This is a genomic window from Flavobacterium terrae (assembly GCF_900142035.1).
GTDB classification, from domain to species: Bacteria; Bacteroidota; Bacteroidia; order Flavobacteriales; family Flavobacteriaceae; genus Flavobacterium; species Flavobacterium terrae.
Genome location: NZ_FQZI01000008.1, coordinates 1 through 49,897, shown reverse-complemented (window position 1 = coordinate 49,897; position 49,897 = coordinate 1). Strand labels below are relative to the sequence as shown.

At 31.0% G+C, this 49,897-nt stretch carries 56 protein-coding genes and 1 tRNA gene; 22 read left to right on the top strand and 35 right to left on the bottom strand.

Annotated features, from left to right (window positions below):
* Positions 1 to 244: 244 nt before the first annotated feature.
* The 7 genes from BUC09_RS14365 to BUC09_RS14335 all read right to left on the bottom strand — a co-directional run bounded on the left by BUC09_RS14365 (position 245) and on the right by BUC09_RS14335 (position 8,157).
* Positions 245 to 1,162 (bottom strand): DUF5655 domain-containing protein, encoded by a 918-nt coding sequence (locus BUC09_RS14365; RefSeq protein WP_073312282.1) that lies wholly within the window; start codon positions 1,160 to 1,162, stop codon positions 245 to 247.
* A 229-nt stretch (positions 1,163 to 1,391) separates the two neighbouring features.
* Positions 1,392 to 1,622, bottom strand: coding sequence for a hypothetical protein (locus BUC09_RS14360; protein WP_073312281.1), 231 nt, complete (start codon positions 1,620 to 1,622; stop codon positions 1,392 to 1,394).
* Positions 1,623 to 1,738: 116 nt separating this feature from the next.
* Positions 1,739 to 2,506 carry a hypothetical protein gene (locus BUC09_RS14355; protein ID WP_073312280.1) on the bottom strand — a complete coding sequence of 256 codons (768 nt, stop codon included), beginning with the start codon at positions 2,504 to 2,506 and terminating at the stop codon, positions 1,739 to 1,741.
* Positions 2,507 to 2,602: 96 nt separating this feature from the next.
* Positions 2,603 to 3,856, bottom strand: a complete 1,254-nt coding sequence (locus tag BUC09_RS14350) for an OmpA family protein (protein WP_073312279.1) — start codon at positions 3,854 to 3,856, stop codon at positions 2,603 to 2,605.
* Positions 3,857 to 3,866: 10 nt separating this feature from the next.
* The gene (locus BUC09_RS14345; RefSeq protein ID WP_073312278.1) at positions 3,867 to 4,643 is read right to left on the bottom strand and encodes a hypothetical protein; all 777 of its coding nucleotides are present in this window, start codon (positions 4,641 to 4,643) and stop codon (positions 3,867 to 3,869) included.
* Positions 4,644 to 4,661: 18 nt separating this feature from the next.
* On the bottom strand, positions 4,662 to 5,084 hold the full coding sequence (locus tag BUC09_RS14340) for a lipocalin-like domain-containing protein (RefSeq protein WP_159432956.1): 423 nt from the start codon (positions 5,082 to 5,084) through the stop codon (positions 4,662 to 4,664).
* Between the two features lie 304 nt (positions 5,085 to 5,388).
* Complete coding sequence (locus BUC09_RS14335) at positions 5,389 to 8,157, bottom strand: response regulator (protein WP_073312276.1); 2,769 nt, start codon at positions 8,155 to 8,157, stop codon at positions 5,389 to 5,391.
* Positions 8,158 to 8,421: 264 nt separating this feature from the next.
* On the opposite strand from BUC09_RS14335, the gene BUC09_RS14330 reads away from it, so the two are divergent.
* From BUC09_RS14330 to BUC09_RS14315, 4 genes are read left to right on the top strand one after another with little or no spacing between them, the layout of a single operon-like run.
* Complete coding sequence (locus BUC09_RS14330) at positions 8,422 to 9,900, top strand: ankyrin repeat domain-containing protein (RefSeq protein ID WP_073312275.1); 1,479 nt, start codon at positions 8,422 to 8,424, stop codon at positions 9,898 to 9,900.
* Between the two features lie 2 nt (positions 9,901 to 9,902).
* Entirely contained in the window at positions 9,903 to 10,382 is a 480-nt protein-coding gene (locus tag BUC09_RS14325) for a DUF2271 domain-containing protein (RefSeq protein ID WP_073312274.1), read from the top strand.
* Between the two features lie 7 nt (positions 10,383 to 10,389).
* On the top strand, positions 10,390 to 12,585 hold the full coding sequence (locus BUC09_RS14320; RefSeq protein WP_073312273.1) for a PepSY domain-containing protein: 2,196 nt from the start codon (positions 10,390 to 10,392) through the stop codon (positions 12,583 to 12,585).
* Positions 12,585 to 13,568: an FAD:protein FMN transferase gene (locus BUC09_RS14315; protein ID WP_073312284.1), complete on the top strand. Its 984-nt coding sequence runs from the start codon at positions 12,585 to 12,587 to the stop codon at positions 13,566 to 13,568. The genes BUC09_RS14320 and BUC09_RS14315 overlap by 1 nt, the downstream gene beginning before the upstream one ends.
* A 37-nt stretch (positions 13,569 to 13,605) precedes the next feature.
* On the opposite strand, the gene BUC09_RS14310 is transcribed toward BUC09_RS14315, so the two are convergent.
* From BUC09_RS14310 to BUC09_RS14300, 3 genes are all read right to left on the bottom strand, one after another.
* Positions 13,606 to 13,878 carry a DUF4242 domain-containing protein gene (locus BUC09_RS14310; RefSeq protein WP_073312272.1) on the bottom strand — a complete coding sequence of 91 codons (273 nt, stop codon included), beginning with the start codon at positions 13,876 to 13,878 and terminating at the stop codon, positions 13,606 to 13,608.
* A gap of 158 nt (positions 13,879 to 14,036) precedes the next feature.
* Positions 14,037 to 14,864 (bottom strand): 4,5-DOPA-extradiol-dioxygenase, encoded by an 828-nt coding sequence (ygiD, locus tag BUC09_RS14305; RefSeq protein ID WP_073312271.1) that lies wholly within the window; start codon positions 14,862 to 14,864, stop codon positions 14,037 to 14,039.
* Positions 14,861 to 15,604: a sulfite exporter TauE/SafE family protein gene (locus tag BUC09_RS14300; RefSeq protein WP_073312270.1), complete on the bottom strand. Its 744-nt coding sequence runs from the start codon at positions 15,602 to 15,604 to the stop codon at positions 14,861 to 14,863. Before BUC09_RS14300 ends, ygiD begins: the two co-directional genes overlap by 4 nt.
* A 106-nt stretch (positions 15,605 to 15,710) precedes the next feature.
* Between BUC09_RS14300 and BUC09_RS14295 the strand changes: the two genes are divergently transcribed.
* The 3 genes from BUC09_RS14295 to BUC09_RS14285 are packed head-to-tail and all read left to right on the top strand — an operon-like array spanning position 15,711 to position 18,726.
* Positions 15,711 to 16,793 (top strand): efflux RND transporter periplasmic adaptor subunit, encoded by a 1,083-nt coding sequence (locus tag BUC09_RS14295; protein WP_073312269.1) that lies wholly within the window; start codon positions 15,711 to 15,713, stop codon positions 16,791 to 16,793.
* Complete coding sequence (locus BUC09_RS14290; RefSeq protein ID WP_073312268.1) at positions 16,793 to 18,049, top strand: ABC transporter permease; 1,257 nt, start codon at positions 16,793 to 16,795, stop codon at positions 18,047 to 18,049. Before BUC09_RS14295 ends, BUC09_RS14290 begins: the two co-directional genes overlap by 1 nt.
* Positions 18,049 to 18,726 (top strand): ABC transporter ATP-binding protein, encoded by a 678-nt coding sequence (locus BUC09_RS14285; RefSeq protein WP_073312267.1) that lies wholly within the window; start codon positions 18,049 to 18,051, stop codon positions 18,724 to 18,726. Before BUC09_RS14290 ends, BUC09_RS14285 begins: the two co-directional genes overlap by 1 nt.
* Before the next feature lie 12 nt (positions 18,727 to 18,738).
* Here BUC09_RS14285 and BUC09_RS14280 read toward each other — a convergent pair whose 3' ends face one another.
* Positions 18,739 to 19,098 (bottom strand): winged helix-turn-helix transcriptional regulator, encoded by a 360-nt coding sequence (locus BUC09_RS14280; RefSeq protein ID WP_073312266.1) that lies wholly within the window; start codon positions 19,096 to 19,098, stop codon positions 18,739 to 18,741.
* A gap of 98 nt (positions 19,099 to 19,196) precedes the next feature.
* Here BUC09_RS14280 and BUC09_RS14275 point away from each other — a divergent pair, with 98 nt between their 5' ends.
* On the top strand, positions 19,197 to 19,796 hold the full coding sequence (locus tag BUC09_RS14275; protein WP_073312265.1) for a nitroreductase family protein: 600 nt from the start codon (positions 19,197 to 19,199) through the stop codon (positions 19,794 to 19,796).
* A 65-nt stretch (positions 19,797 to 19,861) separates the two neighbouring features.
* Here the strand turns inward: BUC09_RS14275 and BUC09_RS14270 are convergent, their stop codons facing one another.
* From BUC09_RS14270 to BUC09_RS14225, 10 genes are all read right to left on the bottom strand, one after another.
* Positions 19,862 to 20,161: a DUF1905 domain-containing protein gene (locus tag BUC09_RS14270; RefSeq protein ID WP_073312264.1), complete on the bottom strand. Its 300-nt coding sequence runs from the start codon at positions 20,159 to 20,161 to the stop codon at positions 19,862 to 19,864.
* Positions 20,162 to 20,169: 8 nt separating this feature from the next.
* Positions 20,170 to 21,189, bottom strand: coding sequence for an FRG domain-containing protein (locus BUC09_RS14265; protein ID WP_073312263.1), 1,020 nt, complete (start codon positions 21,187 to 21,189; stop codon positions 20,170 to 20,172).
* Positions 21,190 to 21,317: 128 nt separating this feature from the next.
* Positions 21,318 to 21,890, bottom strand: a complete 573-nt coding sequence (locus BUC09_RS14260) for a pentapeptide repeat-containing protein (protein WP_073312262.1) — start codon at positions 21,888 to 21,890, stop codon at positions 21,318 to 21,320.
* 27 nt (positions 21,891 to 21,917) lie between these two features.
* Entirely contained in the window at positions 21,918 to 22,301 is a 384-nt protein-coding gene (locus tag BUC09_RS14255; protein WP_073312261.1) for a response regulator, read from the bottom strand.
* Positions 22,273 to 24,654: a sensor histidine kinase gene (locus tag BUC09_RS14250; protein WP_073312260.1), complete on the bottom strand. Its 2,382-nt coding sequence runs from the start codon at positions 24,652 to 24,654 to the stop codon at positions 22,273 to 22,275. The genes BUC09_RS14255 and BUC09_RS14250 overlap by 29 nt, the downstream gene beginning before the upstream one ends.
* A 117-nt stretch (positions 24,655 to 24,771) precedes the next feature.
* A tRNA-Arg gene (locus tag BUC09_RS14245) sits at positions 24,772 to 24,845 on the bottom strand.
* Positions 24,846 to 24,946: 101 nt separating this feature from the next.
* Positions 24,947 to 25,090, bottom strand: a complete 144-nt coding sequence (locus BUC09_RS14240; RefSeq protein ID WP_073312259.1) for an SsrA-binding protein — start codon at positions 25,088 to 25,090, stop codon at positions 24,947 to 24,949.
* Between the two features lie 56 nt (positions 25,091 to 25,146).
* Positions 25,147 to 26,964 (bottom strand): M56 family metallopeptidase, encoded by a 1,818-nt coding sequence (locus BUC09_RS14235; protein WP_073312258.1) that lies wholly within the window; start codon positions 26,962 to 26,964, stop codon positions 25,147 to 25,149.
* A gap of 1 nt (position 26,965) precedes the next feature.
* A complete protein-coding gene (locus BUC09_RS14230) occupies positions 26,966 to 27,325 on the bottom strand; it encodes a BlaI/MecI/CopY family transcriptional regulator (protein WP_073312257.1) in 360 nt (119 codons plus the stop codon).
* A gap of 117 nt (positions 27,326 to 27,442) precedes the next feature.
* Positions 27,443 to 28,666 (bottom strand): MDR family MFS transporter, encoded by a 1,224-nt coding sequence (locus BUC09_RS14225; RefSeq protein ID WP_073312256.1) that lies wholly within the window; start codon positions 28,664 to 28,666, stop codon positions 27,443 to 27,445.
* 82 nt (positions 28,667 to 28,748) lie between these two features.
* Here BUC09_RS14225 and BUC09_RS14220 point away from each other — a divergent pair, with 82 nt between their 5' ends.
* From BUC09_RS14220 to BUC09_RS14210, 3 genes are read left to right on the top strand one after another with little or no spacing between them, the layout of a single operon-like run.
* Positions 28,749 to 29,345, top strand: a complete 597-nt coding sequence (locus BUC09_RS14220; RefSeq protein WP_073312255.1) for a DUF1684 domain-containing protein — start codon at positions 28,749 to 28,751, stop codon at positions 29,343 to 29,345.
* Positions 29,345 to 29,992 carry a TatD family hydrolase gene (locus BUC09_RS14215; protein WP_073312254.1) on the top strand — a complete coding sequence of 216 codons (648 nt, stop codon included), beginning with the start codon at positions 29,345 to 29,347 and terminating at the stop codon, positions 29,990 to 29,992. Before BUC09_RS14220 ends, BUC09_RS14215 begins: the two co-directional genes overlap by 1 nt.
* Positions 29,993 to 30,003: 11 nt before the next feature.
* The gene (locus tag BUC09_RS14210; protein ID WP_073312253.1) at positions 30,004 to 30,720 is read left to right on the top strand and encodes a tRNA threonylcarbamoyladenosine dehydratase; all 717 of its coding nucleotides are present in this window, start codon (positions 30,004 to 30,006) and stop codon (positions 30,718 to 30,720) included.
* A gap of 37 nt (positions 30,721 to 30,757) precedes the next feature.
* Here BUC09_RS14210 and BUC09_RS14205 read toward each other — a convergent pair whose 3' ends face one another.
* Positions 30,758 to 31,801 (bottom strand): SRPBCC family protein, encoded by a 1,044-nt coding sequence (locus tag BUC09_RS14205; RefSeq protein WP_073312252.1) that lies wholly within the window; start codon positions 31,799 to 31,801, stop codon positions 30,758 to 30,760.
* 68 nt (positions 31,802 to 31,869) lie between these two features.
* On the bottom strand, positions 31,870 to 32,058 hold the full coding sequence (locus BUC09_RS14950) for a hypothetical protein (protein ID WP_073312251.1): 189 nt from the start codon (positions 32,056 to 32,058) through the stop codon (positions 31,870 to 31,872).
* Between the two features lie 72 nt (positions 32,059 to 32,130).
* Between BUC09_RS14950 and BUC09_RS14195 the strand changes: the two genes are divergently transcribed.
* Complete coding sequence (locus BUC09_RS14195) at positions 32,131 to 32,514, top strand: pyrophosphohydrolase domain-containing protein (protein ID WP_073312250.1); 384 nt, start codon at positions 32,131 to 32,133, stop codon at positions 32,512 to 32,514.
* 61 nt (positions 32,515 to 32,575) lie between these two features.
* On the opposite strand, the gene BUC09_RS14190 is transcribed toward BUC09_RS14195, so the two are convergent.
* Positions 32,576 to 33,643 carry a branched-chain amino acid aminotransferase gene (locus tag BUC09_RS14190; protein ID WP_073312249.1) on the bottom strand — a complete coding sequence of 356 codons (1,068 nt, stop codon included), beginning with the start codon at positions 33,641 to 33,643 and terminating at the stop codon, positions 32,576 to 32,578.
* A gap of 209 nt (positions 33,644 to 33,852) precedes the next feature.
* On the opposite strand from BUC09_RS14190, the gene BUC09_RS14185 reads away from it, so the two are divergent.
* The 5 genes from BUC09_RS14185 (at position 33,853) to BUC09_RS14165 (ending at position 36,109) form a co-directional block, all read left to right on the top strand.
* The gene (locus tag BUC09_RS14185) at positions 33,853 to 34,356 is read left to right on the top strand and encodes a DUF4920 domain-containing protein (RefSeq protein WP_073312283.1); all 504 of its coding nucleotides are present in this window, start codon (positions 33,853 to 33,855) and stop codon (positions 34,354 to 34,356) included.
* Positions 34,356 to 34,787 (top strand): hypothetical protein, encoded by a 432-nt coding sequence (locus BUC09_RS14180; RefSeq protein ID WP_073312248.1) that lies wholly within the window; start codon positions 34,356 to 34,358, stop codon positions 34,785 to 34,787. The genes BUC09_RS14185 and BUC09_RS14180 overlap by 1 nt, the downstream gene beginning before the upstream one ends.
* Positions 34,788 to 35,453, top strand: a complete 666-nt coding sequence (mnmD, locus tag BUC09_RS14175) for a tRNA (5-methylaminomethyl-2-thiouridine)(34)-methyltransferase MnmC2 (protein WP_073312247.1) — start codon at positions 34,788 to 34,790, stop codon at positions 35,451 to 35,453. It abuts the gene before it with no gap.
* Between the two features lie 81 nt (positions 35,454 to 35,534).
* On the top strand, positions 35,535 to 35,732 hold the full coding sequence (locus BUC09_RS14170) for a hypothetical protein (RefSeq protein ID WP_073312246.1): 198 nt from the start codon (positions 35,535 to 35,537) through the stop codon (positions 35,730 to 35,732).
* A 179-nt stretch (positions 35,733 to 35,911) separates the two neighbouring features.
* Entirely contained in the window at positions 35,912 to 36,109 is a 198-nt protein-coding gene (locus BUC09_RS14165; protein ID WP_073312245.1) for a hypothetical protein, read from the top strand.
* A 49-nt stretch (positions 36,110 to 36,158) separates the two neighbouring features.
* Here BUC09_RS14165 and BUC09_RS14160 read toward each other — a convergent pair whose 3' ends face one another.
* Positions 36,159 to 37,100, bottom strand: coding sequence for a LysR substrate-binding domain-containing protein (locus BUC09_RS14160; RefSeq protein ID WP_073312244.1), 942 nt, complete (start codon positions 37,098 to 37,100; stop codon positions 36,159 to 36,161).
* Positions 37,101 to 37,146: 46 nt separating this feature from the next.
* Entirely contained in the window at positions 37,147 to 38,352 is a 1,206-nt protein-coding gene (locus BUC09_RS14155; protein ID WP_073312243.1) for an LETM1-related biofilm-associated protein, read from the bottom strand.
* A 110-nt stretch (positions 38,353 to 38,462) separates the two neighbouring features.
* Here BUC09_RS14155 and BUC09_RS14150 point away from each other — a divergent pair, with 110 nt between their 5' ends.
* The 5 genes from BUC09_RS14150 (at position 38,463) to msrA (ending at position 42,464) form a co-directional block, all read left to right on the top strand.
* Positions 38,463 to 38,882: a DM13 domain-containing protein gene (locus tag BUC09_RS14150; protein ID WP_073312242.1), complete on the top strand. Its 420-nt coding sequence runs from the start codon at positions 38,463 to 38,465 to the stop codon at positions 38,880 to 38,882.
* Positions 38,883 to 38,900: 18 nt separating this feature from the next.
* Positions 38,901 to 39,809 carry a hypothetical protein gene (locus tag BUC09_RS14145; RefSeq protein ID WP_073312241.1) on the top strand — a complete coding sequence of 303 codons (909 nt, stop codon included), beginning with the start codon at positions 38,901 to 38,903 and terminating at the stop codon, positions 39,807 to 39,809.
* A gap of 3 nt (positions 39,810 to 39,812) precedes the next feature.
* Positions 39,813 to 41,192 carry a hypothetical protein gene (locus BUC09_RS14140; protein ID WP_073312240.1) on the top strand — a complete coding sequence of 460 codons (1,380 nt, stop codon included), beginning with the start codon at positions 39,813 to 39,815 and terminating at the stop codon, positions 41,190 to 41,192.
* 197 nt (positions 41,193 to 41,389) lie between these two features.
* Entirely contained in the window at positions 41,390 to 41,857 is a 468-nt protein-coding gene (gene msrB, locus BUC09_RS14135; protein ID WP_073312239.1) for a peptide-methionine (R)-S-oxide reductase MsrB, read from the top strand.
* A gap of 1 nt (position 41,858) precedes the next feature.
* Positions 41,859 to 42,464 carry a peptide-methionine (S)-S-oxide reductase MsrA gene (gene msrA / locus BUC09_RS14130; protein ID WP_073312238.1) on the top strand — a complete coding sequence of 202 codons (606 nt, stop codon included), beginning with the start codon at positions 41,859 to 41,861 and terminating at the stop codon, positions 42,462 to 42,464.
* A gap of 70 nt (positions 42,465 to 42,534) precedes the next feature.
* Here the strand turns inward: msrA and BUC09_RS14125 are convergent, their stop codons facing one another.
* The 9 genes from BUC09_RS14125 to BUC09_RS14085 all read right to left on the bottom strand — a co-directional run bounded on the left by BUC09_RS14125 (position 42,535) and on the right by BUC09_RS14085 (position 49,759).
* Positions 42,535 to 43,191: a DUF4240 domain-containing protein gene (locus BUC09_RS14125; RefSeq protein WP_073312237.1), complete on the bottom strand. Its 657-nt coding sequence runs from the start codon at positions 43,189 to 43,191 to the stop codon at positions 42,535 to 42,537.
* 168 nt (positions 43,192 to 43,359) lie between these two features.
* Complete coding sequence (locus BUC09_RS14120) at positions 43,360 to 44,262, bottom strand: AraC family transcriptional regulator (protein ID WP_073312236.1); 903 nt, start codon at positions 44,260 to 44,262, stop codon at positions 43,360 to 43,362.
* A 92-nt stretch (positions 44,263 to 44,354) separates the two neighbouring features.
* A complete protein-coding gene (locus tag BUC09_RS14115; protein ID WP_143161942.1) occupies positions 44,355 to 44,810 on the bottom strand; it encodes a hypothetical protein in 456 nt (151 codons plus the stop codon).
* A 130-nt stretch (positions 44,811 to 44,940) separates the two neighbouring features.
* Complete coding sequence (locus BUC09_RS14110) at positions 44,941 to 45,336, bottom strand: hypothetical protein (RefSeq protein ID WP_073312234.1); 396 nt, start codon at positions 45,334 to 45,336, stop codon at positions 44,941 to 44,943.
* Between the two features lie 172 nt (positions 45,337 to 45,508).
* Positions 45,509 to 46,408, bottom strand: a complete 900-nt coding sequence (locus tag BUC09_RS14105; protein WP_073312233.1) for a carboxypeptidase-like regulatory domain-containing protein — start codon at positions 46,406 to 46,408, stop codon at positions 45,509 to 45,511.
* 261 nt (positions 46,409 to 46,669) lie between these two features.
* The gene (locus BUC09_RS14100) at positions 46,670 to 46,963 is read right to left on the bottom strand and encodes a putative quinol monooxygenase (protein ID WP_073312232.1); all 294 of its coding nucleotides are present in this window, start codon (positions 46,961 to 46,963) and stop codon (positions 46,670 to 46,672) included.
* Positions 46,964 to 47,063: 100 nt separating this feature from the next.
* The gene (locus BUC09_RS14095; RefSeq protein WP_073312231.1) at positions 47,064 to 47,924 is read right to left on the bottom strand and encodes a helix-turn-helix domain-containing protein; all 861 of its coding nucleotides are present in this window, start codon (positions 47,922 to 47,924) and stop codon (positions 47,064 to 47,066) included.
* Between the two features lie 246 nt (positions 47,925 to 48,170).
* The gene (locus BUC09_RS14090; protein ID WP_143161941.1) at positions 48,171 to 48,938 is read right to left on the bottom strand and encodes an abortive infection system antitoxin AbiGi family protein; all 768 of its coding nucleotides are present in this window, start codon (positions 48,936 to 48,938) and stop codon (positions 48,171 to 48,173) included.
* A 182-nt stretch (positions 48,939 to 49,120) separates the two neighbouring features.
* The gene (locus BUC09_RS14085) at positions 49,121 to 49,759 is read right to left on the bottom strand and encodes a class I SAM-dependent methyltransferase (protein WP_073312229.1); all 639 of its coding nucleotides are present in this window, start codon (positions 49,757 to 49,759) and stop codon (positions 49,121 to 49,123) included.
* Positions 49,760 to 49,897: the final 138 nt, after the last annotated feature.

The following is a 49,897-nucleotide window of genomic DNA, read 5'->3' as shown; positions in this document are numbered from 1 at the left end:
AACATAGTTAGGTTATCAAGTTTTTGTGAAAACCTTTGAATTTTTGGAATTATGTCTGCTACGTATGTTCTCATAAAATAACTGCTAACGTTTTGGCGCTTGGCGAAGAAGCGAATTTCGAAGCACTAAACTGTCTGCCAGCACTGAACTTGATACGAAGCACAAAGCTTCATTTAAGCACTGAACCCGCTTTTTTGCCAAACGCCTGTTAGCACCAGTTTTTATTTCTGTCGTCCGTGTCAAGTTACGATTTGTTCTTTTTTATTGATTGTTTAATTAAGCTCATTATATATTCAAGATTTTCGTCATTACGAATTTGTAATTCAAAGTCACCGTTTCCATAATGTCCAATTTCAGAAACGTCACGGGTTAAATTCTTGCTGTCGTCAAGTTCGCCTTTTTTAAGATTGATGTGCATTTTCAAAGCGTTTCTTTGTATTTCAATGTCAACAACGTTTGTGTCGCCAACAAATGCGATGTATTTCTTTTTAGGTTGAACTTCTAACTCGTCAAGATTTAGTATTGCCTTTTTAAATTTGTCGTAAAGTTCTTTTGTTGCGTCTGTTCCGGATGAAAGATGTTCTTCTTCTGTATAGACTTTAATTTCTTTACTTACTTTTTCAATTGTTTCGTCCTGTCGTGAAATTGTCTTTACACTTTCTTGTGCACCAGCTGTTTGAATTTTCGAGTAATTAACTGTCTTATTGTTGTAGCGTTTAATTTCCCAAAGTTCGATTGGTAAATCTTTAAAGTTTATAGCTTCACGTTGGTATGAAGTAAAAGAAGGCGAAACAAACATAACTTTCGATTGTGACCAGTCCACATCGTCACGTCTAAGTGTGTTTTTTTGAGTTTCATTAAATTCTAAAATGAAGTCAGCTTTGTTGTTAAGCATTAATGACAAATAAGCATAGCCTTGGTCTATAACGCTAAAATTTTTATCTCTTTTATATTCAATGATTACAAAGGAACTTGCGTCCTTGTCAAACGCTAAAGTGTCAATACGAAAATTGTTTAAGGAGAACTCACTTTTAATAAATTCAAGTCCGAAAATTGTCTGCAAATTTTCTTCGGTTAATTTTTGAATTTCCTTTTCAAGTTTAAAATCAAACTCTCTTATTTGGTCGAGTTGTCCGTTATTGTCGATGCTGTATAATGCCATTTACTTTCGTTTTTATTGTCGGTTTGTGTGTCGTCCTAAAATTGGTGCTAACTTGTTTATATGTATGACAAAATCATACATAGCTAACCAATTTTGGATATATATGTCTGATAAGTATCAATTTTATTTTCTCAAAAATAGTTAAAAAATCTTACAGATTATTCACACAGCATTAGTTTAAATCCGTATTTGTAAACCAAAAAAATCCCGAGTTCAACTCGAGATTTTTTTATTTAACAGGAATCATCATGCTACCTGCTAATTCTTCGGCTCTCAATTCTATTTCTTTTTGAACTTCTTTTATTTGTCGTTCATATTCTTTTCTACAAGCAGAACCCTTTTGATGTGGCGGACATTGTTTTCTTTTTTCTCTGAGTATAGCGATTTCGTTTTGTTTGTCTTTCAGCCAACTTACAATATCATTAACTCGTTTTTGTCCGCTTGGCAAATGGTAATCCATTTTAATGACTTTATAATCATTCGTGTTAATTCCCCATTTGTCTATAGTTTGTAAATCGATTAGTTTTAAAACATTATTATCGATTTCTGTAACGGCTAAAAATTGTTGTTTTTTTTCTATACATTTTTAAATATTCCAACGCCTAATCCCATTATTGGAACTGCAGTGGGAATTTGCGCTTCTTGTTTGGCGAACCAAAAGGTAATGGTTTTTTCAACGCCTTTTTCGTTAATAAATTTACCAGTATAAGGTTCTAAATTTTTATTGGTATAGGTGTAATTAGAATTTGCTTTGGATGAATTTAATACTTCTAAATTTTTCAAATGCGTTTCAGTAATTACTTCCGAGAAGTTCATTCCAAAAGGCGCTTCAATACATAATTTGCCTTGTTGTGAATTGGTTACATACAATAACCAATCGCCTTTTGCATTTCGAATTAAGAAATCGATACTATAGTTGGCTAAAAACGGATTGTTTTTTAAAGGAAGAAACAAAGGGTTATTCGTTATATCCACACCATGAACATACATCGAATTATCATTACTATTCACTTTATATCGAAATGTTCCGGAATGTTCGCCTAATTTTGAAAATTGCTCAATTTCATAATTGAATTTAAAGATTCCGTTTGCTTCTAAAGGATTCGCTTGAATGCTTGGTTTTAAATCAAAGTATTTCGAATCGTCAAAAGGAGTTCCTTGATTTAAAATGGGAATATCTTGCGGTTTTCCATCAAAATGCCAAGAAACTTTCATTTCGTGTTGTAAATGCAATGGCACATCATTATTCAAATTTACATCAAACGGATTAGGAATAACTCCTGTAACCATACCCAATGCGGTTACAGAAGCCAATCCAATCGCTATTTTTACGCCTAATTTCATGTGTTGCTATTTATTGTTTTTTAAAGGTCACATAGAACACCCAAATTAACATTCCGCTTTGTATCTAAAAGTTTGGCATGGGTGTTTCATGTGTTACTATTTTAAAGTTTGAAATTCTACACGTCTATTTTGTGCTTTTCCTTCCGCAGAAGTATTATAGGCAACGGGTTCGTTTTCACCTCTTCCTTGAAACATAAAACGCGATTTGTTCAAGCCTTTATTATCAATAAAATAATTCATTACCGCTGCCGCTCTTGATTTTGAAAGCGTCATATTTTTAACATCATCACCATCGCTATCGGTATGTCCAATAATATTTATTCGGATAGTAGTATCATCTTGTAAAACTTTAGCTATTTTATCTAAAAACGCATACGATTCTTTTTTCAATTTATCAGATCCTGAATCAAACAGAATTTTTGTAGTTGAAAAACCTCCTTTTAATAACATGGAACGAATATCTTCTCCTTCTTCCGTAATTTTTACATTTGAAATGGCTACAATGTGTTTTTCTTTCGGATCGGTTCCTTTTAAATAGAATTGGATATAATTTCCAAAGTTGTTACTCAAGAACGATGGTAAATCAATTGCTTTTTCATTGTCTATAAAAACTCGTAATCTCGATTTGTTTACCACTACTGTAAAATGGGTAATCGTATTGAACTTCTCTTGCATTTTAAACGGAATGTTATTATCAATCTTTCCATTTGTTTTACCCCAATTTTGAACATTTATTTGGTTGCAAATATTAGAACCTTTCCATAGTGAAAATCCGAATTTACCACCATTTTTAGGTTTACTTAGCGTTGATTCGTTAGAAAATACTAATCCAAAGTTGGAACCCGAAAGGCCTTTGTAATCTAAGTTCTCGGTTACTAAATCAAATTCTAAAGCATAGTTTTCTGGTAATTTAGAGGTTTTAGCAGTATAAGTTCCGCTAGGATTTAACTTGAATGCTTTTTCGCCATTTACTTTGATGATTTCTCCACCCGAATTAGTATTCCAATTCGCAGGGAAATCACCATAAGCATCTTGTTTAAAATTGTCTGAAAATAACACTTGTCCACCAGGGAAGAAATTACTTCCAGTTACAATTTCATTATTCGAACTATTAGAAGTTGATTCGTCACCAGATTTTTTAGATGATTTTTTACTTTTTTTACTCGATTTTTCTTCAAAAACTTCGTCTAAAGCTTCATCTGTTTTCTTTTCTGTTTCTTTTTCTACACGTTTTTCAACGGTACGCTCTGCAGCTTTTTCGGCTTTCTTTTTTAACTTATCAAGTAATTGCGCTTGGGAAAAACTAATACTTAATAGTGCTAGAACGGTGTATAAATATTTTGTTTTCATCTTTTTTGGTTTAAAGATTTCTGTTTTGATAAGTTATATCTAATTGGCTTCCACCACCAGTAAAGTTGTATATTACAGATGTAATGTTCCCATTGGTATCTCTATTATTGACAATATCAATATCTTGAACACCAAATTGGAAATTATTAATTTGCTTTTGATTGAAGAAGTAGAATAGGTGACCGTTATTGAATAAAGCCAAATCAAACTGAAGTGCAATTTGTGGTGTAACGTGTTCAAATACTCCTTTTTGAGTTCCATCTAAAGTAATTTCTAAATCTGAAGCAAATAATGTACTTGAGTAAATGATTGGGTTATTAGAATTATCCAATTGTACTGAACTGGTGTCACCACCATCTACAAGGCTATACGTATTTGTAGTAGCGTTATAATTAATAGGGTAGTTTTCAATTGTTCCGCCCGTATCATCAACAATTGATGATAAGATACCATTTGAATTGTATACAAAAGTTCGAACATCTGGACCACCAAGGAAACCTGAATTGGTAACACTAGTTATTCTACCATTGGTGTAAGTATATTGTTTTGTTTTAGTTCCGTTATTATCATTTAATACTATTTGAGAAATAGTATTGTTACTGTTATAACTAATAGTATTGTTACTGTTATAACTAATAGTAACAGTTTTATCATTTACACTATTGGTGTAATCTGTAAATTCAATTGTAGTAGGAAAATAGCCTTGTGGATTATAATCATCCTTATCACTACAAGAAGTTAATAACATTAAAAATGTTAGGAATAGAATGTTTTTGATTGTTTTCATAGATGAAGTTTTAAATTATTATCCTTGAGTTTTATCAAAAGTTATTGTATTGTGTGTACTTCCAGATTCATCTCTTATAATTAATTGAGTTTCTGAAATTTGAACGATTACTAAAGAAGAATTTGTTTCACTTCCATTTGTAGTTGACAATTGTGTGTCACTTAGGAGTTCGTATGTGCCTGAGTTTACTTGTGAAAGAACACATTCACTTGCACCATTTAAGCTATACGTTTCTGTATAAATATTTCCATTTTCATAAAATTGTATAGAAGTGTTTTTCCCACAATTATCTAATGTTACTGTTGTCATTGACTCAAAATACCAACGTCCTGATGTTAATAATTCTGCAACAGTTGGTTGACGAGAATCATTATCATCTTTGCTGCAAGAAAGTAAAGTTGTGAATGCTAAAAGTGTAAAAATTGATTTGATAGTTTTCATAGTTGTCATTTTTTAAATTTTGTTTTTTTTATGATTTTATTTTTGTAAATAATATTTAGTTCATAATCACCTTTTTCAAGATGATTGATATTGAGTAAAATTTTTTGCGAAGGAGGTTTCTCCAAATATGCTTCATAGTTAAATTTCTTTTTCGCAGGCATTTTTATTTCATTTTGTTGAGACAAAGTTATTCGCGAACTAAAGAAAGTGGTAGGAGAGATGTAACCATTACATGGAAATATGTAACATCAATAAAAAAGCCTCTAAAATAGAGGCTTTGCAATGGTTGGTTATGTATAAAATGTTACTTTTTTTGATAATCGGAAGGTGATACATGATACATTTCTTTAAAACATTTAGAGAAATAACCCACATCATTAAACCCTACATTGTAGGCAATTTCAGAAATACTCAGTTTATCATTTTTAAGTAAATCGGCAGCCATTTTTAATCTTTCATTTCGAATAAATTCAGTTGCAGAAACACCAAATAATGATTTTAATTTTCGATGTAATTGCATACGGCTTATATGCATTTCATCAGCAAATATTTCGGCATTAAACTCAGAATTTGGTATTGCATTTTCTAATACAGTTTCTAATTTGGCAATGAATTTTTCATCAACCGAATTGATAATTACTTCAGTTGGTTTTAATATTAATTCCTGACTGTAGCGTTCCTGTAGCTTTTTACGCTCTTGTATTTGTTGTGAAACAGATGCTTTTAAAACTTCATGATTAAATGGTTTGGTTAAAAATGCATCAGCGGTGTTTTGTAACGCTTTTAAATGGACATCATCTGATGATTTTGCTGTAACTAAAATAACCGGAATAAATGAGGTTAATTCGTTTGATTTAATTTGATTGGTAAATTCAAATCCATCCATTTCTGGCATCATTACATCGGAAATAATACAATCGGGAATTACTTTTTGTGCAAGATGAAGCGCTTCTTTTCCGTTAGTTGCTTCTAAAATTTGATAATTAGTTGCAAAAATATCTTTCAGAACTTCTCTTATCGCTGCATTATCATCAACTACAAGTAAAATAGGTAACTCAGAATTATTATTGGATTCAGAAATTAAATCAGTTATAGTGTCAGTTTTATCTTTATCATCAATTAAAATTGCATTAGCTAAATTTTTATTTAACGGAAGTTCAACCGTAAAACTAATTTGTTGGTTATTAAAGTCGGTTTTAATAGTTCCTTCATAAAGTTCAACCAAGTCTTTTACTAATGCTAATCCAATTCCAAACCCTGAAATAGCATCGTCTTTTTGATAAAATCGTTCAAAAAGTTTCTTGTAGTCAGCTTCTTTTAATTGGTTATTAAAATTCCGAACTTGAATAATTAAGTTTTGGTTTTCTTTTTTAGCAACAAAGTCAATAGGTTTCCCTTGTTCGTTGTATTTAAAAGCATTATCTAAAAGATTGCTTGTGATTTTTGTAATGATATCTTTGTCGAAATGCGTTTCAAAATCTAAGTTTTCAGTTATAAAACTAAATTCTTGACTCTCATCTTTTGCTTTAAAAGAGAAAGGTTCAATTATAGATTGGAAGAAATGTTGAAGATTCCCTTTTTTCAAAATTATTTTAAGATTTCCACTATCTATTTTGGATAATTCTAATAGTTGATCAACTAGTTCTAACATTCTGTTTGCACTATTGTCGATTAAACGAAGTTGTTTGTTTTGCTCTTCGGTTGTAGTGTTACTTTGTAATTGTTGAACGGGACTTTTAATTAACGTTAGTGGTGTTCTAAATTCATGTGAAATATTGGCAAAAAAGCGAGATTTAAGTTCGTTTAATTCTTTTAGTTTCTGAGCCGTTTTTATTTTGTTACGATAACCTAAAAACAAAAATAATCCGCTAACTAATAATAAAGCTGCAATGGCAATGTAAATGTATTTTTGTTTTTCTGTAATTTCATTTTTTGCTTTTAAAAGTTCAATTTCTTGTTCTTTTTTTTCAGATTGGTATTTGATTTCTAACTCATTAAACTGCTGCTTATTGTTTTTTTGGTCTAAACTATCTTGATAGGTTACATAGTTTTCGAGAGCTTCATAAGCCAATACATTCTCTTTTTTTGATTTATAAATTGTAGATAAATAATAGTAACAATTTGAAATAATATTAAAGTCGGTGTTTTTTTCTTTTTCTAGAATTGAAGTAACTTTTTTATAATTAATAATTGCTTCATCGTAATTTTTGATTTCATTTAAAAAACTCGCATAAGCCCAGTATGCTCTAGCTAATGCTTTATTGTCATTAAAAGATTTACTTTTTTCTATAAATTCTTTATAGTATTTAGTTGCTAAGTCATTTCTGTTAATTTTTCTGTACAATGATGCATAAGCCCAGTAGGTATCTCCAAACTCTTTAGTCATTTTATTTTTTAAAAAATAGGCATTGGCGGCATTATAAAATTGTAAAGCAGATTTTATATTTGGTTTTTCATTCTCAACAAAAGTGGAACCATAATAAAGTCCTGAAACATGCATTTCAGATAAAGAATTTGATGCTTTTGCTAATTCATAAGATTTTTTAAAATAGTCTTCAGCCTTTCCATACGACTTGTTATTAGATGGAGTATATCCTCGCAACATCATTAAACCGATATTTTGTAAAGCTCTTATTTGAACATCATTAATTAAGTTTAATGCTTCACTAATTGAATCAATATAAATATATTTTGCTAATGCTTTATCATCTTCATATTTTGAATAATGAATGTTAGCCAAAATGTTGTTAGCTTCTAAAAAGTTTAAAGTTTCTTCTTTAGAGGAATATTTTTTTGTGATTATTTCATCTATCAATGCGATAGATTGATCAAACATTTTTAGTTTGTAGTAAACTTTTGCTTTGTGAATTTTAGCTTTATCTTGAGTAGAAGATTCATTTTTCTGTTTCGCAAATGTGTAGAGTTTTTCTGCAGTAACAAGAGCTGAATCATATTTCATTTCATTAAATGAAGATTCAAAATTTCTGCTATAAAAATCAATTGAGTCTATTTTGTTTTGGGAACTTGATTTTAAACAAATAAAAAAGAAAATTAATATGATAGGATGTCTCATAAAATTATATTTATAACAATACTACAATTATTCTTTTATAATTTTATAGAATATTGTAACATTCAAAGTTATAAAAATTATAAAAAAGACATGATTTAGAGGTTTTTAGTCATGAATATTTTCTACTTAATGTATTGAATTGCAAACCATTTTTTGTAAACCATTTATTGACATCTAAAATAAATCTTAAAACTTTTTTACAGGTCAATTTAATTAATAACTTTGCGCTTGTTTAGAATTGATATAAATAAAAATAACTAACCAATGAAAAATATAAGTTTCGTAATTACCTTGTTAGTTGCTGGAATAGTTTCGGCACAAAAAGGGAATTCACTTTTGGATCAAGGTTTTTGGAAAAAAAATCCTGATGTGGCTACTGTTAAAGCTGAAATTGAAAAGGGAAACGATCCTTCGGCTTTAAACTCTTCAGCTTTTGATCCCACAACATTGGCAATTAATAATGGCGCTGCTATAGATGTGGTTAAGTTTTTAATTGATCAAAAAGGGAACGATGTAAATAAAATTACCCATGATGGTCGTATTTATTTACATTGGGCAGCTAACAAAGGCAATATTGAATTGGTTGATTATTTAATCAAAAAAGGTTCTAACATCAATCTAGAAGATACTCACGATGCTACGCCGCTAGTTTTTGCAGCTAATGGAGGTCAAAATAATATAGCCTTATTTGAATTGTTCTTTAAAGCAGGTTTAGATCCTAAGAAAAAATACAAAAACAATGCAACGATTTTAATGTTGGCCATTGCAAATGACAAGGATTTAAGTCTGACAAACGAACTAGTAGCAAAAGGACTTTCATTAAAAGAGGTAGATGCAGAAGGGAATACGGTTTTTGATTATGCAGCAAGAACTGGAAATATTGCTAATTTAAAAACGTTAGCTTCTAAAGGTGTTAAATTTACACCTAATGCTTTATTGTTTGCTGCTGAAGCTTCAAGAAGAAGTGCAAATCCAATTGAAGTTTTTCAATACTTGGTTGATGATTTAAAAATTAAACCTACTTCACTTTCAAAAAATAAAGAATCGGTTTTACATTTTATTGCCAAAAAAGAAAATCAGAGTGCTATTGTAACGTACTTCTTGTCTAAAGGTGTGGATGTAAATTTAGCAGATGCTGAAGGAACTACGGCTTTAATGAATGCATCCGCTGGTAGAGATGTCGCTTTGGTAAATTTATTATTAGAAAAAGGGGCAAAAGTTAATGAAGCGAACGCTAAAGGGGAAACTGCTATTTTTCAAGCGGTAAAATCGGGTTCAGTAGACGTAATCAATGCGTTATTAAACAAAAATGCTTCTTTAACTGTTTTAGATAAAGACAATCATGATGTGGCATACCATTTGGTTCAAAATTTCCGCGCTCCTCGTGGTGGTAATGATGATTTCTTAGATAAGTTAAATCTATTGAAAAGTAAAGGAGTGTCTTTACAATCTGCACAAAAAGATGGTAATACGCTGTATCATTTAGCGGTAGCTAAAAATGACTTGAATTTGGTTAAAAAATTAGATGGTTTGTCTATCAATATCAATGCTAAAAATGCTGAAGGTTTAACGGCATTGCACAAAGCGGCTTTAGTGGCAAAAGATGATGCTTTATTAAAGTACATTGTTTCATTAAATGCGGATAAATCGATCAAAACCGATTTTGATGAAACAGCGTACGATATCGCAAAAGAAAATGAAGTATTAGTAAAGAATCAAGTTAATATCGACTTTTTAAAATAAGAATGAGAAAATATATAAAATACATCGTTTTAAGCGTAGTCATTGGCTTATTTACCAATCAAACTTTGGCACAAACGTCAAAATATAAATGCATGCTGCAAATGTCCAATTATGTTGGAGAAGGGGCATACGTTGTGGTATCATTAATCAACCCAAAAGGGCAATATGAAAAGACATTGTACGTAATGGGTGATGATAAAAAATGGTACAAAGACATTAAAGAATGGTACAAATTCTACAATAAGAAAAAGAAAGTTGATGCTAAAACAGGTGCTTCGATTGCTGGTGGTGACAGAAGTATGACCGTTTTAGAAATTGATGATGCTAAAATAAACGCTGGATATAAAATTCGATTTGAATCGGCAGTAGAAAATCAAAAATACCATGTAACCGATGCAGAAGTATCTTTAACCACCGAAGGTTTAGCTGAAAAAACCGAAGGGAAAGGCTATATTCGTTACGTGAAACTAAGTAAAGTGTAGTCCATTCATGACGCTTTCCATTTGGCGATACGCGCACTTCACGTTGGCGGTGGTATCTTCTCTATTTTTGTTAATGGCTTCTATCACCGGAATTATATTAGCAATTGACGCAGTAGGGCAGAAATTACCGCAGTATCGTGTAGAAAATTTTGAAGAAATTACGCTTTCAAAAGTAATTCCCGCAGTTAAGAACCAATTTTTAGAAGTAAATGAACTTACTGTAGATCATAACCAATTTGTAACGGTTAAAGGGTTAGATGAAAATGGAGAAGAAATTGAAGGATACATCGATGCAAATTCTGGTAAAATCATTGGAAAATCTGAAAAGAAAAGTGAATTTATTCAATGGGTAACTTCATTGCATCGCTCTTTGTTTTTACACGATACAGGAAGAATCATTATTGGTATCAATGCCTTTTTATTGTTTTTAATTGCAACATCAGGAACCATTTTAGTGATCCAAAGACAAAAAGGGATTTTGCGTTTTTTTGCTAAAATACCTAATGAAGGTTGGAATCAATTTTTGCACGTTTTTACTGGTAGATGGTTTTTACTTCCCATACTGATTATATCGTTATCTGGAACGTATTTGACTTTAAACAGGTTTAAGCTTTTTGGTGAAGATAAGCAAGATCATAAAGAGATTTCGTTTCCTGACAAAGCGCCTGAACAATTTGAAATTAATGCTTTTAAAACATTTCAAAACATAAAACTCTCGGAAGTACAAAAAATTGAATTTCCTTTTACAGATGATGTTGAAGAACTTTATACTTTAAAGTTGCACGACAGAGAGCTTTTGGTAAATCAGTTTAATGGAAGTATTTTAAGTGAAATTAAATACCCTAAAACAGTGCTTTTAGAGGCGTTGAGTTTGGATTTGCATACGGGAAGAGCAAACTCCATTTGGGCAATAATTTTAGGAATTTCTTCCATTAGTATTTTATTTTTTATCTACTCAGGATTTACTATGTCTTGGAGACGAATGAAGAATAAAATAAAGAATCAGTTCTCGGCTGATGAAAGTAACATTATCATTTTAGTTGGTTCTGAAAATGGAAGCACATTAGGTTTTGCCAATGCAATAAAAAATCAATTAGTCAAGTTTGGAAAGAAAGTATTCATTACCGAAATGAACGCCGTAAAAGCATTTCCTAACGCCGACCAACTATTGATTTTTACATCCACGCATGGTTTGGGGGATGCGCCTTCTAATGCCACTCAATTTGAGAAATTAATTGGTGAGTTGAATTTTTTTAAATCGATTCAAACCAGTGTAGTTGGATTTGGTTCTACAAACTATCCTGATTTTTGTGGTTATGCCAAAAAAGTTGAATCGTGGTTGCAGAATCAGACTTGGAATCAAACGATTATTGGTTTTCATACAGTAAATGATAAATCTGTAAATGAATTTGTGGAATGGGTAAAATCCTATAATCAAATCAGCGGAACGGAATTAAGCACAACTCCAGCGCAATATGTGAATCAGCCAAAAGCATTACAAAAGTTTGAAGTGATTTCAAAAACGGTTGTTTCAGAAGATTGTCAAAACTATGTTGTAACACTAAAACCGAGCAAGAAAATCAAGTTTCAATCAGGTGATTTATTGGCTATTTATCCAGGCAATGAAGGCAAAGAAAGATTGTATTCAATAGGTAAAGTGGATGGTAAAATTCAATTGGTCGTAAAACTTCACGAATCTGGATTGGGTTCAAATTATTTGTATCAATTAGAAGTTGGAAGTCATTTTGAAGCCAGAATAGTCGAAAACAAATCATTTCATTTACCAAACAAAAATGAAGCCATTTTAATAGCAAATGGTACCGGAATTGCCCCTTTTTTAGGAATGATTAACGAAAACAGTAAATTACTTCCCTTACATCTTTATGTAGGTTTTAGAAAAGAAACGCCAATTGTAAAAGCGTTTAAATATAGTCTACAAACTTATTTGTTAAACAAAAAGATACATGATTTCCAATTTGCTTTTTCTCGCGAAGGGAATCATTGTTATGTTACACAAATTGTTCAAAATGACGCAGAAAAAATAGCGTCACTATTGCAAAACGGTGGAGTTGTAATGATTTGTGGCTCATTAGCGATGTATAAAGATGTAATTGTTGCATTGGAGCAAATCTGTATAGAAAAAACCAATTATAATTTAGCTCATTTCCAAGCGAATGGGCAAATACTATCTGATTGTTATTAATGAACAGAATCCTTTTTTTAATTGTTTTAGTTTCAAATGTAGTTGTTGCGCAAGTGCAAAGACATCGCGCAGTAACCTTAATGGGCAGTCGTTTTGATATTACTATTGAAGCCAAAGATTCATTGTCGGCCGAAAAATATATTGATGAATCCATAACTGAAATTGAAAGGATTGAAAATTTAATTTCAGAATGGCGCCCGCAAACTCAAATTTCTGAAGTGAACAGAAATGCGGGAATCAAACCTGTAAAAGTGGATAAGGAAGTGATTCGTTTGACACAATCAGGGATTTATTTTTCGAAACTTACTGATTGTGCTTTTGATATCAGTATTGTAGCGATGGATAAAATCTGGAAGTTTGATGGTTCTATGACCACTATGCCAAGTGCAGAAGCGATTAAAAAATCGGTAGAAAAGGTTGGTTACCAAAACATTGAAATTGATACCATTGCCTCAACGATTTTTTTGAAAAAACCAGGGATGAAAATTGGTTTTGGTTCCATAGGAAAAGGTTATGCGGCCGACAAAACCAGAGAATTGATGGAATTAAAAGGAGTGAAGGCTGGAATTATAAATGCTTCAGGCGATTTAACAACTTGGGGAAAACAGCACAATGGTAAATACTGGACTGTTGGTATTACAAACCCCTTTAAAAATGATGATTATGCAGAAGTGTTCAAACTTAAACGATTTGCAGTGACTACTTCAGGGAATTATGAAAAATTTGTTGAGTTTGATGGTAAACGGTATTCTCATATTATAAATCCAAAGACAGGAATGCCTTCCACTGAAATTTGTAGCGTATCGGTATTTGGCCCAAGTGCAGAAATAGCCAACGGGTTTAGTACTTCAATAATAGTTTTAGGAGTTGAAGAAGGGTTAAAGTTATTGGCAAAATTTCCTGACTATTCATGCGTATTGATTACCGATAAAGGAAAAATTATCAAGTCGAAAAACTTCAAAAAAAAGAAATTAATCAAATAACTAAAAATAGTAATCCCGAGTTTAACTCGGGATTTTTTTATTCTGCTGTTGTGGGATCAATAATAGTTGAAACCTTGCTAATGGAATTTGCTGGGAAGCCTCCTTTTTGAGCATGTTCACGAACCATTTCTTCATTAGGTGCATTGTAAACGCAATAAATCTTATCTCCAGTTACATAGCTATGAACCCATTGAATTTTTGGCCCCATTGCATCTAAAACTCCACAAGAAGTTTGTGAGATCCCTTTAAGTTGTTCTGGGGTTAAATTTCCAGCTCCTGGAATTTCTCTTTCAATAACATATTTTGGCATGATAAAAAACTTTAGTTTCCTACTCGTATGGCTTTTCGGTTTTGCCCCGTTTTTTTATATGGTTTCTGGATTCCATAAAAATGAAATCTTTTAGGAAATAAGTGTTTGAAAATCAGAATGTAAATTTACGAAAAAGCTTAATAAATACTTTGATTTACTTAACTAATTTTTACACTGGTCATACTTAAAGAACCCGCCAACAAATGATTGTTGAATAATGAGAGTTCTTCGTTTTTGCTTTGTAATCCTAAGATGTACAATAATGGTAAATAATGATCTGGTGTAGGGATGGCTAATTGAAAAGCTTTGCTTTGTTTTTCATAACTAATTAATGGTTTGTAATCACCATCGAGTAAATGCTTATTAATGCTATCAAAAGCTTCATGTGCCCAATCGTAGCCATAATCTACTTTGTTGATATTATTGAAATCAACCAATCTGAGATTGTGGACTATGTTTCCACTTCCAATAATTAGGATGCCTCGTTCACGTAACGTTTGTAATTTTTGAGCCAACTCGTAATGATATTCGGCAGGTTTTGTATAATCAATACTCAATTGAATTACAGGAATATCGGCATTAGGGTACAAATGTTTAATGACACTCCAAGCACCATGATCTAAGCCCCAACTATGATCTAAATCTACGGGAGTAGGTGTTAGTAATTTTTGAGTTACTTCAGCCAATTCTGGACTTCCAGGGGCATTATATTGAACTTCGTATAAAGCTTTAGGAAAACCACCAAAATCATGTATCGTAGGAGGGAAGTTCATTGCGGTGACTTTAGTTCCTTTGGTAAACCAATGCGCCGATACACATAATATAGCATTTGGTTTTGGAATCGTTTTGGCAATATTTCTAAAGCCTTGTACAAATTGGTTTTCTTCAATGGCATTCATCGGACTACCGTGTCCAAGAAACAGAACAGGCATTTTATCTGTACGAGGAAATTGACTTGCAATAGTATCTAATTGATTTAAATTCATATGTTTAATTCGGGGAGTGTTTTGTATAAGGTGACTAATCCTGTGATTAAAATTAAGAATAAAACTGATGTTTGGAATTGTTTTTCAGTTAATAAAATCACAATTTTTTTTCCAATAAAAGTACCTGTAATACTTACAATTAATAGAATTGGAATTAAATACAAATCATCTTTGTGTACAAAACCATTAAGAGAATATACGACACTCCGACTAGCATCTATGCCTAAATCAATCAAGGCTGATGTTGCTATAAATACATTGGTTTTTAATCCGTAAGAAGCTAAAACGACTCCTCGTATAGCGCCTCCAGTTCCTAAAAGTCCTGCAACAAATCCTGAAAAAGTTCCACCCAAAACAGCGTTCAATGTTGTAGGGGCTAATCTTTTGTTTCTGAAAAATAAGAGTAAAAGACTTAAAGTTATGAGAAAAAATGCTAAAATAAATTCTAATATGGTAGACGAAATATATTTACTTAAAAAGGCACCTAGAATTACAAAAAGTACCGAGGTAATCCCCATGTTAATGACGAGTTTTTTGTCAAAACCTTCTCTGAAAAAATATATTTTGGAAATATTGCTTGACAGATGATAAATTGCCGTTACACCTAAAACCGAATGAAAGTCTAAGAAATAGCCTGCAATAGGTACAAAAAGCATTGATGAACCAAAACCACCCACAGTCCCAACGATTTCTGAAAGTAAAGCCAATACGATGAAATAAATCAAAAGTTCTGTGGTCATGTTGTTAAAGTAAGTATTAACTATAAAAATAATGATTAACTGACAAAAGTCACATTATTTAGTAAGTTATTGCGTAATTTTATATCAGAATGTGAATTTCTTTTTCATGAAAAAAATACTTTTAGCTTCGTTTGTATTCCTATTTTCTTGTTCTAAAAATGAAACCGAAGAAATCCTTCCTAAAAAAGGAACGGTAACCGAGAGCGTATATGCATCGGGGGTTGTAAAAGCGGATAATCAATATACTGTTTTTGCGACTGTTAGTGGCGTTTTACAAAAAATCAATGTTTCTGTTGGTCAATCTATCATTAAAGGTCAGTCTTTATTTCAAATAGAAAGTGAAAAGGCGCAACTCGCAACTGAAAATGCTAGATTAGCTTATCAAATAAGTCAGGAAAGCGGACTTTATATTCAAGATAAAATTTCAGAAGCCGAATTGCGTGTACAAAGTGCTAAAGATAAATTAGCGCTAGACGAATCAGTGTATAAACGAAGTAAAAACGTTAAGGAGTACAATGCAATATCTGAAGTTGATTTTGAAAAGGTAGAATTGGCTTACAAGAATTCAAAATTGGCGTATGCCACTGCTTTAAAACAGTTATCACAACTGAAAACGCAATTACAAAACGAACAAAGTCGCAGTAATGTCAATCTTAGAATTAACCAAAAATCACAAAGTGACTTTACAGTAAAAAGTGCTTTTGCGGGAGAACTTTTTGATGTTTTGGTAAAAGAAGGAACGTTGATTTCCCCGCAAACACCACTAGCTATCATAGGGAAAAAGGACAATTACTTATTGGAGCTAGATGTTGATGAAAATGATATGGTTCGTGTTACAACAGGCCAAAAAATACTCGTAACGATGGACAGTTACAAAGGAGAAGTTTTTGAAGCTTCTGTAGACAAAATTTACCCTATTATGGACATTCGTTCACGTACATTTCGAATAGAAGCGCATTTTGTAAAAACGCCTCCAAAGTTATATCCTAATTTGACTGCGGAAGCTAATATTATTATCAAAGAACGAAAGAATGTATTGACAATCCCACGCAATTATCTAATTGATGAGGAATATGTGTTGGTCAACGAAGACGAAAAGCAAAAAATAAAGGTAGGTTTAAGCGATTATCAAAATGTAGAAGTACTTGGAGGTTTGCAAGCCAATGAAACTATTTATTTACCCAAATAATGAATTTTAAACTAGTCTTTTCTATAGCAGTGCATTTAATGCGCTCCCGATTAAAGCAAACCGTAATTGCTGGAGTAGGAGTGACTTTTGGAATTGCTATGTTTATCACTTTGGTGAGTTTTATGTACGGAATGAACGATTTGCTCGATGGCTTAATCATTAACCGTACGCCACATGTTAGATTATATAACGAAATAAAACCATCGGAAAACCAACCGGTAAATTTGGCTGAAAAACATAAACATGATGTCAATTTTATCCATTCGATTAAACCAAAAGATAGAGGAAAATCAATTTATAATGCAAAATCAATTATTCAGAGTTTAAAACAAGACCAGCGGGTTTTTGATGTTGCGCCAAAAATTACCACGCCTGTGTTTTTTAATTCGGGGACTATTGAAATTTCAGGGGTTGCCAATGGAATTGATGTGTTGATTGAAGAAAAATTATTTTCACTAAATGATTATATGGTGGAAGGTAAAATAGAAGACCTTCGACAAAATAATAGTATTGTGATAGGGAAGGGCTTATCAGATAAAATGTTGTTGAAAACAGGCGATATTATTAAAATTACTACGCCTAGAGGGAATTTGGCTTCCATGAAGATTGTTGGGATTATTCAGATAGGTATTGCGGACATTGATGATATCACCAGTTATACTTCGCTAACCATGGCCCAAAAATTATTGGGGGCGCCAAAAAACTATATTACGGATATTCAGGTTAAAATACATGACATAGATTTGGCTCCTGCTTTAGCTAAAGAATATAAAAACAAATACAACGTAGATACGATTGATTTTCAAACGACCAATTCACAGTTTGAAACTGGGACTACCATTAGAAGTATCATTTCGTATGCTGTTGGAATTGTTTTATTGATTGTGGCCGGTTTTGGGATTTACAATATCTTGAATATGATGATTTTTGAAAAAATGGATAGCATTGCGATACTCAAAGCTACAGGTTTTTCGGGGAATGATGTGAAATGGATATTTATGATTCTATCAATGGTTATTGGTATTTGTGGAGGGGTTTTAGGATTAGTATTTGGTTTTATTTTTTCGAATATCATTGATGTGATTCCCTTTAATACTGCTGCATTACCTACAGTGAAGACATTTCCGGTAAATTATAATCCGTTGTTTTATATTATAGGAATCACTTTTGCCTTGATTACTACTTTTATTGCAGGTTTATTTCCTGCTTTGAAAGCCAGTAAAGTAGATCCAGTAGAAATTATTAGAGGAAAGTAATGAGTAATATCGTATTAGAAACCAAAAAGCTGACCAAATATTTTAATGATCCTTTGCGCATGCAGGTGCTCAAAGAAATTGATTTGCAGGTAGATCATGGTGAATTTGTTTCTATTGTAGGGAAATCAGGTTGTGGAAAATCGACTTTACTGTATTTGCTTTCGACGATGGATACTGATTATGAAGGCCAAATTTATTTAGATGAAGAATTGATAACAGGTAAGACCGATAAAGAATTGGCACAAATGCGTAACGAAAGTATAGGCTTTGTATTTCAATTTCATTATTTGCTGAATGAGTTTAATGTGTTGCGTAATGTAATGCTTCCTGGACTTAAATTGGGAAAACTATCTGAAGAAGAGATAGAACAAAATGCCATAGAACATCTTCGCACGCTCGATATGCACGAACATGCTTTAAAAATGCCTAATCAGTTGAGTGGCGGACAAAAGCAGCGTGTGGCGATTGCCAGAGCCTTGATAAATAAACCTTTGATTATTATGGGCGATGAACCTACGGGAAATCTGGATAAGAAAAACAGTGATATTGTGTTTGATATTTTTAACCAACTCACCAAAGAGCATAATCAAACGTTGTTGATTGTAACCCATGATCCTGATTTTGCTAATCGCACCCACCGAATTATTACCATGGAAGATGGTAAAATTTTAAGTTAAATTGGGCTTTAATTAACTGTTAAAACAAGGTTCCGTTTTTACTTTTAGATGTTCTTCACCCATAAATCTTCCCCATTCGGCCATGGCGTTCAACAGAGGGATTAGTGTTTTACCCAGCTCCGTTAATTCGTATTCAACCTTTAGCGGAGGTTTGCTGGTGTATACCGTTCTGGATATTAAACCGTCGTTTTCCAGTTCTTTTAGTTGGATGCTTAAGGTTCTTTCAGTAACCATGGGTAATTCTTTTCTTAATTCATTGTATCTTTTTTTAGAATACAAGTGTATTAAGATCACTGCTTTCCATTTACCGCCTATGTATTTCATGGCAAGGCTTGTACTACATGGAAATTTTTTATCGTCTATTTTATACATATTTTTTGAACTATACAATTTGACCGTTATTGCAAATGTAATAAACTATAAATAGTTTTGCAACTATAAAAAGTATAGTATAATTTAAAAAAAGAAATATGGATTTTTTAACATTAGCCCAAAAGCGTTATACCACCAAAAAATATAATGCTGATGAAAAATTATCAGAGGATTTGATAAACAAGTTGAAAAGCATTTTGCAGTTATCACCTTCGTCTATTAATAGTCAGCCGTGGCATTTTACATTTGTTTCTAATCCTGAAATAAAGGAAGAACTAGCAAATGCATCGTATTTTAATGCGCCTAAAGTGTTGGATTCAAGCTACACAGTAGTGTTTAGTGCAATTGATGATTTAGATAAGTTTGAAAAACAAATTGAAGCTAATTTGCCAGAAGGTGCAGTAGGCTATTACAAACAATTTATAAAGCCATTACCAGAGCATGAAATTAAAGCATGGTTGCAACATCAGGTATATTTGTCATTAGGTTATTTTTTATCGGCTTGTGCTAGTTTAGGTATTGACTCAACACCTATGGAAGGCATTGAAAAAGATAAATATAGACAGATATTAAAATTAGAAGATTACCAACCTTTGTTTGCAGTTGCGATTGGGAAACGTGATGCAAATGATGCCAACCAACCAGAGTTAAAACCTAAATCAAGATTACTTGTGGACCAAATTATTACTGAATTATAAGCTATTTTATAGAATTACTAACATACTGTATTTGCTCTATAAACCAGTGTGTTAGTGATTTTTATTTAAACTAAAACACTAACTGTTATTTCTTGGTCTTTTTCCAGTTTGCATTTGGTTCTAATGGCAGCTTTTAAGGGGAGGAGATAGGTATTTTGTTTGGTATCAAACCAAATAGCGGTTTTCCATTCTTGGGTTTGAATTTTTGCATTGACTTTTAACCGACCCCAACCTTCCTCTTGCCATTTTAAGTTTTCTCGAATCTCTTTTGAAATATCTTGCGGTAAGGATACAAAATACCAACCATTCGGCCCTTCGTATTGCCATATTTTTGCCGAAAAGGTATATTTGATGAGGTTGGGCATTTTTTATTTTATTGATGGTGATTTCTTTTTCTTTCAACTTCTTTTTTTACTCCATCCAAATCTGGTTGAATTGTAAACCAATTAACATTTAATATATCAAGTCTTTTAGAAACTTGCCAAGCAACACTATGTGATAAAGTAAATAGACTCGGTTTTCCAATTTTTTCATTTATCAATCTTTCATTTTCGGGGATTTTCTTGTATTCGTATAAATATTCATCTAGAGATTTAATTTTTCCTTCGCTATTATATAGATTTTCGTCGACAGATCTATCCTTGAAATAATTAATAAATAAACCTTGTTGAGCAATCATATTGTTGTTTTGAAATCCTTCAATAAATATTTTTTCTAAATAGAAGTCTTCTTGACATATCTCTATTAATCTTTCAGGAATTGCCCAAATGCCCATTTTGAAATTATCTTCTTTTCTTGGATGTTTTATTTTTTCAGAAGCAAAAAATATTGCCTTGTTTGGGTTAAAAGTAAAGTCCAATAATCTTGTTTGTACTCCATAATGTTGAGCTAAAGCTAATTCTTTTAGCTGTTCTTTTTTTGGGAAATTTTTTATTAAATCGGATGCTTTGTATGTATCGTCAGTTAAAACTGAATTAATTAACTTAAAAGTATCATCTTCAATTTTATAGCCTAAACTATTTAGACCCTTAATGAAGTTAATGAAATCAGTTAATTCGGGTAAAAAATGACCATTTCCTGAGTTTAGTATATTTAAACTATTAATATTTGTTTCATCATTGTAATTTCTAAAAACAGAAGGGATTAATTTCCAAGTTGCATCTCGATGTCCTCTAAAAATATATTTTGCATCACTAGACTGGTTAGGTCCATATAGCTCAGAAAACGGGTCATTAAAGCATTCAAAAAAAGCATCACAATTTTCTTCAAAATCATATTGCCAATAGGTAGTCATGTCTATGGGTTTAATACCTCTAATGATTTTTCCATTTGGATTTATCTCTGCTTCTTGCTGTATTCTTAATTCAATAGGTAGATGCTTGAATAGATTCATTCTTTTTCATTTTGTACAACTCATAAATGGTTGATGTTATTCTCAAATTTACAAAAAGCAATCCTGCATTGCCAGTCATAGTTATTGACAATGTGATGTAGTTTTTAACAACTCAGTAAAATAAGGGCTTACTTGATGATAATCTCGAAGTTGTCTAACAATCCTTTTACATTTTCTTGCGAGAAAATCGCTTTTTTTACTTTGTTTTTAACGGGATTGATGGAGAAATTATGGCTACTGTAAAAGTCGGCTTTATTGAGGTTGGTGTCCGAGAAAACTGCTAAGCGAAGATTGCAATTATCAAATAAGGCATCGGTTAAGTCACTTTCCATAAAATCTACAGAAACCATACTGCAATTGGTAAACTGCATTCCTTTTAGTTTTAGTTTGTAAAACATGGCATAGTCGAGTAGGCAATTGGTAAAATGAAACTCGTATATTTTTTGGTCGGTCATGGCAAAGTTTACGCTCGTAAAATCGCAATCGATAAACATGACATTTCGCAAGCCTACATGGCCTATTTTCGCATCTTTAAAGTTACAGTGGTTAAAAGTACAATCGACAAACACAGCGCCTGTAAAACTGCATTGGGTAAAATCACAATGATTGAAAACACAGTTTTCAAATTCTTTTTGCGTGATTTCGTATTGCGAATAAGTTATGGTATTAAATTCTTTATCGTAAATAAAATCGGCGGTCATGTTTTACTGTTTTGAACGCAAATATACTTAATCTTCACCGGCAATGCTTTCTAATTTTTCGAGATTAATGGGTTTGCTTAAAAAGGCTTTTACACACTTGTATTTTTTGGCTTTTTCTTTGTCTTCTATAGCAATCGATGAGCTGGCAATGTAAATGGTACTTTCTTTATGAAGTCTTTTCTCTAAACTGCAAAATTCGGTCAAAAACTCCCAGCCGTCCATTTCGGGCATTTCTAGATCTAGAAGGATAACTTCGGGAATATCTTTTGTGCTTTCAAAATACTCAAAAGCTTCACTACCATTAGAAAATTCTTTGGTATGGCTAAATAAGTTGGTTTTTTCAATTAGTTTTTTGGTAACTAATTTATAAATGGGATCGTCGTCAATGATGTAAATTTTCTTTTGTGGCATGGCTGAAATAAATTTTAAAAGTTGTTCCTTCATTTAAATGGCTCTCTACTTCGATTTTTCCATTTAAGGCATCAATTTGGTTCTTGGTAATAAATAATCCAATTCCTCTAGACTCAGGGTTTCTTGTAAAGGTTTTGTATAATCCAAATATTTTTTCACCGTTTTTCTTTAAATCAATTCCTATTCCGTTATCTTGAATTTCAAGAATTTGGTATTCTCCTTCAGTATATAACGAAAGTTTAATTTCTGGTGCCCTTTTAGGATGTCTATAACGAATTGAATTTGAAATAAAATTAAGTAAAACGCTTTCTAAATAAGCAGGATTAAATTGTAGGTAAGCATCATCAGGAATGGTATTTATTATCACAACACCATTTTTTGTAATTTGACTATGCAGAATTTCTTGAGTTTTAGTGATATACTTATTTAAGTTTAACTTTTCGATAATAGGATTAATATCTGTTTGAATAGAAACCACTTCGTTTAAGTTGTCCATGGTTTTATTTAGAGTTTCTGAAACTGATTTTAATAAATTCAATAGTTCATTTTGCTCAGTTTCATCTTCACTCATTTCAATTAAATTTATCAATGAATGAATGTTACTGGTATGCGAACGCAAGTTATGAGAAACTATATGGGAAAAGTTAAGTAGACGTTTGTTTTGCTCAGTAACTAATTTAAGTGAGTTATTTAAATCAATCTCAATTTCTTTTGATTTAGTAATGTCAATTAAAATTCCTCGATAGCGTATTCTATTTTCATCAACAGTATAAATACTCACTAAGTCGCGAACCCAAACAACGCTACCATTTTTAGCAATCATTCTGTACTCTTGGTCAAATGGTTTTCTGTATTTTGCGGCATTAGTGCTGTATTCAATAACCCAATCACGATCATCGGGATGAATTATTTTACGCCAAAACATATCGTCAGATGTCCATTCATCTGGACTATAACCTAAAATAGCTTCTGATTTTTTGCTGACATAGGTTATTCCTGGATCTTCCGAATTTCCTTCCCAAACAATACCATCAATACTATCAATTAAATCTCTCGTTTTTTGTTTGGATTCTAATAATTCTAGTTCATTGGCTTTTCTTGTAGATATATTTTCAACGATAGCAATATGATGATTAGGAGTTTCATTTTTTTCCCATAAAGGAGAAACCGTAATAGAAACCCAAATGAACTCTCCATTTTTTTTGATATATCTTTTTTCCATGGAAAAATGTTTAATCTCTCCATTTTTGAGTTTTTCCATATACTCTAAATCCTCTTTTAGATCTTCAGGATGGGTAATTGACATAAAGTCTTTTTCTTTAATTTCTTCCAAAGTATAGCCCAATAATTGACAAACTACATCATTGGCATCAATAAATTGACCGGTAATAGTATTTGTGTGAAAAATACCTAAACCTGCATTTTCAAAAATGGATTTGAATAAAAATTCATTTTTGATTAATTTTTTAGTTTGAATTTCGACTAGATGTTGTAATTCTGAAGGACGTTTAAGCAAGATATAAATAAATAATCCGCAAAGAAGAGATAATAAAGTACCAATTATTGATGTGGGTAGTAATTCAAAAAAGTGGTCCCCTTTTTTTGAAATGATATAAAGTTTCCAATCACCTTCAGGAATATCTACAGTTTTGTAATACTTTTTAGAAAAATCAGACTTGTTGGGAAGGAAAAATTCTTTTTCGTGAGATAATGGATTTATTTTACTTAATTGAAAATAATAATTGTTTTCACCAAATGAATCAATACCAGTAGATTTTATAAAAGTATTAAATCGTATTACTACAGCAGAAAATCCCCAAAATTTACCCTTTTTAAAAATTGGTAGTCTTCCTACAACGCCTGAGCCACCTTGTTTGAGTTCTACTGGTCCAGAAAAATAAATAGATTTTGTTTTGATTGCCTTTAAAGCAGCCTGCCTGTGTAAAGGATTGTTAAGGATGTCTAATCCTGTCGCGGCTTCATTACCTTTGAGAGGATAAGTCATTTTAATTACTCCGCCAGGTACTAATTGTACAGCATCAATGTTTTTATAGGTGTTGATGAGACTTTCAGATATTTTCTCAAAATTTTTGGGTTCACCCGAATCATCAATAGACAAAGCAAGAGTTATAAGAACTGCATAATTATTTTTAAGATTTTGCTCAATATTTTTTTTAACAACTCCAAGAACATTGTTCATTTCATATCGCTCAGCCTCTTTTATTGCTTGATATCTAAAGATGACCAGTAGGATTATAAGTGCAAGTAATGAAAAAAAAACGATACAGCCAGACGTTTTAGGTCGGGATAAAAACCAAGCTGTAAATTGAGTCGCTTTTTTTTCAGAATTCACTTTTTCAGAATTTTTGGAAAGTAAATATAACTAAAATCAGCTAATTAAATACAGTGGTTTTTTTCAATGTGGGATAAACAAAAAAAGTCTGCTCAGTGAGCAGACTTTAATTTTTTGTGACCTCGACAGGATTCAAACCTGTAACCTTCTGAGCCGTAATCAGATGCGCTATTCAGTTGCGCCACGAGGCCTTTTTTGTAATCAGAAGAAGTATCTTGCTGATTGCGGGTGCAAATATAGATATATTTGATTAATATGCAAACAAGAAAATTAAAAAATATTTCTTTATTTTTTAATTCCCTAATGCTCTTTTAGTTACGTAATAGCGCCAACCTATAATTGCCATTTGCCATTTTTTAGCTTTAGCAATATCAAGTTGTTGTTTAGTAAAACTAGGTAAGATTATTTTATTGAGTTTAGCTAGAATTTTGTACATGGCCTTTATTTTTGACAAAGATAAAAAAAGACTGTCAATTGACAGTCTTTATACTATTAAGCTTTTCTAGTTTTCATTTCCACTTTTGCTTTTTCCATTTCTTCACGAGCTTTCTTCATTTCTTCACGTGCTTTTAGCATTTCCTCACGAGCCTTTAGCATTTCTTCTCTTGCTTTTTGCATTTCAATATTGCGATCTTCTTTACTCCATTCCATTTTCTCTCTCATTTTTTCCATTTCAGGACGCATTTTTTCCATGTGCTCTTTCATTTTTTTCATATTAATTCTTGAGCTTTCCATGGCTTCACTTTTTATTTTTTCGATATCCTCAGGACTAAAACGCATCATTTCTTCGTCATTAAACTTGAATATAAATGGACCATTGTCTCCAGATTTAAATTCAAATTTACCATTAAAATCTTTGTCCATTTTTTCTAGATCAGCGTATGGGATATCTAGTTTTTCACCATTAATGATAACTTCTGGTTTACCGTTTTTACCATCTTTTCTAATCACAATTCTTCTTTCTATTGATTTGCTATCATGATCATCGTCAGAAAAACTCCATGCAAATGATTTCTCTAAATTTTCGTCAATTTCTTTTTCGATTTTTCTTTCTAATTCTTCTTCGTCAAAATCTTTACTTACTTCAGCCAGACGTTTAATTCTTTGAGGTCTTCTTAGTTCCATTTTAGGTTTTCCAAAACCAATTCTATTTTTGCCCTCATCACTAGACTCTTTGTAAAAATGAATAGGTTCGATAGGGGTATCACTTTGAGATTGCATAGAACCATTGTTTCCATTTTTATCTTTGTATTCTACTTTTATCCCTGTGATTTCACCTTGCGAGTTTCTTTTAACTTTAGATACTTTTAAATTTACATCGTGCTCGTTTTTAAGCATCTCAGCATCTTTTTTAATATCGTTATCAGATGTATTTTTATCTATAACAATAGATACAACTTTTTTGTTTTCTTGTTTTTCTACAATTTTTCTTTCACGTTCTTGTGCGATTACTTTTACTTGGAATACAATAAAAAAGGCTACAAGAGCTGGAATTACTACTGAGTATTTCCAAGAATTTCTTTTGTGGGATTGATTTTTGTTTAACATGACTATTCGATTTTTGATTAATGATTGATAAAAATGATTTGTAATAGCTAAGCAATTTTGATTACTAACTACTTTTAAGAGTGCTCTTTGATATATTTTTTTGTCTTCTATTTGTTGACAAGCTTTATTGTCTGCTATATATTCTAGGTTTTGAAGCATTGCTTTTTTATAAAGCCACATAAATGGATTGAACCAAAATAAAATGCAAAATAATTTTGCAATGAGAACATCTATGGAATGTTTTTCTTGACTGTGTACTTTTTCGTGCAGAAGTATACTTCTAAGTTCTTCGTTAGTATAATAATTTGAATTAAAAACGATGTAGCTAAAAAATGAAAATGGAGCAATGTCTTCATTTAAATCTACTAGTGAGAATTTATCTCTTTTAATTACTTCTTTGTTTCGAAGTAATTTGACTAATGAAATTAAATTGGTTACTACTTTTGCCAATAAAAAGGCTGATATAAGTATATAAGAACTTATTATTATTTGATCCCAGTCAATTGTAAATGATTCATTTGCTTTGCTAACAGGAACATTAGCATATTGTATTAAATCATTTATTGAGAATTCAGGTTTTTCTACCCAAATAGTTTTCTTGATGAAAAATAAAGGCAATACTGCAGACGTAAATAAACCTGCCAGTAAAAACCATCTATTTGTGTTAAAAAATGTTTCTTTTCTAAGAAGGAAATGATACGCTAAAAAATACACTGTAATCAATGCATTTGCCTTTAAAAAGTATATGAAAATGTTTTCCATACTATTCCTTTTTTTCGATTATTTCTAGAATTTCACGGAGTTCTTTTGCTGAAATTTTTTCTTCTTCAGCAAAAAAAGAAACTAAATTTTTATATGAACTATTAAAGTAATTTTCGATGGCATTTTTCATAAAACGCTTTCTATAATCTTCAATAGTCACAATAGGGTAATACTGATGTGTGTTTCCAAAAGCATTATGACCTACATAACCTTTGTCCTCAAGATTTCGTATAATAGTAGAAAGGGTATTGTAGTGTGGAGTTTCCTCGGTAATTTCTGCCATAACTTCTTTTACAAAAGCTTTTTTAAGCTTCCATAAAATTTGCATGATTTCCTCTTCCTTATTCGTTAACTTTTGCATGACTTATTTTTTAATAAATCAAACTTATAACTATTTTTTTAGTTAACAAACTAATTTTATAGTTATTTAACTAAAATTTAAGTTAATTTTAAGATGCAGAATGTGTATTTTGTTGATTTACAGATGATTTTTTTCTTTTTCAACAAGTTTTAAAACCCAAATTCCAAGAAGTATTGACATGATTCCTAAAAACCCCATGAATACCCAGTTTGTTTGGTATCCAAATTTTGAAATTATTTCCATACCAATTTTGGCTGAAGAAATATGAGCCAAACTATAACTCATAGTAAATATAGCCATATATCTTCCTTCATGTCCTTTAGGTGCTCTACTCATGGCAAATGAATTTGAAAATGGAAAGGCAAACATTTCTCCAAATGTCATGAAAAGCATCATGATAACAAGAATACCACTCCACATATTAATAAGCATTAAAAACATGCTTATGGTCATGGCTAAGGCTCCAAAAGTTACTACTTTGACTTTATCAATGTTTTTTCGTTCAACAATACTAACAATTGGCATTTCAAGAACAAAAATTAATAATCCGTTCATCATTAATAAAAGTCCAGTTTGAAATTCTGTAAGGTTGAATTGCTCTTTATGATATAATGGAATAGTGGTAAACAATTGGAAGAATAAAATTCCTGTGATTGTACAGCAAGCTAGAAATACCCAGAATGGTTTGTCTTTAAAAACCGAATGTGTGAGTACTTCGCCAGGATGTTCCTTATCTGTATATTTTGATTTCTTCTTCTCTTTAACTGTTAGCCAAAATATTAAAATGGCAATTATACAAGTTGCTCCATCAACCCAAAATAGTCCTTTGTAACCAATATTCATGATTATTAATCCTCCCATTGCTGGTCCAGCGGCAAAGCCTAAGTTTATAGCTAATCGAACTAATGTCAAGGCTCTAGTTCGGTTTTCTTTTTTTGCATAAGCGCCAAGAGAGACAAACATCGCTGGTCTAAACATGTCAGCAATAACCATAATTAGAAACATGCTTAAACATAGACCGGTAAAACTGGTAATAAACTGAAGTATAAAAAAAGCGATTCCACTAAAAAATAAACTAAAAATCATGATTTTATAAAAGCCAATCTTGTCAGAAAGTTTTCCGCCTAACCAAGAACCTATCATAGAACCTGTCCCAAAACAAACCATAATCCATCCTACTTGTGAATAGGAAAAATGTAAATCTTCTTTTAAATATTTAGATAGGAATGGTAAAACCATTGTTCCAGCTCTGTTGATGAAAGTGATAAGTGTTAAAATCCATATTTCTCTTGAGAAACCTTTGAAATTATCGAAGTAACGATTGATGGCGTTTTGAAGCATTTGTAGGAGTAAAGCTCAAATTTACGAAAATAAGATGTTGCTGCTTCTTTGGTTTTGAAGTATTTTTGTTAAAATTTGTATAATGAAAAAGTATTCATATTTATTGTTTTTTATCTTCTCAATTAGCTTAAATGCTCAGAAAAAGCTTGAAACTTCTTTAGAGTATCAGCAAAACTTGAATAAAGAATTTGCAGATAGCACCTCGTCTCCTTTAGCGGCTGAAGATTTAAAAGTTTTTAAAGCACTTGATTTTTATCCTATTGATGAAAAGTATATAGTTGAAGCGAAGTTTATTAGAGCTAAACGTGAAAAAGTTTTCGAAATGAAAACAACTACTACTAGATTGCCAAAATATAAAAAGTATGGTGAATTGCATTTTATTTTAGAAGGAAAGTCTTTTAAGCTTAACGTTTACCAAAACTTGGATTTAATTAAAAAGCCAGGATTTAAAGACTATCTATTTTTACCTTTTACAGATTTAACTTGTGGAAAAGAAAGTTATATAGGAGGAAGATATTTAGACGCTCGAATTCCTAAAAAAGATGTAATGATTATAGATTTTAACAAAGCATACAATCCTTATTGTGCTTACAATCATAAGTATTCTTGTCCGCTCGTTCCGTTAGAAAATGATTTGGATATCGAAATCAAAGCGGGAGTTAAAAAATTTCATGACTAATGCTTTATAATCTTCATACACATAAAAAAACCGAGCTTTCAAATGTTTTAGAAGTTGTCAATCAATATCCTAATGAATTTGATGGCAAGTTACCTTATTATTCTATTGGAATCCATCCTTGGTATATAAATTTAGATAATCTTGAGGATGAATTAAATATAATAGAAGATAAACTACAGCTTAAAAATTGTTTAGCACTTGGTGAAAGTGGATTAGACAAGCGAATTGAAATCCCAATGGATATTCAACTCCAAGTTTTTGAAAAACAACTAGTATTTGCAAAAAAGCATAAAAAACCTGTAATTTTGCACTGTGTTTCTGCGTATCAAGAAGTGATTGAAGTTAAAAAGCGTATGCAAATTGAAACTCCTATGATTATTCACGGATTTTCAAAAAACTGGCAAGTTGCTAAATCACTTTTAGATAATGGATTTTATCTTTCTTTTGGGAAATATTTGTTAAGAAACTCTGAGCTTTCAGAAGTTTTTGAACAAGTACCAAATGATAGATTTTTTCTGGAGACAGATAGAGTAGAAGAATCAATAATTGAAGTGTATCAAAAAGCTTCAGATATTAAGAAAATAAGTATAGAGAAACAGGTTGAAGAAAATTTTAAAACAGTTTTCGGTTTATCACCCGAAATTTAAAAATTAGTGAAATGGCAGTTTGGCAAGAAAGAGCAGAATTATTATTTAAAACAGAAGGATTAGAAAAACTTAGAAATGCTAACGTACTTGTTGTTGGTATGGGGGGGGTTGGTTCTTTTGCAGCAGAGTTTGTAGCTCGTGCAGGAGTTGGAAAAATGACTATTGTTGATGGGGATGTTGTAGATATTACCAATATAAACAGACAATTGCCTGCATTACATTCAACAGTTGGTTTGCCAAAAGTACAATTAATGGCTGCTAGATTATTAGATATTAATCCTGAATTAGAACTTACAGTTGTTCAAGAGTTTCTATCGCCAGAAAGAGCTAATGAAATTGTTACTGATGAATATGATTATGTTATGGATTGTATTGATAGTGTAACACCAAAATTAAATTTGATTCTTGCTGCTAAAAGAAAGAAAATAAAAATTATTAGTAACATGGGTGCTGGCGGAAAGTTTGAAGCCAGTAAAGTATGTGTAAAAGATATTAGTAAAACAGATTATTGTCCGTTAGCAAAACAAGTTCGTAGAAGACTAAAATCGGAAGGAATTTCGAGTGGTGTCAAAGTGGTTTACTCGTTTGAAAGACCAGATTACAGTAGTGTAAAAATGACTGATGGTTCAAACTTCAAAAAATCATTCTATGGAACCAATAGCTGGATGCCAGCTTTATTTGGTCTTCATGCTGCAGAAACAGTTGTAAAATATTTACTTAAAAAATAAGCACAAAAAAACCGAGATTAATCTCGGTTTTTTATTATTACTTCACTTGATTTTTATTTGAATTAAGGATGTCTTTTACAATCGCTTTTGTAATCGAATCTTGATTGATTTTAGGTGCTTTTTTTATTGGGGCTTTCTTTATAGGCCTAACTGGGACATAAATTTCTGTTACCCATGTAGAAGCAGATTTTTCTGTAGTACTATTTTTAGGAATAAACTCAATGACTTTATAAGTTGGGCTTTGCTCTAATTTATTTTTCTTTATGAAATCATTTATTTGTGTATAAGCCTCTTTTTTGTTAACGTAGTTACCTGTAAATATTGCTTTTATTGCTCCAAAAGGATTAGATTGACCATTAAAAATGTCACTTTCTGAAGTTGTGTAAACTTTTTTCTCTGTTGGCAAAGCTACAGAAAAGGTTATAATGTCATTTAAAGTATCTTTTTTATGATAAATTATAAAGGGGGAATTTTTTACAGGTGTATTGGCTGATAAAAGTAATTGTTTAAGTTTTGGTAGTTGAATTTTAATTTGTTTAGCTAAATCTTCTGTTTTGCAAGCAATAGGGCGCTGCACATAAAATAAAGTGTCAAGTCTTACAAATCCTTCAAACTTTACATTAAAACTTTTTAGTTCTCGGGTTAGAATAGTATTGATTGTATTTAAACCTTCGTCAAATTTATCGTCAAAATTATTTTTTGTTCCTTTGCCAATAATGCTTAAGAATTTATCTCTAAAACTCAAACTTCCTTGAGTTGACCATTCTAAAAGAGTTTTTTTAGATAGTGTGTCTTTAATATTTAAAGTAAGATTGTTTTCTACTTCGTTTAAAAAAATTCTTTGAGTAACCGTTACATCATCAGAGTTTTCGAAATCGATTAGTTTTAAGTTTTCATCTTTCCAAGGGTTTATTGAGTCCCAGTTTTTTCGATCAGAAACATATTTATAAACTGTTTCTTTAGGTAAATCAATAATTTTGGATCTTTTTACAGAATATTTTCCATCTTTAGTAGCCACAAAAACTGAAATGGTACCAGCCATTAAAAGTAAAAGTAAAACTAAATATTTTGCAATTTTCATGAGTTAAATAGTAGGTAAGTCTTGGTCGAGTAAAAATAAAAAAAAATGTTAAAAAAATATAATTTTCTTTACTCTTTTAACAACGACTTAATTACAAATAGTACACCAATAAAAAGAAGGAAAGCTATTAATATCCACAAACTTCCTTTGTAGTAGTGTTTGTGCAATTTTAAATCCTTTCGATAGGTAAAAATCATTACACAAACAAAAGCGATAAAGAAAAGAACGGCAAATATAAGTTGACCTTTACTGAACATAATTTTTTTCTGTAAAAATAAGTAATTGTGGATTCATATTGCTATTTTGCAACCCAAATAAATAGATATAAAATGCAAAAACAACTTAACGCAGTAAAAGAGTTTCATACATCTTTTGGATTAGGTGTAAAAGAAGCACCGACAGGTGATTTGGGAGAAAACAAAAACCTTCTTCGTTTTAATTTAATGAAAGAAGAAAATGAAGAATATCTTGAAGCAGTTCAAAATAATGATATAGTAGAAATTGCAGATGCATTAGGAGACATGCTTTACATTTTATGTGGTACTATTCTTGAACATGGATTGCAACATAAAATAGAAGAGGTTTTTGATGAGATTCAAAGAAGTAATATGAGTAAGCTTGGTGAAGATGGAAAGCCAATTTATCGTGAAGATGGAAAAGTAATGAAAGGACCAAATTACTTCAAACCTAACTTTGAAGAAATTCTGGGATAAAATCTAGTTTATAAAAAAAAGGCGATTTAATTAAAAATCGCCTTTTTTTATAAGTATCAAATTAAATTTTAACTGTCCAACCAAAAGTGTCTTCAGCTAATTTGTATTGAATGTTAGTTAATTTTTCTTTTAAATCAGTAGCATATGATTTCTCTAATTTCGGCAATTCAAAATACTCATCTTTATATTGAAATCCTACAATTGGGTTAACCACAGCAGCTGTACCAGCGCCAAAAATTTCTTTTAAACTGCCATTTTTTGCTGCTTCTACTAGTTCATCTACTAATACAGGACGAACATCTACATTAATGCCTTCACGTTTTGCTAAGTCAATTAAACTTTTACGTGTTATACCATCTAATATTCTATCACTAGTAGGTGCTGTATATAAGGTGTCGTTAATTCTAAAGAAAACATTCATTGTACCACATTCTTCAAGCTTTGTGTGAGTTGCATCATCTGTCCAAATGATTTGTTGAAAACCTGCATTATGAGCCAATTGAGTAGGGTAGAACTGCCCAGAATAATTCCCTGCAGCTTTTGCAGCACCAATACCACCATTTGCGGCACGGCTGTAATAATCTGCAATGAGTACTTTTACATCACCAGAATAGTATGCTTTTGCAGGTGATAAAATGATACAAAAACGATATTGAGTTGAAGGTTGCGCAATTACTCCGCTTCCAATCGCTATCATAAAAGGGCGAATGTATAAAGTATTTCCTTTACCGTTTTTAACCCATGCTTCATCTAAACGAATTAGTTCTTTTAAACCATCTATAAATATTGATTCAGGAACTTCTGGCATACACATACGTACAGCCGATTTATTCATTCTTAGATGATTTTCTTCTGGTCTAAATAACCAAACTGAATTGTCTTCAGTTTTATAAGCTTTCATTCCTTCAAAAATGGCTTGACCATAATGAAAAACTTTAGCAGAAGGATCTAGTACAAAAGGTTCGTAAGGCTTAATTACGGGTTTTTCCCAAGCTCCATTTCTGAAATCACAAACTAACATATGATCTGTAAATACACTACCAAAAGTTAGTTTTTCAAAGTCAACTTGGTCAATTTTTGAAGTAGCGGCCTTGATAATGTCAATTTCGCTAGAAGTTTGTAAGCTCATTTACCTAGATTATTTTTTGCTAATTTAATAAATATTAAACCCCATTGTTAAATTATGGTCAATATTTGATCGAGAACATGTTATTTTTTTTAAAGTTTTAAAATATTTTGCCGTTCATTGATGTTTTGTTAATTTTTTTAGATTAATGTTAAAGTTATTATATGTTTTACGCTATTTCTTATAGATTTGCATTAAATAAAAAACTAACTATGATGAAAAAAGTATTTTTACTTGTTGTATTTTCTGTTTTGTTTGCGTCTAATAATATCATGGCTCAATCTAAAAAAGGGACTGCAATTAACACTAATGATTATGCTTTATTTGGGGAAAGATTTACACCTTCTGGGGTGTTAACCGAAAAAGCAATGCTTAAAAAATATAAGACCTTGAAAAAAGGTGATACAGTTGTAATTAAATTCAAATCTAAAATCAAAGAAGTTTGTAAAAAGAAAGGTTGTTGGATGAATATGGATTTGTCAGATAATAATAATTCTTTTGTACGTTTCAAAGATTATGGTTTTTTTGTTCCTCTTAATGCTGATGGAAGTGAAGCAATTGTAAGTGGTAAAGCTTACATCGATGTTGTTTCTGTAGAGGAATTACGTCACTATGCAAAAGATGGGAAAAAGTCACAAGAAGAAATCAATAAAATAACGAAGCCAAAGGTAACTTATGCTTTTCAAGCAACAGGGGTTTTAATTAAAAAATCATAATGAGAGGTTTAATTTTTTTATCCCTAATTCTATTTTTTACTTCTTGTGAAAAAAAGCAGGAAAAATGTGAATTACCCGCTAAAGAAGAAAAAAAGTTTGAAATGTACGAAATGTCAGAAATGGCAATGCTCATGGAGCAAATGTATGTTGATAACGAACGATTAAAGCAAAGAATAATTAATGGTGATACTATTGGTAAGTTTCCACAACACTTTTTAGAAATTCATAAAGCTGTAATGACTGACAAGCAAGAGAATGACAATTTTTTTAAATCACATGCTTTAGCTTTCATTCAATCGCAAAAGATGATTTATGAAGATCCTAAAAATGCTAAAGAACATTTTAATGCAAGCATTGATGAGTGCGTGAAATGTCATGAAGTAAAATGTGGTGGACCTATTGTGAGAATCAAAAAATTATACATTAAATAATTGGAGCGAAAAATTATAAAGACTGAAGATGGTTCTACTACAATTCATTTAGTAGATTGGGGAGAATGTTATCATTCTAAAAATGGAGCCATTCAAGAAGCATACCATGTTTTTATTAACAACGGACTTTCTTTAGTAAAAGAAAAGTCCGTTTCTATTTTAGAGATGGGTTTTGGAACAGGACTTAATGCTTTTGTAACTCTATTGGAATCAGAACAAAATGATTTGACAATAGATTATGTTGGAATTGAAGCTTATCCTATTTCGGATGAAGAGATACAGAGTTTAAATTATGTTGAACAGCTTAATGCTGAAAAATTTAAGGATGAGTTTTCGTTAATGCATAATTCAGAATGGGGCGTTAAAACAAAGATTACAGAAAACTTTACTTTAACTAAACGAAAACGACTTTTTCAAGATATTGATGATCTTAATCAATATGATATTGTTTACTTTGATGCCTTTGGTTATCCATTCCAACCAGAGTTGTGGAGTGAAGCAATTTTTGTAAAAATGTTCAATTCGATTAAAGAAAAAGGGATTTTAGTTACTTACGCAGCACGTGGTGTAATTAAACGGGCAATGCAACATGCAGGATTTCAGGTAAAAAAGGTTCCAGGACCACCAGGTAAGAGAGAAATGTTTATTGCGTTTAAGAATTTTTAAGGAAAATTTAATAGTATTTGCGTGTTTTGTTTTTTAAAATTTAGTAAATTTGAGAATAACAATACCACAAAATTTTTGCTTATGTCAAGACAAATGATTGACTATACAAAATCGATTCTTGAGAGAGTCAGTTTTGATCCAGTTTTGTTTCGTAAAGAATTAGAAAAAGCAGTAAAGTTGCTTTTGCCATACGAAATAGAAGAATTAACTAAATGGTTCTTTAATTTTACTAAAGGTAAACCTGAACTTAGAAAATGTGAAATTTATTTAACGGTATAATAAAAAGGGAGCTCAAAAGCTCCCTTTTTATTTGTTTTATTTCCAAGCTTTGTAAGTAAAGTTTGTGAAATAAAAGTTAAATTTACACTTTATCGATTTTATTTGCTTTTTACCGACAAAAAGCAATAAATTTATATTGAGTTCTAAAGTCAATTGTTTCATTATAAAGCAAAGTGAGTATGCCCCGAATGATTTACGATTACACCAAAAACGTACTTGAAAAAGTTAGCTTTGACATTAAACTTTTTACAAAAGAGTTAAAGAAAGCTGTTAGAAATTTACTTCCTTATGAACTAGAGCATTTAAAAAAATGGTTGCTGTATTTCACAAGTGAAAAACCAGAATTGAAACAATGTATTCACATTGTTGATGTCTAACTTAACATAAAAAAACGTGAACTTAAAAGGAGCTAAAAGCTCCTTTTTTTTATTTCTTGTGCAAAGGACTTATTATTTCTACATTTTGAAATGCAATAGCTCCTCTTAATACTCCAGAAATTACATTTCGTAAAGCATCAATAATATGAATTTTTAATTCGTTTTTTGGAAAAATTAAACTTACTTCTCTTGATGGTTTTGGGTCCGCAAAATGACGCAGTTTTGTTTTCTCTTTCTCATTAAAATTTAAAGTATGCAAATAAGGTAATAGAGTGATGCCTAACCCTTCATCTGAAAGTCTAAGTAGCGTTTCGAAACTTCCGCTTTCAATTTGAAATCTATTCTCTTTCGATTGTGATTTGCTTTTGCAAATATTTAAGATGCCTTCTCTAAAGCAGTGACCGTCTTGTAAAAGTAAAATTTCATCAACATTTAAATCCTCTATCTCAAGTTCTTTTTTGTCAAATTTAGCATGTTCTTCAGGAACATATACCATAAATGGTTCGTAGTATAAAACGACTTCTTTAATTTTTTCTTCTTCAAGTGGTGTAGCAGCAATTGCAGCATCTAAATGACCGTTTTTTAGTTTGGTAATAATTTCAGCAGTATTTAACTCTTCAATAATTAATTTAACTTTTGGATACTTTTTAATGAAATTATTCAAAAACATAGGTAGTAGTGTAGGCATTATCGTTGGGATAATTCCTAAACGAAACTCTCCACCTATATAACCTTTTTGTTGGTCTACAATATCTTGAATTCTATCTGCTTCGTTAACGATGTTTTTAGCTTGAGCTACAATTTTTTGACCTACTTCTGTAAGTTGAATAGGTTTTTTACTTCTATCAAAAATGATAATGTCTAGTTCTTCTTCTACTTTTTGAATTTGCATACTTAAAGTAGGTTGAGTAACAAAACATTTTTCTGCAGCAAGTGTGAAATTTTTGTATTCGGCTACTGCCAAAACATATTGTAGTTGAGTGATTGTCATTTATAGTAAAATTTTATTCAAATATAAAAACAATAAGAAAAACTTATTACATGTTTTTGTCTAAATTTTCGTTAAAAGCCGATGGAAGTAATTGTGGTATGAATTTTATTAAGATAGGTAATAATAAACTTCCGCCAGGAACAAGAAAGATGGTCAGGGATGGAATTGTTTTACAAATGTCAAGTATTTGATTACGAACCTTCTTTTTTTCTTCTAGCGTTAATTTTTCTGAAGCTGATTTGCGTAAAAGAGTTACTAATTCTTTGCTTTGCGAAATTTCTATGAGCAATCTGGTTTTATTTCTTTGTACCAATGTTTGCACATTTGAAGTGGTTTGGTCATAAAAATGCTTCACAGGGTTCGAATAATTGAAATAATGAATGGATGATTTATTTTCAGTCAAAAAGACATTCATATCATTAATGCTTTTCTTTACAAAATCATTTGAAACGTTAAGATGCTTTGCCAATTCAAATAAAAAGCTGCGTTCAGATTTTTCGATTACGCCATCGTTCCACAAAGCCATATTAGCAATATCAATCAAGTAATAACGCTCATAATCGTCTTCTAAATAAGAAAAATCAATATTATCGAGTGAAGTTTCCTTAGCTGATTTTTCGAACTTTGAATAACGAACAGACGATTCGAAGAGTTTTTGCAACAAATCATCATAGTTTGATTTGGTTTCTTTAGTGTTCAGTGCAATAGATACGACACTTACAATAATCTCTTCTATTTTTTTTAAATACTTTTTGGGTAAACTACCTTCTTCAATATATCTTTTAAAAGCCAATACATCAATAAAAAGTAAGGCATTAGTTAGAATATGAGAGAAATTCTTGCTAATGATATTGTCATTGGTTTTTATGCGATTAGCAATAATTTTTTCTAATTTATTTTCAGCAGAATCCGTTGGTAAAAAAATATCTAGTAAACCTGAATTTTTAGGATGTAGTTCTTGGTAAAAAGCAACGCTCTTTTTGATAAACTCCTCAGAATTATTGTCTTTGGTTACAATTTGATAAATACCAAAAAGTGAATTTAAAAGCGCAATTTTAGAAAATTCTTCGGTAGTCCAGCCTTTAGTTTCTACTGGTTTTGAAGTCACAAAATGTGTCGCATAACCAACTAAAAAACCCGTTTCTCTGGTGGCTACATAAAAACTTTCAGAATTATATAAGATGAATTGCTCTTGTGAGTCTTGCTCAAAGAAAAATTTACTTATCCATCCATGTGCCGAAGGATTTATCATGTGGCAAATTAATGTAAAAAAAGAAACTATAACAAATATTATCTAATGTAACCTAGCTAACATTTTAGGGTGGCTAAAGTATTTAAGTTTGTAATCTAAACCTTTAAATTATGAATAAGTATTTGTTAATCTTAGTGGCCTTATTCACTTTATCATGTGAAAAAGAAGGCGAATTGACTCAAAAAGAAAGTAATGTGTCGATTCTTGAAGGAGCTGTTTTGAAATATACTGGAAGTTTTTCGCCAACATCAGGTGTTAATGCTTCAGGAATGGTAAAAGTATATCTAGATAATGGAGTATATAAGTTAGAAATTGAGAATGCTAACGTGTCTTCGGCTCCAGATTTAAAAGTGTATTTGTCTAAATCGGATACGCCAACACAATATGTCAATCTAGGAAATTTTGCAGGTAACGGAAATAGTGTTTATCTAATCCCTTCCGAAACCGTATTAGCAAATTATCCGTATGTGCTTATACATTGTCAGCAATTCAATCATTTGTATGCTGTTGCTCAACTTAATGTAAACTAATAAACTAAAATAAATACTATGCTTAAGAATTTTAAAATTGCAATTTTCCCATTTATGGTTTTCGGTATTCAACAAATTTCGGCCCAGGGTTGTAGTGATGCTGGATTTTGTTCGGTAGGAAACCCTTTTAAAGCCGCTAATACTGAAAAAAAGAACTTAATTGAAATAGGAGGCGTGTATGGAATTGGGGAAGAAGATGTAACTATTTTTTCACCTTATGCCAGTTACACACGTTTGTTTACAGACAAGTTTGCTGTAAATGCAAGGTTAACAGGAACAGTTGCTAATGGTAGTTTTGGAACAAGAAGCAATGTTGGAGATGTTTTTGTTACAGGAAATTATAAATTCAATCCTGATGCAAACAATTTAAAATGGTCAGGGCTTTTGGGTGTAAAAATTCCTTTAACATCAGGGAATGACAAAATCAATAATGTGTCATTGCCTATGCCTTATCAATCTAGTTTGGGAACTTTTGATATTATTGGAGGGTTAGAAGCCAGTGTAAAAAAATGGGATTTTAATATTGCCGCTCAAATTCCTTTAAATGATAATAAAAACTCTTACTTATCATCTTTATCTCCTACAGATAAATTTGATTCAACCAATTTGTTTCACCGTAAATCAGATGTATTGTTTAGATCTACATACAGCATAGTGTTATTAAACGAAAAACTGACGTTAAAGCCTAATGCATTGTTTATATACCATTTAGGAAATGATTCGTATGTAAATCAATTTGGGAACAGAGTTGAAATCGCAAATTCTGATGGATTAACCATCAATGGAAATTTAATAGCTAATTATAAAATTGGTGACAATAGCAGTATAGAAACTTCATTAGCAACTCCTTTTGTAGTTCGTGAGGTTAGACCTGATGGTTTGACAAGAGCTTTTACTTTTGGATTGTCATTTAAACAAGGTTTTTAATATATGAGAAAGCTAAATTATTTACTTCTGCTTATATCATCAACCACTTTTGCCCAAAAAGTTATATCTGAGGTTTCTTTTAAGGAAAATAAGCAACCCTTAGATGTAATTTATTTGCCTAACCAAGACAAAGTGGTAATGACATTAGGTGAAAGGACTTCTAAAGCGTACGGAAATATTATTACTGATGTTTGGGCTTTTGACAAGGATGGTTTTACTCAAAAGTTAGTAGCCAATGAAAAATTAGCCAATTGTGTTTTTTCGCCTATTGAAACTGCTTTTTTGATAGGTAAATTACCAGAAAAGAATGAATTTCCCTCAGAGTATAAATTAATCCTGGATGGAGTGCCTACAAAGTATTTTACTATCAATGAACGTTTTAGATACTTTAATGATATCTACGGATTGGATTTTGTAAACCAAAAAGAAAACACAAAAATAGATTTGAAAAACGATGATGTTTTTCTTAAAGTAATTGACTTATTTGGTAGCAAAGTAGTAAAAAACAAGTTAGAAAAGCCAGATTTAAATAAGTTAGAAAATAAAACGACAGCAACATTTACCGAAGGATTTGATTTTGATGTTCGCATTAATGAAAGTGATCTTAGTTTTATCACTAAATCAATTAATAAGAACTATAAATCGGCGACCATTTACAGAACCGTATATAATCTAGAAGGTTCAAAAACGGGTGATTATTCCTATTTTGTGAGTGAACCCAAGCATTTTTTATTGTTGTCAAACAATGGTAGTGGCGTTGTAGATCCTTCTAATACTAAAAAATTAAGTGAATTAGCCGTTAATAATTACTTGGTAGATAAAAACTCAGGAAATGTTTATGTCTATGGATTATTTGGTAGTGAAGCAAAGGAAATAACAAATTCAACTAACATTCCTTTGGGTTTTTACATTTTTAAATACGATTCAAATGGCAAATTGCTTTGGGAATCACATCAAGAAGTACTTGATCCATTGGGTTTTAATCAAAATCAAGATGTTTCAAAAATCAATTTTTCGATTCGATTAAGAGATAACGAAGTTTTTTGCAGCATTTTTTCAAAAGATCGTAATTACTTAAATACTGTAACGATCAATGACAATGATGGTTTAAAAAAATCTCAGTCTTCATTAAAATTTAAAAAATCTCAAGACAATACTTCAAAAGATTTATTAAAGGTAGATTTACTGGATAATGACTATGCTAATTTTAAGTTTGATAAAGAGTCACTGTATTTGCTTGATAGTTCACAAAATTTCCAGCAGTATATAAAAACTATAGATAAAAATAAATCACTCAATTATAAAACCTATCTATCTAAAAAAGGATATTGGGTTATAGAGTCAGACAATAAAACACAATGCAAGGTGCTTTTTTTCAGTTAGATTTTAGTTTTTTTAAAGGTTTCTTGTTGTGAGGAACCTTTTTATTCTTAATCATTTGTTAAAGCACTTTAGACATGTCATCTAGCTTACAAATTCAGTTTTGAAAGAGATATAAATTAGTACTATAATTTAAAATAGAAGAAAATATGTTAGTTAAGTTTTTAAAAATCAGTTGCTTTATTTTTCTATTGGGATTGATGCTTCCGTTGCAAGCTCAAAATAATGCAAAGCACAAGTATTACTCTCATACAGACGAAAAAAAGCTTCATTTATCAGACGCAGAATGGAAATCAATTTTGCCCGAAGATTTATACTTAGTGTCTAGAAAGGCACAAACTGAAGCTGCTTTTACAGGGAAGTATTGGAATTATACAGGCGAAGGAACCTATTATTGTGCCGCTTGCGGATACACCCTTTTTCGTTCTGATGCTAAGTTTGCAAGCTCGTGCGGATGGCCAAGTTTTTTTGAGCAAGAAAACAAAAAAAGTATTGTGTTTAAAGATGACAAATCCCACGGAATGGATAGAGTAGAAGCTTTATGTGGCAGATGTGGCGGACATTTAGGGCATTTGTTTGACGATGGTCCAGAGCCCACAGGAAAACGGTATTGTATGAATTCGGTTTCGTTAGATTTTGAACCCGACATGAAACCAAAAAAGAAATAAGATGAAAAAGTTATTGTATTTAATAGCATTGCTTCCAGCTGTTTTGTTTGCACAACAAGCAAAACCAAAAACGGAAACGATTACTTTGGGCGGAGGCTGTTTTTGGTGTATCGAAGCGGTTTTTGATGGTCTTGACGGAGTGATTTCTGCGGAGTCTGGATATTCTGGTGGAAGCATTAAAAACCCTACATACGATGAGGTTTCTACTGGAACTACTGGTTTTGCCGAAGCGGTTCAGATAAAGTATGATCCTAGTAAAACGAATCTAGACGAAATTTTTAAAGTGTTTTTTACGGTTCACGACCCAACACAACTCAACAGACAAGGAGCCGACAAAGGTTCTCAATACCGATCGGTTATTTTTTATGCTAATGAAAATCAAAAAAAAATAGCAAAGGATATTATTACCAAACTAAATAATTCTGGGGCTTACGACTCTAAAATTGTGACTACGCTAGAACCTTACAAAGGATTTACCAAAGCAGAAAGTTACCATCAAAATTACTATGAAAATAACAAGTCTAAAAGTTATTGCCAATACGTGATACAACCCAAATTAGAAAAATTTGAGAAAGTATTTAAGGATAGGTTAAAAAAGAAAAAGTAGGTTAAAATAGATTTGTTAAGTTGGAAAACCAATCTCTGTCATGGAGATTGGTTTTTTTATGGATTTAATTTTAATTGAAAACCTCCCATAATTTAGGATAAGTTTTTGGTAAATCTTCTTCTCTCCAATCAGTTCCTTTTGTTGGAGGTGCTCCAAAATCATAATCTAAACCTTTTTCTATACAAACAGTTCTTGGAAAAGTTTCATCTTCCTCTTTTTTGCTAGTTTTTTTTTGATATGCCGAAGTTGCAACATACATTAATCCTTCAAAATATGTTTCTTCATCTTGATTTATATTTTCAGCTAAAAACTCTGGATTTTTTAGTGTTTCTGTATATATCTTTTCCCCTTTTCCAATTAACCAGCAACGGAAGTATAAATAACTATCATCAGAAACATAGCCTTCAATAACTTTCTGTGCTGCCATTATTTTAAAATCATCAGCTTCGATAACTAATTCCCTAAAAATTTTTTCAAATTCAATAATTTGCTCTGCATTATAGGTGACTAATTTTTCAACGATTGCTTCTTCCTGTAATAATTTATTGTTATTTGATTTTGCAATAGAATATTCTATCAATTTCCAAAATTCAGTTTTATCCATTCTATCACTTTTTATAAACTCTTTTAATTCGATTTTGTTTATCTTTTTAACATCATTTTTTGTTTTACCACATGAGATAATTGTTAATAATACTAGTGATATAAAAATTTTTTTATGTCTCATTCTTTTTAGGTTAATAGTACTTTTATTCTGCTACCGTTATAAAAAACAAAACTACAACTTTTAACAATTGTAGTTAGTGTTCTTAGTATACAAGGATAATAAATCTGCGTTAATGTTACCTTGGAAAACCAATCTCTGTCATGGAGATTGGTTTTTTTTTTGATTTTTTTAAATGATAGGAATGCAAAAATCCACACTCATTTTACCTTCAGGATGTTCCTTGTAATTAGTATGGTAAATTTCATAAGGATATGATTTTCTAAATTGATACCCTTTTTCGTTCATCCATAAAAATAAGCCATTCCATGCCTGTTCAAATTCGTTAAGAGTAATAAAATAACTCCCTACAATGTATTTTCCAGAAGGTAGCGTTTCCGGAAAAACATCATCTTCTCTTTTAATAGGTAGCTCAACAAGCATACAAGCATTGATTCTAACTTTATCATGAGGCGTTACTTTTGCACTGTCGTGATAAACAGAAATCATTTTGACATTTTCGCCAGGAAATAATTTTTTTGAAATTCCCCAATTGATTACTTTTTCATACGCTTTTTCTACATTTTGCATACCTATACTCAGTACAGAGGCAAGATTCATTTCTGGCATTTGTTTTACTTCAATTTTTGTGTGTTCCATAATTTTTTGTATTTGTTGAATAGTGCAAATGTATTGTTCAAAAATCACGGTGTTTTGTTCATTATTGCCATTAATTTGTGAAATCTTGCTAAAATGCTCTGGGGCTAATTTTCTAAATTGAGTAGGAGGAATCCCATAGTGTTTTTTAAACACTTTTGTAAAAGTAGAATGGCTGTTAAAACCAATTTCTGCATATATCTCAGTAAGGGACTTGGTTTTGTTTTTAGATAATTGTAATGCTGCTTTTTCGACTTTTTTTCTAATGATAAAATCCTGAATGGTTTCGCCAACAATTACTTTGAATATTCTATGGAAATGAAAAGGAGAGTAGAGTCCTACTTTTGCTATGGTTTCTAACCTAAGATCTTCTTGGAGATTATTTTCAATATAGTCTAAGACTTTTCTAATCCTTTGTATATGCTCTAAATTTTCCAAACTATTTTTTTGACTAAAATAAGTAACCTACTGGATATCCTTTTGTTTATTATTGCTTATTTATAGATAAGAATTGGCGTCGCGGTTAATAATTAGTGTTGATTTAATTCTGTTTTTTTTATATTCAGTATGTAATACATTCCAAAAGGTTTTTTCTCTAGAGTTAGTTCAACATAACAATCATGGTTGCATTTACTGTAATCCAGATAATTAAATGATTTAGTATCATATATTTTATCTCTAAATCTATAAGATAATGATCTATATTTTCCAGTTGACACATTTTCGACTAAACACTTTTCTTTAAAAATATCACCTTGTTTGTGGTTGTAGTAGATAATTGAAACTTTAAAAACAGCTAAAAGAAGTACGCTTAATGGAAAAGCTGTCATTACCAAAGCAATTATAAAATATGCCGCAGATTTAAATTCTTTAATCCAATCTTTTCCTACATATAAATGAAGAGTTATTCCTGATATAATAAATCCAATTAAAAAAAATAATAAGTCAATATAAAAAGGAACATTTATCAAATTTCTTGTATCCATTAGCATAAAGATTAATAGTAGTAACAGAAGAAAGAAGATAAAATTATTTGAAATTTTCATTAATGTTTATGATTCTAGGACATTATTTCTATTATTACCAAACGAAGGATTTGCGCAGGAGCGTGTATAGTTATTTATTTTGAGTTGGGTTAATTTTTAAGTCTAGTATTTCAATGACTTCACAGTCTGCTGAATACAAATTTCCTTCTCTGAAATTTCCTTTTACTCCGATTTTAATTTTATCATAGTGAAGAGGTCGCATTTCATTATTAATAATCCACATTCTTGCAGTGCCTTCATTTGGTACTGATTGATCATTATATGTTAATACGTTTCCTTCGTTGTCTTCAAACTCTGGCCATATCATGTACATTTTATTTTCAGGTTCTCCAACAAATGAAAAGTCACATCGAATTCCTTGATATGGTGGTCCGGTTTTTCTGCCACCATTCTCTGGACTACGAAATTTGTACTTTACTCTGAAGTCAGCTTTATGATTTAGCCCTTTTTCGTAAGGTTTGTGCATTGTCTTCGATTAATTATTTTTAAAAAGGTTTGTAAAAAATAAAACTACAACTTTTTACAATTGTAATTACTATTCTTTTTAGGCACGGATTGCAAATCCGCGCTATCTGGGTTTTCAGTAGGAAAATCCGAAAGTAGCCATTGAAGCAAACCGCTGTTGCCCACAGTATTTTTCAATTTGTTAATGTCATTTCTATTGCTAAAAGTCCAAATTTATTTATGTATTCTTTTGGGTGATTGGTTTTCGTATCAAAAGCCTTAACTTTTTCCCATTTCCCATTTTTATAAGTCCAGCTATTCTCGTCTGTTTCACTCGGTAATAATCCAACTTTAGGTTCGTACATTATTTTTTCTATTCGCTTTTTAGAATCTTTTATTGGAAATGAAGTTTTGAATACATTTTCTGGTATAATTAACCACTCAAAACTAATAAAAACTCCGTTTTTTGGGAACATAATATCTAATTCCGACAAATCCAGCTCGATATTTTCCGTTCCTTTTTTTACAATTCCAATAATGTTTTTATTGTAAATAGGATTTTTTGGTTCTCCATTTTCTCCTATAGAGTAAATTCTAACATTAAATTTTGCATTTTTAATGTTACTGTAAATCCTAAATTTTAATTTATTAAGATAAGGTGTTTTTGAGTAACTTGAGTCAAATGGAAAATATCTTGCTTTTATTTCGGGTTTGTCAAAAGAGGCATAATAATAACCAACATCCAAATCATTAAATTTCCCAATTACGATTTCTTTTTGTTTTTTTGTTGAACTAATTATGACTTCATTCAATTCTGTTATTTTAGGACTTAGAACTATTTTTTCTGAAATTGACGATATTTCAATTCTCTTTTTTTCGTATCCTAAACTTGATAATATTAAAAATTTACCACTAGTAATATCTATTGAAAATTCGCCTTTTTCATTAGAAGTTGTTCCAATGTTTTCATTTTCAATCCAAATATTTACATAAGGTATAACCGATTTCGTTTCACTGTCAATAATTACTGCTCTTAATTGGCAAAAACTAAAATTTGTAATAAATAGGATTATGATTGCAAGTATTTTTTTCATATTGTGGGCAACGTTCCGCGGCTTCGCGACTGTTGCGATGCCAGCGAACTGCGTACTTTCTGCTAAGATAAAATATTTTCGTGAAGAAATAAGTACAATTCAAGAAAAACCAGCAATAGCGCGAAACCGCTGTTGTGTGCTGGGTTTCTTCGTCAGTCTAAGCTTAATTTATTATCAAGCTGTTTTGTAAACAAAGGCAACCTGTCCAAATTCATTTACAGAACTTTGACAGGCTGCCATTTTATAATAATTGTGGTATGTTTATTTAGCCGCTAAAACGTCTATTTTCTCTATAGATGGTGCAGTAGCCAACAATTCAGGTGCATTTTCCATTAACGCCTTTGCAATCTTACCACCAAGATGTGCTTCTCTGCCTTCTTCATCTGAAAAAGTGTCAAAAATGCCAAATGTAGAAGCGTCAATACGGAACGCATACCATGTAATAGTACCCGCTTCTTCATTAGCAAGTGGCAATGCACTTGTAATAAACTCTTCAACATTTTTTTCTTTTCCAGCTTTTGCTTCTAGTCGAACTAATAATCCTAATTTTTTCATGTCTTTTTATTTTTTAATTAAACCAATTTTGTTTTAACAAATTTAGCTCATTTAAGCTTGTGAGGCTTTTGTATTTAGTTCAAAAACTTATGAAAAAAGGTCAAGTTTTCATAATGTTTTTTGGACTGTAACCAAATTCATTTTTAAAGGCTGTGCTAAAATTTGATAAGCTATCATAACCAAAGTCCATATAGATTTCTGATGGTGTCGCTTCATTATTAAGCAATAACTTTTTGGCTTTGTTGAGCCGTTTTAGTTGAAACCATTTTCCTGGAGACTCTTGATATAATTGTATGAATTTTCGCTTAAAAGTAGACAGGCTCATATTGCATAGAAAAGCGACCTCATCAATATTCAAACTCGTGTACAGATTTTTTTCAATAACCATTTTAAAAGAAAATTCTCTTTTGTTGATTAACAAAGAATGTAGATAAACAAAAAAACTTTGCCCATACTTATCAGCCAGATACAGCATAATTTCTTCAAATTTCAATTCCAGAATCTTTTGAGAGATTGTTTGATTCAAGCCATAAATTTGTTGAATAGAATTAATAAAATGGATAATAAAATTGTCTTTTTCCATAAGGAAATAAGGACTACTGGTAGCTGCTTTGTTAAAGTCATTTGGGTTAAATAAATGCCCATATTTCAATAAAAAATCATTAATGTTTTTTTGAGAAAAGAAAAAGAGTAGGCAACTATAACTATTTGCCCCAACAATTTCGGTTGTTAAAAAATTCCCCGACGCAAGGAGCAAGGATTGTGTATGATCTATTGAAACGATGTCATTAGAAAAGTGAATGTCCTTTTGTCCGTCTAACAAAAAACTGAATACATTTTTGTTTAGGTTAATCTTATTTTTGGAAACATGTTTATACACCTCGTAGTTAGCAATTTGCAGGTCTGGTGTCTCTGTGTAGTTACTTTCAAATAAATGTTCGGGAAGATTTGTAATGTCCATAATAGTGTTGTTTTAAAAAACATTTTGGCATTGTAAATATATTAAATTTCTATTTCAAAAATCGTTTGCTCAAGTTTGGATGAAGAGGTCGTTTAGCCTTGCACACAACGTTCCGGCGCTTGGCGAGGTTGCGAGCTTCGGAACCGATTATTATCTGTTAAAGATAAAATTTCTTGCGAAATGTAAACGTGAATTTACTACAAAATTCGCAATCTTGCCAAACGCTTGTTAGTGGCTGGCTTTTATTTAAAAATCATTTATAATTTGGTCAGTACTAATTATTTTAGTCATTAGAATTTCCATATCAGAAGCAGAAAGAGTTTTTTTGAAATTCTGACTTATAAAGTCTAATGTTTTATGAATGTCATTTTCTTCCTTAACTATGATATATGAAATATCTTCAGCGATATCAAACTCAAGTTTAATTTTTCCAACTTCTTTATTGTATTTTTCCTTGTCAGCAATATATATGTCTTGTAAAATAGCTCTTTTATTACCTTTAAGTTCTAGTTTTGTTGGTACATATCTCCATTCTCTTTCATCATAAAACCGATAATTATTAATCTCTTTACCATTAATAATTAAATCGCCATCATAATTTTTAATATGAGAACAAAGTGTAATTAATTCTTGTCTCCAAACCTCGTCGATTTTTGGAGTATTTGGGTTTGTTTTCAATTCTTTTTTGTTCTTGTCAAATCTCATTATTTGTTGCATTAATGTTTCAGATAATGAAGATTCCTTTTCTAAATATAATACTGGATTTAAACCTTTTTTTACAGCCCAATCTTTCTTTAATCCAATTCCATAATGACCGTAAGAGTCAAGATGTTTTTTTACTTCAGAAAGTGGAATGTCACAAAAACAAATCATTGGATACGCATATCTTAGTTTTTTCTGTTTCCAAAAGAAATCTTCCTTGCAATATTTAAGAGAAAAACCATTTTTTAAGATTTGCAATAAATTATCTAAACTTTTCGTATAGTGAATTATTGAATTTGTGCTTATTGCCATTTTAAATTGTTTTTTTGTTTGTCTACCGATTGGTGTTAAGCTTGCCACTAACGTTCCGGCGCTTGGCGAGGTTGCGAAGTTCGGAACCGATTATTTTCTGTTAAAGATAAAATTTCTTGCGAAATGTAAACATGAATTTACTACAAAATTCGCAATCTTGCCAAACGCCTGTTAGTGGCAGGTTATTTTTTTGCTATTATTTGAAATCCATTTGCAATGTTTCCATTCATCGTTTTTACAACTAATGGATTTTCTATTAAAACGTCAAAATCTTTTGTCAAAGTTTTAATCCACTCTTTAGTATGGTGGCGGAAAGTAGCTCCTTCTGGTAGTTTGAAAACTCCAAAATTATTTTTGTCTCCGTTTAAATATTCATATCGTTCAACTTCAACTGAATTTTCTTGTAAGTAGTAATCGCTTATGTATATAATTCCACCTTTTTTAAGTTTAGATAGAAGTAAACTTATTAAACTATTTTGTCCATCATTGGATGGAATACAAGTTAAAACAGCAAAAAGTATAATGCAATCTATAGAATTGTCTTCTAGTTTTAGTTCTGTTGGATTTTCAATATGATAAAGAGCTAAATTGTTTTCTGATATTCCTCTTGAAATTAATTCTTTAGAAGTGTCAAATCCGCAAACATTTTCAAATCCTAAATCGGTTAATTGTTTCACAATTCTTCCATAACCACATCCAAAGTCAACAATTCTACTTTGTTTATTTAAAAAAGCATTTATTAATTCTAAATCTATTGGATGTGTAAAAGTTTTTATTTCTGCAACTTCATCCCAATATTCTTTTTGATTATCTATATTCATTTTATACGATTTTATCTGCGTAATTTTGGGCTTAACTTGCCACTAACGTCCCGCCGGCTTTATAAAGTGGCGGAATTTTATTACTGTTGCTTACAAATATAACTGAAAAGTTAGAAAGAAAAAGATAAAAATTAGCAC

Coding starts and splice junctions, on each gene's coding strand:
- BUC09_RS14255 (WP_073312261.1), bottom strand. CDS start 22,301: ATGCCACAAAAGAAAATTTACATCATTGACGACGATCCCATTTATAAA.
- BUC09_RS14320 (WP_073312273.1), top strand. CDS start 10,390: ATGACGCTTTCCATTTGGCGATACGCGCACTTCACGTTGGCGGTGGTA.
- BUC09_RS14210 (WP_073312253.1), top strand. CDS start 30,004: ATGGCAGTTTGGCAAGAAAGAGCAGAATTATTATTTAAAACAGAAGGA.
- BUC09_RS14160 (WP_073312244.1), bottom strand. CDS start 37,100: ATGACAATCACTCAACTACAATATGTTTTGGCAGTAGCCGAATACAAA.
- BUC09_RS14150 (WP_073312242.1), top strand. CDS start 38,463: ATGAATAAGTATTTGTTAATCTTAGTGGCCTTATTCACTTTATCATGT.
- BUC09_RS14100 (WP_073312232.1), bottom strand. CDS start 46,963: ATGAAAAAATTAGGATTATTAGTTCGACTAGAAGCAAAAGCTGGAAAA.
- BUC09_RS14365 (WP_073312282.1), bottom strand. CDS start 1,162: ATGGCATTATACAGCATCGACAATAACGGACAACTCGACCAAATAAGA.
- msrB (WP_073312239.1), top strand. CDS start 41,390: ATGCTTCCGTTGCAAGCTCAAAATAATGCAAAGCACAAGTATTACTCT.
- BUC09_RS14165 (WP_073312245.1), top strand. CDS start 35,912: ATGCCCCGAATGATTTACGATTACACCAAAAACGTACTTGAAAAAGTT.
- BUC09_RS14140 (WP_073312240.1), top strand. CDS start 39,813: ATGAGAAAGCTAAATTATTTACTTCTGCTTATATCATCAACCACTTTT.
- BUC09_RS14950 (WP_073312251.1), bottom strand. CDS start 32,058: ATGTTCAGTAAAGGTCAACTTATATTTGCCGTTCTTTTCTTTATCGCT.
- BUC09_RS14360 (WP_073312281.1), bottom strand. CDS start 1,622: ATGGATTACCATTTGCCAAGCGGACAAAAACGAGTTAATGATATTGTA.
- BUC09_RS14275 (WP_073312265.1), top strand. CDS start 19,197: ATGGATTTTTTAACATTAGCCCAAAAGCGTTATACCACCAAAAAATAT.
- BUC09_RS14235 (WP_073312258.1), bottom strand. CDS start 26,964: ATGGAAAACATTTTCATATACTTTTTAAAGGCAAATGCATTGATTACA.
- BUC09_RS14340 (WP_159432956.1), bottom strand. CDS start 5,084: ATGAAAACTATCAAATCAATTTTTACACTTTTAGCATTCACAACTTTA.
- ygiD (WP_073312271.1), bottom strand. CDS start 14,864: ATGAATTTAAATCAATTAGATACTATTGCAAGTCAATTTCCTCGTACA.
- BUC09_RS14180 (WP_073312248.1), top strand. CDS start 34,356: ATGAGAGGTTTAATTTTTTTATCCCTAATTCTATTTTTTACTTCTTGT.
- BUC09_RS14315 (WP_073312284.1), top strand. CDS start 12,585: ATGAACAGAATCCTTTTTTTAATTGTTTTAGTTTCAAATGTAGTTGTT.
- BUC09_RS14230 (WP_073312257.1), bottom strand. CDS start 27,325: ATGCAAAAGTTAACGAATAAGGAAGAGGAAATCATGCAAATTTTATGG.
- BUC09_RS14205 (WP_073312252.1), bottom strand. CDS start 31,801: ATGAAAATTGCAAAATATTTAGTTTTACTTTTACTTTTAATGGCTGGT.
- BUC09_RS14185 (WP_073312283.1), top strand. CDS start 33,853: ATGATGAAAAAAGTATTTTTACTTGTTGTATTTTCTGTTTTGTTTGCG.
- BUC09_RS14345 (WP_073312278.1), bottom strand. CDS start 4,643: ATGAAAACAATCAAAAACATTCTATTCCTAACATTTTTAATGTTATTA.
- BUC09_RS14295 (WP_073312269.1), top strand. CDS start 15,711: ATGAAAAAAATACTTTTAGCTTCGTTTGTATTCCTATTTTCTTGTTCT.
- BUC09_RS14090 (WP_143161941.1), bottom strand. CDS start 48,938: ATGGCAATAAGCACAAATTCAATAATTCACTATACGAAAAGTTTAGAT.
- BUC09_RS14115 (WP_143161942.1), bottom strand. CDS start 44,810: ATGGATACAAGAAATTTGATAAATGTTCCTTTTTATATTGACTTATTA.
- BUC09_RS14260 (WP_073312262.1), bottom strand. CDS start 21,890: ATGACCGCCGATTTTATTTACGATAAAGAATTTAATACCATAACTTAT.
- BUC09_RS14195 (WP_073312250.1), top strand. CDS start 32,131: ATGCAAAAACAACTTAACGCAGTAAAAGAGTTTCATACATCTTTTGGA.
- BUC09_RS14355 (WP_073312280.1), bottom strand. CDS start 2,506: ATGAAATTAGGCGTAAAAATAGCGATTGGATTGGCTTCTGTAACCGCA.
- BUC09_RS14155 (WP_073312243.1), bottom strand. CDS start 38,352: ATGATAAATCCTTCGGCACATGGATGGATAAGTAAATTTTTCTTTGAG.
- BUC09_RS14265 (WP_073312263.1), bottom strand. CDS start 21,189: ATGAATCTATTCAAGCATCTACCTATTGAATTAAGAATACAGCAAGAA.
- BUC09_RS14125 (WP_073312237.1), bottom strand. CDS start 43,191: ATGAGACATAAAAAAATTTTTATATCACTAGTATTATTAACAATTATC.
- BUC09_RS14325 (WP_073312274.1), top strand. CDS start 9,903: ATGAGAAAATATATAAAATACATCGTTTTAAGCGTAGTCATTGGCTTA.
- msrA (WP_073312238.1), top strand. CDS start 41,859: ATGAAAAAGTTATTGTATTTAATAGCATTGCTTCCAGCTGTTTTGTTT.
- BUC09_RS14145 (WP_073312241.1), top strand. CDS start 38,901: ATGCTTAAGAATTTTAAAATTGCAATTTTCCCATTTATGGTTTTCGGT.
- BUC09_RS14280 (WP_073312266.1), bottom strand. CDS start 19,098: ATGTATAAAATAGACGATAAAAAATTTCCATGTAGTACAAGCCTTGCC.
- BUC09_RS14170 (WP_073312246.1), top strand. CDS start 35,535: ATGTCAAGACAAATGATTGACTATACAAAATCGATTCTTGAGAGAGTC.
- BUC09_RS14270 (WP_073312264.1), bottom strand. CDS start 20,161: ATGCCCAACCTCATCAAATATACCTTTTCGGCAAAAATATGGCAATAC.
- BUC09_RS14095 (WP_073312231.1), bottom strand. CDS start 47,924: ATGGACATTACAAATCTTCCCGAACATTTATTTGAAAGTAACTACACA.
- BUC09_RS14085 (WP_073312229.1), bottom strand. CDS start 49,759: ATGAATATAGATAATCAAAAAGAATATTGGGATGAAGTTGCAGAAATA.
- BUC09_RS14285 (WP_073312267.1), top strand. CDS start 18,049: ATGAGTAATATCGTATTAGAAACCAAAAAGCTGACCAAATATTTTAAT.
- BUC09_RS14110 (WP_073312234.1), bottom strand. CDS start 45,336: ATGCACAAACCTTACGAAAAAGGGCTAAATCATAAAGCTGACTTCAGA.
- BUC09_RS14190 (WP_073312249.1), bottom strand. CDS start 33,643: ATGAGCTTACAAACTTCTAGCGAAATTGACATTATCAAGGCCGCTACT.
- BUC09_RS14220 (WP_073312255.1), top strand. CDS start 28,749: ATGAAAAAGTATTCATATTTATTGTTTTTTATCTTCTCAATTAGCTTA.
- BUC09_RS14225 (WP_073312256.1), bottom strand. CDS start 28,666: ATGCTTCAAAACGCCATCAATCGTTACTTCGATAATTTCAAAGGTTTC.
- BUC09_RS14215 (WP_073312254.1), top strand. CDS start 29,345: ATGCTTTATAATCTTCATACACATAAAAAAACCGAGCTTTCAAATGTT.
- BUC09_RS14350 (WP_073312279.1), bottom strand. CDS start 3,856: ATGAAAACAAAATATTTATACACCGTTCTAGCACTATTAAGTATTAGT.
- BUC09_RS14330 (WP_073312275.1), top strand. CDS start 8,422: ATGAAAAATATAAGTTTCGTAATTACCTTGTTAGTTGCTGGAATAGTT.
- BUC09_RS14335 (WP_073312276.1), bottom strand. CDS start 8,157: ATGAGACATCCTATCATATTAATTTTCTTTTTTATTTGTTTAAAATCA.
- BUC09_RS14310 (WP_073312272.1), bottom strand. CDS start 13,878: ATGCCAAAATATGTTATTGAAAGAGAAATTCCAGGAGCTGGAAATTTA.
- BUC09_RS14300 (WP_073312270.1), bottom strand. CDS start 15,604: ATGACCACAGAACTTTTGATTTATTTCATCGTATTGGCTTTACTTTCA.
- BUC09_RS14105 (WP_073312233.1), bottom strand. CDS start 46,408: ATGAAAAAAATACTTGCAATCATAATCCTATTTATTACAAATTTTAGT.
- BUC09_RS14290 (WP_073312268.1), top strand. CDS start 16,793: ATGAATTTTAAACTAGTCTTTTCTATAGCAGTGCATTTAATGCGCTCC.
- BUC09_RS14240 (WP_073312259.1), bottom strand. CDS start 25,090: ATGTACAAAATTCTAGCTAAACTCAATAAAATAATCTTACCTAGTTTT.